50 protein-coding genes, 1 tRNA gene and 4 pseudogenes (2 of these 55 cut by a window edge) are annotated in these 57,671 nt (G+C 41.7%); 31 read left to right on the top strand and 24 right to left on the bottom strand.

The window, feature by feature from the left end:
• Positions 1 to 331 carry the beginning of a 3-phosphoshikimate 1-carboxyvinyltransferase gene (gene aroA, locus CSQ79_RS10450; protein WP_502693924.1) on the bottom strand. Its footprint begins 1,025 nt before the window's first position, so only the first 331 of its 1,356 coding nucleotides appear in the window; the start codon lies at positions 329 to 331; its stop codon lies beyond the left edge, outside the window.
• Between the two features lie 417 nt (positions 332 to 748).
• Between aroA and CSQ79_RS10455 the strand changes: the two genes are divergently transcribed.
• From CSQ79_RS10455 to CSQ79_RS10465, 3 genes are all read left to right on the top strand, one after another.
• Positions 749 to 1,675 carry a glycosyltransferase family 2 protein gene (locus CSQ79_RS10455; protein WP_099701125.1) on the top strand — a complete coding sequence of 309 codons (927 nt, stop codon included), beginning with the start codon at positions 749 to 751 and terminating at the stop codon, positions 1,673 to 1,675.
• Between the two features lie 5 nt (positions 1,676 to 1,680).
• Positions 1,681 to 2,460, top strand: coding sequence for a PIG-L deacetylase family protein (locus CSQ79_RS10460; protein ID WP_099701126.1), 780 nt, complete (start codon positions 1,681 to 1,683; stop codon positions 2,458 to 2,460).
• 148 nt (positions 2,461 to 2,608) lie between these two features.
• Positions 2,609 to 3,064: a hypothetical protein gene (locus tag CSQ79_RS10465; protein ID WP_099701127.1), complete on the top strand. Its 456-nt coding sequence runs from the start codon at positions 2,609 to 2,611 to the stop codon at positions 3,062 to 3,064.
• 9 nt (positions 3,065 to 3,073) lie between these two features.
• On the opposite strand, the gene CSQ79_RS10470 is transcribed toward CSQ79_RS10465, so the two are convergent.
• Positions 3,074 to 4,663 (bottom strand): CPBP family glutamic-type intramembrane protease, encoded by a 1,590-nt coding sequence (locus CSQ79_RS10470; protein WP_099701128.1) that lies wholly within the window; start codon positions 4,661 to 4,663, stop codon positions 3,074 to 3,076.
• Positions 4,664 to 4,981: 318 nt separating this feature from the next.
• Here CSQ79_RS10470 and CSQ79_RS10475 point away from each other — a divergent pair, with 318 nt between their 5' ends.
• From CSQ79_RS10475 to CSQ79_RS10495, 5 genes are all read left to right on the top strand, one after another.
• A complete protein-coding gene (locus CSQ79_RS10475) occupies positions 4,982 to 6,340 on the top strand; it encodes a histidine phosphatase family protein (RefSeq protein WP_099701129.1) in 1,359 nt (452 codons plus the stop codon).
• Between the two features lie 50 nt (positions 6,341 to 6,390).
• A complete protein-coding gene (locus tag CSQ79_RS10480) occupies positions 6,391 to 7,662 on the top strand; it encodes a dihydroorotase (RefSeq protein ID WP_099701130.1) in 1,272 nt (423 codons plus the stop codon).
• A gap of 217 nt (positions 7,663 to 7,879) precedes the next feature.
• Positions 7,880 to 8,107, top strand: coding sequence for a type II toxin-antitoxin system HicB family antitoxin (locus tag CSQ79_RS10485; RefSeq protein ID WP_099701131.1), 228 nt, complete (start codon positions 7,880 to 7,882; stop codon positions 8,105 to 8,107).
• Positions 8,108 to 8,323, top strand: coding sequence for a type II toxin-antitoxin system HicA family toxin (locus CSQ79_RS10490; protein WP_099701132.1), 216 nt, complete (start codon positions 8,108 to 8,110; stop codon positions 8,321 to 8,323). It abuts the gene before it with no gap.
• Positions 8,316 to 8,606 (top strand): hypothetical protein, encoded by a 291-nt coding sequence (locus CSQ79_RS10495; RefSeq protein ID WP_099701133.1) that lies wholly within the window; start codon positions 8,316 to 8,318, stop codon positions 8,604 to 8,606. The genes CSQ79_RS10490 and CSQ79_RS10495 overlap by 8 nt, the downstream gene beginning before the upstream one ends.
• Before the next feature lie 64 nt (positions 8,607 to 8,670).
• Here CSQ79_RS10495 and lepB read toward each other — a convergent pair whose 3' ends face one another.
• Positions 8,671 to 9,249, bottom strand: coding sequence for a signal peptidase I (gene lepB / locus CSQ79_RS10500; protein WP_099701134.1), 579 nt, complete (start codon positions 9,247 to 9,249; stop codon positions 8,671 to 8,673).
• A 432-nt stretch (positions 9,250 to 9,681) separates the two neighbouring features.
• Between lepB and CSQ79_RS10505 the strand changes: the two genes are divergently transcribed.
• On the top strand, positions 9,682 to 11,016 hold the full coding sequence (locus CSQ79_RS10505) for a dihydroorotase (RefSeq protein WP_099701135.1): 1,335 nt from the start codon (positions 9,682 to 9,684) through the stop codon (positions 11,014 to 11,016).
• A gap of 230 nt (positions 11,017 to 11,246) precedes the next feature.
• On the opposite strand, the gene CSQ79_RS10510 is transcribed toward CSQ79_RS10505, so the two are convergent.
• The 3 genes from CSQ79_RS10510 to CSQ79_RS10520 all read right to left on the bottom strand — a co-directional run bounded on the left by CSQ79_RS10510 (position 11,247) and on the right by CSQ79_RS10520 (position 16,120).
• On the bottom strand, positions 11,247 to 13,154 hold the full coding sequence (locus CSQ79_RS10510) for a CRTAC1 family protein (RefSeq protein ID WP_289501012.1): 1,908 nt from the start codon (positions 13,152 to 13,154) through the stop codon (positions 11,247 to 11,249).
• 965 nt (positions 13,155 to 14,119) lie between these two features.
• Positions 14,120 to 14,590: a tRNA (adenosine(37)-N6)-threonylcarbamoyltransferase complex ATPase subunit type 1 TsaE gene (tsaE, locus tag CSQ79_RS10515; protein WP_099701137.1), complete on the bottom strand. Its 471-nt coding sequence runs from the start codon at positions 14,588 to 14,590 to the stop codon at positions 14,120 to 14,122.
• A gap of 147 nt (positions 14,591 to 14,737) precedes the next feature.
• Positions 14,738 to 16,120, bottom strand: a complete 1,383-nt coding sequence (locus tag CSQ79_RS10520; protein ID WP_099701138.1) for a gluconeogenesis factor YvcK family protein — start codon at positions 16,118 to 16,120, stop codon at positions 14,738 to 14,740.
• A gap of 355 nt (positions 16,121 to 16,475) precedes the next feature.
• On the opposite strand from CSQ79_RS10520, the gene ruvC reads away from it, so the two are divergent.
• Complete coding sequence (gene ruvC / locus CSQ79_RS10525) at positions 16,476 to 17,039, top strand: crossover junction endodeoxyribonuclease RuvC (protein ID WP_099701139.1); 564 nt, start codon at positions 16,476 to 16,478, stop codon at positions 17,037 to 17,039.
• A gap of 110 nt (positions 17,040 to 17,149) precedes the next feature.
• Here ruvC and CSQ79_RS10530 read toward each other — a convergent pair.
• Positions 17,150 to 18,417 (bottom strand): annotated as a pseudogene (locus CSQ79_RS10530) (MFS transporter).
• A 126-nt stretch (positions 18,418 to 18,543) separates the two neighbouring features.
• Between CSQ79_RS10530 and CSQ79_RS10535 the strand changes: the two are divergent.
• Positions 18,544 to 19,230 carry a Uma2 family endonuclease gene (locus tag CSQ79_RS10535; RefSeq protein WP_289501060.1) on the top strand — a complete coding sequence of 229 codons (687 nt, stop codon included), beginning with the start codon at positions 18,544 to 18,546 and terminating at the stop codon, positions 19,228 to 19,230.
• Here CSQ79_RS10535 and CSQ79_RS10540 read toward each other — a convergent pair.
• The 4 genes from CSQ79_RS10540 to CSQ79_RS10555 form a co-directional block, all read right to left on the bottom strand.
• Positions 19,227 to 20,243, bottom strand: a complete 1,017-nt coding sequence (locus CSQ79_RS10540; RefSeq protein WP_099701141.1) for an ABC transporter substrate-binding protein — start codon at positions 20,241 to 20,243, stop codon at positions 19,227 to 19,229. The two genes, CSQ79_RS10535 and CSQ79_RS10540, sit on opposite strands and share 4 nt — an antisense overlap.
• Before the next feature lie 80 nt (positions 20,244 to 20,323).
• Positions 20,324 to 22,768 carry a TonB-dependent siderophore receptor gene (locus CSQ79_RS10545; RefSeq protein ID WP_099701349.1) on the bottom strand — a complete coding sequence of 815 codons (2,445 nt, stop codon included), beginning with the start codon at positions 22,766 to 22,768 and terminating at the stop codon, positions 20,324 to 20,326.
• Between the two features lie 409 nt (positions 22,769 to 23,177).
• A complete protein-coding gene (locus CSQ79_RS10550) occupies positions 23,178 to 24,134 on the bottom strand; it encodes an AraC family transcriptional regulator (protein ID WP_099701142.1) in 957 nt (318 codons plus the stop codon).
• An 87-nt stretch (positions 24,135 to 24,221) separates the two neighbouring features.
• On the bottom strand, positions 24,222 to 25,499 hold the full coding sequence (locus CSQ79_RS10555; protein ID WP_099701143.1) for an aspartate aminotransferase family protein: 1,278 nt from the start codon (positions 25,497 to 25,499) through the stop codon (positions 24,222 to 24,224).
• Positions 25,500 to 25,827: 328 nt separating this feature from the next.
• Between CSQ79_RS10555 and CSQ79_RS10560 the strand changes: the two genes are divergently transcribed.
• Entirely contained in the window at positions 25,828 to 27,393 is a 1,566-nt protein-coding gene (locus CSQ79_RS10560; RefSeq protein ID WP_099701350.1) for a cation:proton antiporter, read from the top strand.
• A gap of 77 nt (positions 27,394 to 27,470) precedes the next feature.
• Here the strand turns inward: CSQ79_RS10560 and CSQ79_RS10565 are convergent, their stop codons facing one another.
• A complete protein-coding gene (locus tag CSQ79_RS10565) occupies positions 27,471 to 28,061 on the bottom strand; it encodes a DUF3124 domain-containing protein (protein WP_099701144.1) in 591 nt (196 codons plus the stop codon).
• Positions 28,062 to 28,063: 2 nt separating this feature from the next.
• On the bottom strand, positions 28,064 to 28,738 hold the full coding sequence (locus CSQ79_RS10570; RefSeq protein ID WP_099701145.1) for a potassium channel family protein: 675 nt from the start codon (positions 28,736 to 28,738) through the stop codon (positions 28,064 to 28,066).
• A gap of 270 nt (positions 28,739 to 29,008) precedes the next feature.
• Between CSQ79_RS10570 and CSQ79_RS10575 the strand changes: the two are divergent.
• From CSQ79_RS10575 to CSQ79_RS10585, 3 genes and pseudogenes are all read left to right on the top strand, one after another.
• Positions 29,009 to 30,210: pseudogene (locus CSQ79_RS10575) on the top strand (RNA-guided endonuclease InsQ/TnpB family protein).
• A 241-nt stretch (positions 30,211 to 30,451) separates the two neighbouring features.
• On the top strand, positions 30,452 to 31,504 hold the full coding sequence (locus CSQ79_RS10580) for a potassium channel family protein (protein WP_099701351.1): 1,053 nt from the start codon (positions 30,452 to 30,454) through the stop codon (positions 31,502 to 31,504).
• Between the two features lie 201 nt (positions 31,505 to 31,705).
• The gene (locus CSQ79_RS10585) at positions 31,706 to 31,921 is read left to right on the top strand and encodes a DUF1816 domain-containing protein (protein WP_099701146.1); all 216 of its coding nucleotides are present in this window, start codon (positions 31,706 to 31,708) and stop codon (positions 31,919 to 31,921) included.
• A gap of 5 nt (positions 31,922 to 31,926) precedes the next feature.
• Here the strand turns inward: CSQ79_RS10585 and CSQ79_RS10590 are convergent, their stop codons facing one another.
• The 3 genes from CSQ79_RS10590 to CSQ79_RS10605 form a co-directional block, all read right to left on the bottom strand.
• Positions 31,927 to 34,143, bottom strand: coding sequence for a Piwi domain-containing protein (locus CSQ79_RS10590; RefSeq protein ID WP_099701147.1), 2,217 nt, complete (start codon positions 34,141 to 34,143; stop codon positions 31,927 to 31,929).
• Positions 34,140 to 34,952 carry a PD-(D/E)XK nuclease family protein gene (locus CSQ79_RS10595; protein WP_099701148.1) on the bottom strand — a complete coding sequence of 271 codons (813 nt, stop codon included), beginning with the start codon at positions 34,950 to 34,952 and terminating at the stop codon, positions 34,140 to 34,142. Before CSQ79_RS10595 ends, CSQ79_RS10590 begins: the two co-directional genes overlap by 4 nt.
• A 476-nt stretch (positions 34,953 to 35,428) precedes the next feature.
• Positions 35,429 to 35,501: transfer RNA gene (locus tag CSQ79_RS10605), tRNA-Ala, on the bottom strand.
• Between the two features lie 102 nt (positions 35,502 to 35,603).
• Here CSQ79_RS10605 and trhO point away from each other — a divergent pair.
• A complete protein-coding gene (gene trhO / locus CSQ79_RS10610) occupies positions 35,604 to 36,509 on the top strand; it encodes an oxygen-dependent tRNA uridine(34) hydroxylase TrhO (protein ID WP_099701149.1) in 906 nt (301 codons plus the stop codon).
• A gap of 40 nt (positions 36,510 to 36,549) precedes the next feature.
• On the opposite strand, the gene CSQ79_RS10615 is transcribed toward trhO, so the two are convergent.
• From CSQ79_RS10615 to CSQ79_RS10630, 4 genes are all read right to left on the bottom strand, one after another.
• The gene (locus CSQ79_RS10615; protein ID WP_099701150.1) at positions 36,550 to 37,251 is read right to left on the bottom strand and encodes a class I SAM-dependent methyltransferase; all 702 of its coding nucleotides are present in this window, start codon (positions 37,249 to 37,251) and stop codon (positions 36,550 to 36,552) included.
• A gap of 114 nt (positions 37,252 to 37,365) precedes the next feature.
• Positions 37,366 to 37,572, bottom strand: coding sequence for a glycogen debranching protein (locus tag CSQ79_RS10620; protein WP_099701151.1), 207 nt, complete (start codon positions 37,570 to 37,572; stop codon positions 37,366 to 37,368).
• A gap of 91 nt (positions 37,573 to 37,663) precedes the next feature.
• A complete protein-coding gene (locus tag CSQ79_RS10625) occupies positions 37,664 to 38,155 on the bottom strand; it encodes a GNAT family N-acetyltransferase (protein ID WP_099701352.1) in 492 nt (163 codons plus the stop codon).
• Positions 38,156 to 38,321: 166 nt separating this feature from the next.
• Positions 38,322 to 39,467: an RpoD/SigA family RNA polymerase sigma factor gene (locus CSQ79_RS10630; protein ID WP_099701152.1), complete on the bottom strand. Its 1,146-nt coding sequence runs from the start codon at positions 39,465 to 39,467 to the stop codon at positions 38,322 to 38,324.
• Between the two features lie 736 nt (positions 39,468 to 40,203).
• Between CSQ79_RS10630 and priA the strand changes: the two genes are divergently transcribed.
• From priA to CSQ79_RS10680, 10 genes and pseudogenes are all read left to right on the top strand, one after another.
• Positions 40,204 to 42,714 carry a primosomal protein N' gene (gene priA, locus CSQ79_RS10635; RefSeq protein WP_099701153.1) on the top strand — a complete coding sequence of 837 codons (2,511 nt, stop codon included), beginning with the start codon at positions 40,204 to 40,206 and terminating at the stop codon, positions 42,712 to 42,714.
• On the top strand, positions 42,715 to 42,990 hold the full coding sequence (locus tag CSQ79_RS10640) for a hypothetical protein (protein WP_099701154.1): 276 nt from the start codon (positions 42,715 to 42,717) through the stop codon (positions 42,988 to 42,990). It abuts the gene before it with no gap.
• On the top strand, positions 42,974 to 43,198 hold the full coding sequence (locus tag CSQ79_RS10645; RefSeq protein WP_099701155.1) for a DUF2283 domain-containing protein: 225 nt from the start codon (positions 42,974 to 42,976) through the stop codon (positions 43,196 to 43,198). Before CSQ79_RS10640 ends, CSQ79_RS10645 begins: the two co-directional genes overlap by 17 nt.
• A complete protein-coding gene (locus CSQ79_RS10650) occupies positions 43,195 to 43,689 on the top strand; it encodes a GNAT family N-acetyltransferase (RefSeq protein ID WP_099701156.1) in 495 nt (164 codons plus the stop codon). Before CSQ79_RS10645 ends, CSQ79_RS10650 begins: the two co-directional genes overlap by 4 nt.
• A gap of 406 nt (positions 43,690 to 44,095) precedes the next feature.
• Positions 44,096 to 44,388 (top strand): annotated as a pseudogene (locus CSQ79_RS10655) (tryptophan--tRNA ligase); the annotation flags it as partial.
• A gap of 42 nt (positions 44,389 to 44,430) precedes the next feature.
• Complete coding sequence (locus CSQ79_RS10660; protein ID WP_099701157.1) at positions 44,431 to 45,105, top strand: SAM-dependent methyltransferase; 675 nt, start codon at positions 44,431 to 44,433, stop codon at positions 45,103 to 45,105.
• Positions 45,106 to 45,294: 189 nt separating this feature from the next.
• Positions 45,295 to 45,615: a hypothetical protein gene (locus CSQ79_RS10665; protein ID WP_228055200.1), complete on the top strand. Its 321-nt coding sequence runs from the start codon at positions 45,295 to 45,297 to the stop codon at positions 45,613 to 45,615.
• A gap of 117 nt (positions 45,616 to 45,732) precedes the next feature.
• A pseudogene (locus CSQ79_RS28875) lies at positions 45,733 to 46,311 on the top strand (YdeI/OmpD-associated family protein).
• Positions 46,312 to 46,500: 189 nt separating this feature from the next.
• Positions 46,501 to 47,115 (top strand): trimeric intracellular cation channel family protein, encoded by a 615-nt coding sequence (locus CSQ79_RS10675; RefSeq protein WP_099701159.1) that lies wholly within the window; start codon positions 46,501 to 46,503, stop codon positions 47,113 to 47,115.
• Positions 47,115 to 47,579, top strand: coding sequence for a GNAT family N-acetyltransferase (locus tag CSQ79_RS10680; RefSeq protein ID WP_099701160.1), 465 nt, complete (start codon positions 47,115 to 47,117; stop codon positions 47,577 to 47,579). The genes CSQ79_RS10675 and CSQ79_RS10680 overlap by 1 nt, the downstream gene beginning before the upstream one ends.
• 113 nt (positions 47,580 to 47,692) lie before the next feature.
• Here the strand turns inward: CSQ79_RS10680 and guaD are convergent, their stop codons facing one another.
• The 4 genes from guaD to CSQ79_RS10700 all read right to left on the bottom strand — a co-directional run bounded on the left by guaD (position 47,693) and on the right by CSQ79_RS10700 (position 53,887).
• Positions 47,693 to 49,027, bottom strand: a complete 1,335-nt coding sequence (gene guaD, locus CSQ79_RS10685) for a guanine deaminase (RefSeq protein WP_099701161.1) — start codon at positions 49,025 to 49,027, stop codon at positions 47,693 to 47,695.
• A gap of 132 nt (positions 49,028 to 49,159) precedes the next feature.
• A complete protein-coding gene (locus CSQ79_RS10690; protein WP_099701162.1) occupies positions 49,160 to 50,296 on the bottom strand; it encodes a CO2 hydration protein in 1,137 nt (378 codons plus the stop codon).
• A 106-nt stretch (positions 50,297 to 50,402) separates the two neighbouring features.
• Entirely contained in the window at positions 50,403 to 51,929 is a 1,527-nt protein-coding gene (locus tag CSQ79_RS10695; protein WP_099701163.1) for an NADH-quinone oxidoreductase subunit M, read from the bottom strand.
• 80 nt (positions 51,930 to 52,009) lie between these two features.
• Positions 52,010 to 53,887: an NAD(P)H-quinone oxidoreductase subunit F gene (locus CSQ79_RS10700; protein ID WP_099701164.1), complete on the bottom strand. Its 1,878-nt coding sequence runs from the start codon at positions 53,885 to 53,887 to the stop codon at positions 52,010 to 52,012.
• Between the two features lie 578 nt (positions 53,888 to 54,465).
• Here CSQ79_RS10700 and CSQ79_RS10705 point away from each other — a divergent pair.
• The 5 genes from CSQ79_RS10705 to ccmN form a co-directional block, all read left to right on the top strand.
• Positions 54,466 to 54,774, top strand: coding sequence for a carbon dioxide-concentrating mechanism protein CcmK (locus tag CSQ79_RS10705; RefSeq protein ID WP_099701165.1), 309 nt, complete (start codon positions 54,466 to 54,468; stop codon positions 54,772 to 54,774).
• A 64-nt stretch (positions 54,775 to 54,838) separates the two neighbouring features.
• Positions 54,839 to 55,183: a carbon dioxide-concentrating mechanism protein CcmK gene (locus tag CSQ79_RS10710; protein ID WP_099701166.1), complete on the top strand. Its 345-nt coding sequence runs from the start codon at positions 54,839 to 54,841 to the stop codon at positions 55,181 to 55,183.
• Positions 55,184 to 55,194: 11 nt separating this feature from the next.
• Complete coding sequence (ccmL, locus tag CSQ79_RS10715; RefSeq protein WP_099701167.1) at positions 55,195 to 55,497, top strand: beta-carboxysome shell vertex protein CcmL; 303 nt, start codon at positions 55,195 to 55,197, stop codon at positions 55,495 to 55,497.
• Positions 55,498 to 55,601: 104 nt separating this feature from the next.
• Positions 55,602 to 57,245 carry a beta-carboxysome scaffolding protein CcmM gene (gene ccmM, locus CSQ79_RS10720; RefSeq protein ID WP_099701168.1) on the top strand — a complete coding sequence of 548 codons (1,644 nt, stop codon included), beginning with the start codon at positions 55,602 to 55,604 and terminating at the stop codon, positions 57,243 to 57,245.
• A 63-nt stretch (positions 57,246 to 57,308) separates the two neighbouring features.
• On the top strand, positions 57,309 to 57,671 hold the 5' portion of the coding sequence (gene ccmN / locus CSQ79_RS10725) for a beta-carboxysome scaffolding protein CcmN (protein WP_289501018.1). 315 nt of this gene lie beyond the right edge of the window; 363 of the gene's 678 nt are visible here — the first part of the coding sequence; the start codon lies at positions 57,309 to 57,311; the stop codon falls past the right edge of the window.

Here is a 57,671-nt window from a genome sequence, read left to right on the forward strand (position 1 = left end):
CAGAGTTTCCAGCATCTAGAACATCAACTGGTTCTTGTAATTGCCCTAATCCAATACCCTTAACAGTGACTAATTCCGTATTTAACTCAGAAATTTCCGCACCCAAAGCTTGAAAGCAACTTGCCGTACTGCGCGGATCTTCACCTAGTAATAAACCTTGAATGCGCGTTTCACCAGAAGCGATCGCACCTAACATCAAAGCCCGATGGGAAATAGATTTATCCCCTGGAACTCGGATACGACCTTGTAAAGATAATCCAGCCGCAGTCTTGATAATGAGATTTTGTTGACGATTCGTCGTTTCTTGCGTGGTGACAACCGACATGGGGATAAACTCACGTAATATGCGTGCGTTTTATCCTACCGCAGTATTAGCACTTAGGTACTTTAGTCTTGCCTAATTTTGTCTGAGTTACCTGCAACATTAGTCCAACCGCATTTAGTAAAGTATCAGCCTTCGTGTCTTCTCACTAAAAATTCATAAAAAGACCAACAATATAAAGGCATTGTTTAAGTAGTAGTGCCATAGTTTACTTTCTTTTGCCCACCTGTCAGTATATTTGCATACATAATCTTAAGGTAAGAGTTTGTCAATACTATTTGAACTTAACAAAAACATAAGCTGAAGATATTTATTGATAATTTCAAACTTTGAAAAAGATTTTGCTTGGGTTAAATTTTAGTATCAAAACATCATAAAAAATATATTTGCTAAGTAAAAAAAGTAAATCGTATTAATTAAAAGAAAATGAAGATAAGTGTTATTATTCCTTGTTATAATGCAGCAGAAACAATTGCTGTGCAACTAGAAGCACTGGCAACTCAAACATGGAAAGATGCGTGGGAAATTATTGTTGTTGATAATGGCTCCACGGATAATTCAGTTGCAATTGTTGAAAAATATCAAAAACAAATCCCAAACCTCCGGTTAATTCGTGCAAGCGATCGCCCTGGTGCTGCTTATGCACGCAATGCTGGTGTGAGAAACGCAACTGGAGAAGCACTATTATTTTGTGATGCTGACGATCAAGTTGAGTCAGGCTGGCTAAGTGCAATGGGAGAAGCACTTCTTAAGTATGATTTTGTGGCTGGACGATTTGATTACACTCAACTCAACGAGTCATGGCTAATTAACAGCGAGATCTTTCAGGTTCAAAAAGCTGGACTTTCGCAGTATGAGTTTTCACCTTATTTACCTTTTGCTGGAAGTGGAAATCTTGGTATTAAAAAAGTATTACATCAAGCTGTGGACGGATTTAACGAAAACTTAATATATGCCGAAGATACTGACTATTGTTTCAGGGTTCAGCTAACAGGTACTCAACTGCATTTCATTGAAGATGCTGTAGCTCAAATTCGCCTGCGCCATACATTAAAAGATATTCATAAACAAGGAAAAAATTGGGCTGAAAGCCATATCTACCTCCGCTTACTATATGGCATTTCACTTAGTAATTTTGTAGTATTTGGTTATCTAATAAAGGTTTTATTATATCCCATAAAAATTATCTTTTACCTTAAAAATAAAAGTAGATTTGCAGAATGGGTGTGGATACTTGGTTGGAATATTGGAATTTTAAAAGGAAGTATTAAGTATTCTCAGAATATGACATTTAAAAATAATGTACTGGCGAAGAACAATAATCAAAAAGTAAAAATTATTACAGCTAATTAGAAAATATGTTGATTAACAAATACTATCAAAAAATCAAACAGCGGTTACTCTTAAAATCTCGATTTATTTATTTATGGTGGTTGTACAAGAAAAGCAAAGCGATCGCCTCGAATCAAAAATCAGCAATCGTCTTTGCACCCCACCAAGATGATGAAACATTAGGTTGTGGTGGCGCAATTGCTTTAAAGTGCGAGCAGGGAGTTCCCTTAGATGTTGTATTTTTAACAGATGGTAGGGCATCCTATGCAGATTATCCGCAAATTTGCCCCGATCAGTTAGTACAAACTCGTCAACAAGAAGCGATCGCCGCCCTTAAAACTCTTGGTGTTTTGCCATCTGCAATTCACTTTCTTGGCAAACCTGATGGTGGTTTATTGCAATTATCTGCCAGAGAACGTCAGCAAACTATTGATCAACTAGTACAGTTGTTACGCGATCGCCAACCGCAAGAGGTGTACATACCCTATAAACAAGATATTCACCCTGACCATAAAGAGACTTATGCTTTAGTACAAGCTGCAGTGCAAAAAACAAACTTATCTATTGAAGTGTTGCAGTATCCTGTATGGACGCGTTGGGTACCACATCAACTTGATTTCAAATCAGTAGAGCTTGCCAACGTATATAGATTACCAATTAATAATGTCATCAACAAAAAAATTAAGGCTTTAGAAGCTTATCAATCGCAGTACTCTAGTGTAGTTCCTGGGATTGAACCAATTCTGCCATCAGGTTTTATGCAATGTTTCTTTTCTCCATACGAAATCTTTTTCAAAGCATCGTAATTAACAATCGTTTCAACACATTTTACATACACCTGATGTTCATCCTGCGTGCTTAGGTGTAATGGTATTAAGCTTTGCTTTAAGAACAGTTGTATAAGTCTTGTTCAAGATAAACTAGCGCTGTACTAGCCATGCGGTCTTTTTGCTCATGCTGACTCGTTACCGTCAACCAGTATCACTCTCACTCATTTCTACAGATTTACCCTTACGGTACGTTGTGCAAACTGCAGCTACGTTAGAACAAAAAGATCGTGAAAGTTTTCATCTTTTGATCTCAGAACCTTCAAAGAAAACTCTGCATCCATCCGCTAGCTCTAGTCTTCTTTGGTTTGAAATTTCACCTGATAGAGTGATTATGACTAGACAAGCAGAAAACCAAGTTTGCTATCGTCACTTTTGGGAACATGGAGTTTACGGAACTAGCCGCTATTGGTTAGGAAACGGATTTTTTCAAGGTAGCGAAAATATGCTGCAACTGCGTAATTTTACTAAGCAGTTAACTTTAGTGAGTCACCCCTTACCGCAGCAACTGCAAATTGAGTATGAATTGTGGTCACAAGTGCAACTGGGTCGTTATATTTTAAAGCTAAAGATGCACCACTGATCAAGCGAATTAAGTAGAACTGCTACCTAAGATAAAAAGACTAAGAAGAGTACCACTATTCCAAAGACTATGGAGTAACATCGGTGCGAGGAGGTTGCGCGATCGCGTATAAACAACACCTAAGACCATTCCTAACACTGTCAGCGGCAAAATTTCGGCGACGCTAAGGTGTGCAACCGCAAACAGCAACGAACTAAGAAGAATTGCGCCCCAAACAGATACATAGCGTGTCAGCGAGGGTAAAAGAAAACCACGAAATAGTAATTCCTCAAAAATCGGGGCGGCGATCGCAGCGGTGAAAAAGAAAATTGCCAGTGCTACTTGATCTTGTGCCTGCAATGCTAAAGATAATAGCGGGTTACTACCTCCTTGCCCTTGCCAGATTTGTTGATTAATCAGTGACACAATCACAACTAGTGGTAGTGCAGCACAATAACCTCCTAATCCCCATAAAAACCAATTTCCTTGTAAGTCAAAGCGAAACCAATTTTTGGGCAAGGGAAAAAAGGGTTTAATCGATAAAACTAGCACTATTAACCCACCCAAAGCTACTGTCAGATAAGTTGTCAAAATATAAAAAGCCTGAACGCGCACGCCTGAACCTGAAGGTGGTCTAATTTGCAGTAGCGCAAATCCCAAGGGGACAGCAATTTGACCCATAAAGAAAAAACCGAGGATAAACACCTGCCAAACAGTTTCACCAGTCCAAGGAGTTGACCAACGTGCATCTTCATTTTGTGCTAATAGCGCATCTTTGCCTTTCAATAAGCGCTGGGCACATAAAAATAGCAGTAACCCAATACCTACTATGCCACCGAAAGCTGGTAAACTCCCGATAAATGCGAGTTTAATTAAAGCTTGCTGCGCTGTTGCTTGTTCCGTTGCTTGTAATTGTGTCAGGGTATCTTGGCGTTGCTGGATTTGATAAAGTTGAGATAGAGCACGATAGCGAAACCAACCATCTAAGTTATTTTGGAGTAGTTGTTCTCCATCAGGTATTATCCGAGGAGGATCGCTCCAAAGTCCAATCAAAACAGTAGCAGTTTCGGCTAGCACTGCTTGCTGTTGATTATTAACTTGCTGTTGAAAGTTTGTCCAAGTTTGAATTGCGGTATCTGTTTGTCCTTGCTGTACCTGTAGAAGTCCTAGCCGTAGATCTAATTCAGCAATTAGTCTTTGTAATTGAGCGCGGGATTGTTGTAATTGTTCCTGCTGTCGCGGACGCGAAGTATTTGTAACTGGTGCAATTTCAGACTGTGGCTTAGGAGTTGCAGGGGTAGTTACAGATTCCGACTGCAACTGTTTAAGTTGATTGTTAGCTTTGTCTAAGTTAACCTGTGCTGACGTTCTTGCTTCTTGATATTGCTCTAATGCGGAATTAAGCGGTTGTTCTCCGAGTAAAGCACTGCGGGCATTGCTGAGACTCGTGCTGTCATCGCCTTGAGGTTGCCACTCTTGCGCATGTAAAAGTAAATTTGCTTGGTACAGTTCTAAACGACTTTGAATTTGTGGTTGTTGCCAGCTTTCCCACAAAGACGCACCAGCAAACAAAATTGCAACTACTGTTAGCAAACTTAAGATGATCCGCTTAATTGTCATCAATCCCCCCGTTACAGCCTGATTGAGAGCGCGATTCGCACCCTTGTGGAATGATAGCAAGGATTGAGAGCAGGGGAGCAGAGGGGCGAGACGGGAAGTCGTCAAGTGTTGAGTGTTGAATTATGAGTGTTGAGTTAAGAAAATTCTTTTAATTCAAAAGGTGCTAAGGCACTGCTACGCTAACAAAATTCAAAACTAACCACTAGTCACTAATTCTCTTGTTAACAAGTGTTCATCGCACGTTAAAATAACGCTGGCTTGCCTGTGCTGCAAATGCAGTGAGCTAGGTAATAGAAGTGCTGTTGGAGGATAACTAGATTGACCACTCGTGTAATCATTGTGCGTCACGGTCAAAGCAGCTACAACACTGAAAAGCGCATTCAGGGTCGTAGTGATGTGTCAACTTTAACTGAAAAAGGGCAAAACGATGCTCGTAAAGTTGGTGCTGCGCTGAGTCACTTAAATTTTGCTGCCGTTTATACGAGTCCCCTACAGCGAGCAAAACACACAGCAGAAATGATCTGCAGTTGCTTGGCTACATCACTAAAGCCCCAACCCTCCAGTAACTTGATGGAAGTTGATTTGCCTTTATGGGAAGGAATGGTTTCATCTGAGGTACGTGAGAAATTTCCTGATGCTTACCGTCTGTGGCATGAACATCCAGAGCAACTTGTCATGGTAGTGCGATCGCGTGAAAACAACGAATATTTCCCAATCCTCAGTTTGTACGAACAGGCAAAGCAATTCTGGGAAGAAACTTTGCCGCGTCATGCAGGAGAAACGATTCTCATCGTTGGGCACAATGGCATTAACCGCGCTTTAATTAGTACTGCTTTAGGAATTTCACCTCAACGTTACCACTCGATACAGCAATCGAACTGTAATGTCACAGTATTAAACTTTGATCCGGCGACTCCCTCACATCAGAAAGACAGCAAGTGGGGAGCGGTACAGCTAGAATCACTCAATCAAACTGCTCATTTAGGCGAAGTTTTACCTTCATTACGACCACATCATCAAGGGCAGCGCCTTCTACTTGTTCGCCACGGTGAAACTGAATGGAATCGCCAAACACGGTTTCAGGGGCAAATCGATGTTCCGCTTAATGATAATGGTCGGCAACAGGCACAAAAAGCTGCAGAATTTCTAAAAAATGTCCAACTAGATTTTGCAGTCAGTAGCCCGATGCTGCGTCCTAAAGAAACAGCGGAAATTATTTTGCAGCATCATTCTAAAATTCAACTGCAGTTACATGCCGATCTCCAAGAGATTAATCACGGACTTTGGGAAGGTAAATTAGAAGCAGAAATTGAGCAAGCGTTTCCAGGTGAATTACATCAATGGCGGACAGCACCAGCAGAGGTACAGATGCCCCAAGGCGAGAATTTACAGCAAGTCTGGCAACGTAGTGTCACTGCGTGGCGGAGTATTCTTGATTCAGCAGCAAGTCAAACTAATGCACTAGTTGTAGCGCATGACGCGACAAATAAAGTGCTACTTTGTCACGTTTTAGGGTTATCACCTGCTCATTTCTGGAACTTCCGTCAAGGAAATGGGGCTGTTAGTGTAATTGACTATCCGCAAGGTGCGGCAGGTTTACCTGTACTGCAAGCAATGAATATCACAACTCATCTCGGTGGAGGTGTTCTTGATAAAACTGCCGCAGGGGCGTTGTAAAGTACTGAGTAATTGGTGTCAGGTGAGCAATCTGTATCCAAGTAAAATTCATGAAGAGTGAACTACTACAACAAGTTCGAGTAATTGATCCTGTATCGAATACCGATAAGGTGGTTGATGTTTTAGTTGTTGATGGTGTGATTCGAGCATTACAGGAAAATATTTCTGATTATCCAACAGATACGCAGGTGCGTAGTTGTCGCGGGCTTGTGTTAGGACCTGGATTGGTAGATTTGTATAGCCACTCCGGTGAACCAGGTTTTGAAGAACGAGAGACTTGGCGATCGCTAATTGCATCTGCTTTATCTGGCGGTTTTACTCGATTGCATATTTTACCGGATACTATGCCTGCAATTGATAACCTGTCAGTGTTAACTCGGCTACAACAGAACCTAGAAGCAGCCACAGTTAAGGTTAATTTTTGGGCAGCACTGACGCTTGGTGTTAAAGGTCAACAAATGACCGAATTAGCAGAGTTAGCCAGCGAATCTCATGTAGTCGGTTTTGCCGATGGTCGCGCAATTGAAAATTTAGCATTACTACGGCGCTTGCTGGAATACATTAAACCAATCAACAAGTCTGTTGCGCTTTGGGCGTGTGATTCGCAGTTGGCAGGAAATGGGGTGATGCGCGAAGGTACTCAATCAGTTCGCTTTGGATTGCCAGGAAATCCGGCGATCGCTGAAACTGCTGCGTTGGTTGCTATTCTGGAAGTTGTTGCTGCGGTTGGTACTCCGGTACATATTATGCGGGTTTCGACTGCACGCAGTGTCGAATTAATTCAGGCGGCAAAAGCACAAGGTTTACCAATTACTGCAAGTACGACTTGGATGCACTTGCTTTGCGATACTCAAGCGGTAAAAAGTTACAATCCACATCTGCGATTAGAACCACCTTTGGGGAATACTATCGATGTTCAGGCACTACGTCAGGGGGTACGTTCGGGGACTATAGATGCGATCGCTATCGATCACACTCCTTATACCTACGAAGAAAAAACTGTTGCTTTTGCTGAAGCTCCTCCTGGTGCAATTGGTCTAGAGTTAGCCTTACCTTTGCTGTGGCAAAATCTTGTAGAAACGAGTGAATGGTCAGCAGTTGAATTGTGGCGCAGTCTCAGCACTTATCCCACTCAGTGTTTACAACAAAAACCTAGTACTATTTCTCCTAACACCGCTGCAGAAATGATTCTTTTCGATCCTCAGCAGACGTGGACGGTAGAGTCACAAACACTAAAATCGCTTTCTACTAATACCCCTTGGTTGGGACATAAATTAACTGGTCGTGTTGTCCAAACTTGGTTGTCAAAATCAGGAAACTGATTCAATTCGGGGAATGTGCCAGAGTTAAATAAAATCTTTGATGAACATGGTAACAGCAAGAAAAAATAAGTTGCCCCACATTTGTTGGGTAATGGGTAATAGATACTGCTTGACCAATTACCAGTTACCAGCCCTTAAGTTATGTTTATTTTTCCCCACTTACTTAGTCAGGGGTAGCTGTTTGTTTGATGGTTAAATATCCCAAGGAGAGAGCAGCATGAAACGAGTTCAGCAATTTACTGCAATTATTGAGCGTGAAGGAGATGGTTACGTAGCGTTGTGTCCAGAATTGGATATTGCTAGTCAAGGGAATTGTGTAGAGGAAGCAAAAAATAATTTGATTGAAGCTGTGCAACTATTTTTTGAAGTAGCAGATCCTTCAGAAATACAAAATCGCTTACGTACAGAAGTCTTCGTGACTCGATTGGAGGTTGCCGTTGGGTAAGTGCGAGTTTTATCCGGTCGAGAAGTCTGTCAAATTCTGGCAACACATGGCTTTGTGGAAGTACGACAACGCGGTAGCCATATCATTATGCAACTTAAAACTGAAGAAACAACGATTACGGTGCCTGTACCTAATTATGCAGAACTAAAGATAGGAACTTTGCAATCAATTATTCGCCAATCAAGATTGCCACGTCATCTTTTTGAGGTTGTTTAATGCCATTCCATTTGAGGGGGAACGACGGTCAAATTTACAGGCAGTTCAAGTTAATGCAGTGCCAACATGGCGATACCCAATCGATAATAAGCTAGTCTACTTTTTTCTAGCGCTGAATGTATCGCTGATGGTGATTCCTATTCCAGGTGGTGGATGCAGATTTTTTGCCTTTACCACCGATCCCGATCCATCCCAAAAAGAGCCGCCGACGCTGGAAGAAATGCGATCGCTGTTGCCCGAACTTAGCTATCGTAGCCAATCTACTCACATTAGTCAGATATAACTAAAGAGCGAGTTTTAAGCTCAGCAGTTGTATTGCCAAGGATCTCAAAGACATTGATAGTTTCTCAGTTTAATTCTCCTACTCGATTAGGAGGCCAAAAGCGGACTACTGCACGTCCTATAATGTTGTCGCGCGGGACAAAGCCCCAAAAATGGCTATCATAACTATTGTTTCGGTTATCACCCAGGACTAAGTAAGAGTCTTCTGGTACGAACACAGGTCCATACAAGTACTGAGGAGGAGCTTCGATGTAGTTCTCTCGTAACGGCTGGTCGTCAATGTAAACTCGTCCACCTCTCACTTCTACCTTATCTCCTGGAAGCCCTACAATTCTTTTGATAAAAGCATCTTTGAGATTTGGGTTTTCTTGAATAATCCCTTCAGTGGGAGAAAATACGACAATATCTCCTCGTTGTGGGTTCGTGAAGCGATAACTCAATTTATCGACAATCAACTTGTCATACTTTTGTAGCGTTGGTAGCATTGACTCAGAAGGTATCCAACGCGCTTCAGCTACAAAGGTACGAATTCCTAACGCAAGAATAATACTCAAAAAGATTGTTCTTCCTAGTTCGCCAATCCAAGAACCTTCGTTTTCTTGTCGCGAATTTTTATTCGATGCTTGATCTGGCACACGAGACATAGAGCTTTAATTAAAACAACGGAAAGATGTTAATAACTAATCTAACGAGCGAAAATACTTTGATTTATTAATTCTAACTAGAAAAAGCTTACATTAATGTAACACTGGTATCCTGAAAAGTTTTGTTGAATTTTTAGGATTTGAACGAAAGACATGGTAACTGTGTGGTTTTACTGTAGAAGAAGATAGTCACGAAGGAGCGCCCAAACAACTTGTGTAGCGATGAATGTGGTTAGGACATTACTTAAGCTTATAATTATTGTCTTGTAAAGTTTGCGGGCAATCTAACCTTTGCTGATCTAACTATCTTTTGACTCTGACCCCTGACCCTAACCTCTGCTATATGTGCTGTTTTGTCAGTTTTTATGTAAATCCTGCTATTTTCAAAGTATAGTCACCTGTCACACTAAACTCCATTCCTTCTGCATTGTCATGTCATCTACAAATCTTTTAATCCGCCACGCCCAAATTCTTTTACCCAATGGTGACTTTTTGAGTGGGGATGTGCTGATACGCGATCGCCAAATTGCGCAAGTCGCGCCAGAAATTACACCACCAGTGGATGCAACAGATCTTACTGAGATAGACGCAACAGGTTTAACTTTGTTGCCAGGTGCGATCGATCCTCAAGTCCATTTTCGCGAACCAGGCTTAGAACACAAAGAAGATTTATTTACTGCCAGCTGCGCGTGCGCCAGAGGCGGTGTGACTTCCTTTCTAGAAATGCCCAACACTCGCCCATTAACTACCAATCAGCAGGCTTTGGATGATAAACTCCAACGGGCGAAGCAAAAGTGCTTGGTAAATTATGGCTTTTTTATCGGAGCTACTGGAGAGAATACACCTGATTTACTGACAGTGAATCCTACCCCAGGAATTAAAATTTTTATGGGTTCGATGCACGGTCAATTATTAGTCGATAAAGAAGTTGCCTTAGAGGAAATTTTTTCGCAAGGCGATCGCTTAATTGCAGTTCATGCAGAAGATCAAGCCCGCATTAATCAAAGAAGACAAGAGTTTGCTGGAATTAAAGATCCAGCAATTCATTCGCAAATTCAAGATGTTACAGCAGCTTTAAATGCGACACAACTTGCGTTAAAACTTTCTAAAAAATATCAGCGACGATTACATATTTTGCATATGTCAACCGGTGACGAAGCTGAATTGTTGCGTCAGGACAAACCTAGTTGGGTAACAGCAGAAGTTACGCCGCAGCATTTATTGTTGAATACTAATGCTTATGCCAAGATTGGGACTTTGGCGCAGATGAATCCACCACTACGATCGCCCCATGATAATGAAGTATTGTGGCAAGCTTTACTTGATGGTGTGATTGATTTTATTGCGACCGATCACGCACCGCATACGTTAGAGGAAAAAGCTCAAGAATACCCAAATACACCTTCAGGAATGCCAGGAGTAGAAACATCGTTAGCGTTGATGCTGACGCAAGCTATGCAAGGGCGTTGTACAGTAGCGCAAGTTTCACACTGGATGTCTACTGCAGTTGCTAAGGCTTACCGGATCCCGAATAAAGGTGCGATCGCTGCTGGTTATGATGCGGATCTTGTCTTAGTCGATCTCAACACCTATCACCCCGTTTTGCGCGAAGAGTTACAAACCAAGTGTCGCTGGAGTCCTTTTGAAGGGTGGGAACTTACAGGATGGGCTATAACGACAATTGTCGGCGGTCAGATTGTATACAACAAAGGCAAGCTTGATACAAACGTTAAAGGCGAAGCATTACGGTTTGATGCTCGCCAATAGAGAGTTTTGAGTTTTGAGTTAAGAAATTCTTTTCATTAGACTTCTTGCCTAAGTACTTAAACTGTCATGTTGAACTTTGCGAAACATCTCGCGAGATTCTGCGCTACATGACATTCCGCTGGGAATGACATCCATCATTTTTCGACTTTTGTAAGAGTTTTATTCAAAACTCAAAATTCAAAACGTGCTAACGCACCGCTACGCTAACAAAACTCAAAACTCTCTAAAAATTATCCACTACGTCGCAACATGCCATTACCTTCAACAATCTTCATAACGCGATCAACGGGGAGATTGTACATTCTTTGAACAACTCCTGAAGACCAATAAACTTCAATTCGGTCAATGAGGGTATTGTTTTTTAGCCCAAAATGAACACGTTGATGATCTTGACCATATAAGTGCATTCCTCCTCCCTGTTCTCGCACTTGAGTGACACCGCCTGCTGTTAGTAACACTCTAGTACCAATGCCATCGCGGTTAGATGCTATCCCTTGTAAATCAATTTCCACCCAATGGTTTTGATTGCCAAGGTTACGGAAGAGTTGATGTGGAGTTCCTGTATAAGTTTTCTGTGTAGCTCTTAATACAGTACTACCCATAAACAAATCCAAAAAACCATCAACGTTATAATCTGCTACTGCAACACATGGACCAAAGATAGTTTTTGTCATTTGGGTAACAACATGAAATCCTGGATGACGTCCCGCAGCACCACCTGCATTAGGAACAACTCTAAAAGTTCCATTACCTAGATTTTCATACAGAACACTTGGTAAGCTGTAAGACTCATAACCCCGTAAGACGTACAAATCAACATCCATATCGTTATCAAAATCTCCAGCAACAACAGAGTGTGCTAGCAGTGGATTACCAATACCAGATCCTTGCGTGCGATTAACATATTGTTTAGTGGCAGGATTATAAAGAAGTAACACATCTGGTAAATCGAATTGGGATAGATTAAGTTGACTAAAACCAATTCGATTTAAGTTAGACATTGGTTGAGCCGTTTCTATGACTAAATGAACTAACTTATACCGAGGAGAAGAAAGCCGCACTGTCCAAGTCTGAGTAGCTGGTGTATAGCCAATGTATAAGCCAGCATCAACACCAGCAGTATGTGGTTTCATTCCTCTAACTGTTGAATCTTGTGGCGATAGCGAAAATCCCAACTTCCCTGGTTGTCTTCCTTGAGAACCAATGAAGATCTCTGGACGACTTATATCTACTGGTCCTTCTCCTACAGGTGAAGTGCGGAAATCAAATGTGACGTTTCCACTCGTCTTAAAACTGACTCCTACTTCCCGTTGGAAAGCTACTAGCTTCGCCAATGCTAGATTTGCATTTGTCTGATGTACGCTAGGAACGCGAATTAAACGATTTCTAGGTAGAAAAACGTCTGGGTACGAGTCGTTGTTGAAGTCAGCAATGACTGAGTCTGAAGTAAACTGATGAGCGGGTAATCTACCAGTAATATCGCGAAAAGGTAGTGTTGTGGTATCGTATATTTTCTGTGGGTACTTAGCTGCACTATGGATCACTATATCCTGTTTGCCATCACCAGACACATCAGCAAGTTGGGCAAAGTCTGAAGCATGGCTTGTTTGTAAACCAACCGCTGCATTGGCATTGTGAAAAGCACTTTGAAGTCGTCTGAATAAGGTACTGGGTGCTCTTCCATCTGGTCGGATATCATTTAACTGCAAAACATCCAACAGTCCATCTTTATTCCAGTCCAACCACAGCGGTGCGCGACCTCTTCCTAGAGGAAAATCTAAACCCCAAGCCGCCGCTTGCTCTTGTAACTTTCCTTGATTATTAACAAGGAAAAAGTTTTTTTCTTGACCATAGCCAGCCCGTGCCCCTGTCACTACAAATAAATCAGGGTCGCCATCATTATCAAAATCACCCCAAGCTGAACCATGCGAATCACCAGTCACGCCACGTTGGGGCCAAACTTGCGAAATGATGTTTTTGAATTTACCACCGCCCATATTGAGATAAAGACTGGGAAATTTTGCTCCTTTAGGCTCATTTGGGCTTCTGTAGCCATGAGGCGTAATCCATAAATCAGGCTTGCCGTCACTGTTGAAATCTAACCAAGAAACACCGTGAGTTTCATCCTTTGTTGACATAATTCCAGCATTGGCAGTGGAATCCTGAAACTTGATTGTAGAATTTACCTGGTTAGTAAAACTATGGCTAACCTTGGTTGTAAGGCTGAAAACTAGTGTTGCTATGCCAAAGCATAACAGCATTTTTAGCAGTTTATGAAGTCGCACATGCACCCCCTTCCGCTGGACTTGACAGCAGATTGATGTCGTGTTAGAAATAGAATCGGAATTTGATAAATAGCAACGTGTTCCTAGGTAGCAAAGTTTTACCTAAGAGTTGCCTGTAGAGATAGCAGTAAGCCGATCTCAAAAAGGCAGAGAAGTTAAATAGGTAGCAGATATCTACCTTCCCTAAAAACTTAGGGATAATACAGTTTCTAGTTTCTAGGCAAGATAGAGCTAGAAATGCAAAATTTAGATTAAGATAACCAAACTTTTAGTAGGATTTATAGGTTTAAGCTCGAAAGCCCAAACCTTAGCTAATAGAATATAGAAAATCAAACTTATTAGATGCAAATATAGTGTTAATGTAGCATTAACAACTCCTTTACGTTAAGTCAACTTAAATAGTAGACTAGTACCTTAAAGTTAAGATTATGTCAGCATTTATCTCTTAACTTCTCTTAATTGAGTTCAACAGGATTACTCCGGATAGTATAATTGTTATTCATGAGCATAAATAGACCACAGAACATAGCATTTATACTTCCTGGATTAATGCCAAACTTACTAAAAGTCTTATGCAAGTTAATAAACCGTACATATAAAAGATAGAAATATAATTTCTACCTATATATCTCTTGTAAGCCATTTTAAAAGGTAAAATCAACGAACTAAATAGAACTTTACAAAAACAGTATTTAGATACTATTGAGCAAATAGTCACTAAATTTAAACTAAAATATTTGCATCTATCAAAAGTGATAAATAGTATTAGTATGAGATTAAAAAGGCGATCGCTATACTACAGCAATAAAAATGTATCTTCATTTAGTTAAATCTAAGAAGTTGAGTTGAACGCCAACAGCAGACAATTCTACTTGACGACCATGAAGATTATGATGACTGAGACGGATGCTGATATAACTTTGTGGTAAGTAAGGCAAGCGTTCTGCCCATTCAATCGCCGTGATACCCAAATCCACATCAATACCTTCCCAGTAAACTTCTGGGTGCAATGCAGTAACTTCTTCAGGTTCTAGACGATACAAATCTAGGTGATAAAGTGGTAAGCGTCCTTCTGTGTACTCATTAATTAAAGTAAAAGTAGGGCTAACAATTGATTCGGTAATTCCTAATCCTTTACCAATACCTTGAACTAAAGTTGTTTTGCCAGTACCTAAATTGCCTTCTAGTAAAATAACAATTCCAGCCTTTAAATGTTGTCCTAATAAACTACCTAAATGTGCTGTAGCTTCTGTATCTGTTAGGATAAAATCAAAACGATCAACTATCATAAGTTAGCGCGTAACCTCCGTAGATATTATAAAAATAACCACTACTAAATTTGATAATTATTATAAAAGAGCTGGTAGATATAAAACTCCATAGTGTAAGGTTAGCAAGGTCATATTTAATAATACTTGTGCAAGCCAATTAGAAGCTTATCTATGAGCGCGACCATACCATCGTAGTAATACTCGTGCTAATGCTTGGGGATTATGTCGCACCAGTCCTGTTTCCTCATCCTCATCCATCACATTTGCTAACACAATTCGCCTTCCTAAGCGGGCGACAACATCGCGATCTAGAAATACAGGATGAGAGTTTTCTTGTGCGTAGCGTAAAAGGCTTTTTTCTGAGGGAGTTCTTCTATGAACTAAGACTGCGCTAAATAGTTTTTGTCCACACGCAGCATCGATCGCACGAATATGATCGGAGACAGTATAGCCTTGTGTTTCTCCTGGTTGAGTCATCACGTTGCATACATAAATACAAGGAACAGGTGTTTTGCCCCCTTTACAGCGTGCCGCGATCGCCTGCGCAATTTCTGGTACTAATAAATTAGGAATAACGCTTGTATAAAGACTTCCAGGACCAATAATAATATAGTCAGCTTCATGAATCGCTTGAAGTGCTTTAGGTAATGCTGGCGGTTCGGCGGGAGTACAGCCAATTTTGAGAATACAGCCCCCTGCTTTAGTAATATTAGATTCACCTTCAATGCGACGACCATCTGCTAATTCTGCCCATAAACGCACATCACTCAGCGTTGCCGGAAAAACTTGTCCGCGAATAGCAAGTACTTGAGAACTTGCTGCGATTCCCTGTTCTAAATCTCCCGTAATTTCACTCATTGCGGTGAGGAATAAATTGCCAAAACTATGACCAACTAAACCATCACCAGCCCGAAAGCGGTATTGAAAGAGTTCTGTCAAAAGCTTTTCCTCGGAAGCAAGGGCAGCTAAACAGTTGCGAATATCTCCTGGGGGAAGAACCCCAATTTCACGCCGCAACCGTCCTGAAGAACCACCATCATCAGCTACAGTGACAATTGCAGTAATATTTGCACTGTATGCCTTGAGTCCCCGCAGTAACGTTGATAATCCCGTCCCGCCACCAATTGCGACAATTTTCGGTCCACGATGCAAGCGGCGGTGTGTTAACAAGACATCGATGAGTTCTTCATCGCCACCTTCTGGTCTTAGTACTTCAGTAATTGAACCTACTGTGCGGGTTTGTCCCCAGAAGATCAATAAAGCTCCGATGAGCAACACCAAGGGACCGCTAATATAATTAGGAACAACATTAGCGATCGTGCCTACAATGTCCTGCATTAACTGCAAGGCATAAAAAATAGGTGTCAGTTTGACCCAAATTGCCAAACCCAAGCCAACTAACAACACTCCACCAGCGCTTAAAAGTAACCAGCGTTTGACAAATAGCCCAGGCGCTAACCACTTAAACCACTGACCAACTCGATGAGGGGCGCGATGGAATGAATCCTGCTTAATGCTTCGTAAGGTTTTGAAAGGAGCAAACGGCATATGCGACTCTTCAGCAGGGAGATACCAAAATGTATACCAAACCCTTGTTACTTTAGTAGGCGATCTAACTTTGTCAAGTAACTTAACTAGGTGGGGACACTCTCGTGTGGGGTTTCCCTCATTGAGGAGCCAGTGCCATTGCGGGGGGTACCCCTCGTTGTAGCAACTGGCGTAGAAGTGTCTAGTGAATTTATAGCTCTAATTTAAGATTAGAGAACTCATAATTTTATGTATTTTCATGTAATATCGATGGAATTCACCGTATTTGACTAGTACTTTGTCATTAAAGTTGCATCTACTTTTACACAATTTGGGTACTAGGTGTTAATAACAACCTGGCGATCAGGAAATCAATATGGAAAAGCGAATTTTAGGAATAGATCCTGGTCTAGCTATTTTGGGATTCGGCACAATTAGCGCAACTTTGCAGCGATTTAATGCCTCTGGGGCGATCGCACCCAAAGCTACCAACTCAGAAGTCATCACCAAACGAGAATTAACATTACTTGATTTTGGCGTCATTCAAACTTCAGCCAATGTTGAGATGGGAAAGCGGCTGTGTACGATTTACGAAGACTTAAATACTTTACTGGAACAGTCACAACCTGACTTAGTTGCTATTGAAAAGCTGTTTTTCTACCGAATGGCAAGTACGATTAGTGTAGCTCAAGCTCGTGGTGTGATTATGCTGGTGCTAGCACAGCACGATATCCCTTTTGTTGAGTTTACGCCAGCCCAAATTAAACAAGCACTCACTGGCTGGGGTAATGCCAAGAAATACGAAGTCCAACAAGCGGTCGCCCAAGAGTTAGATTTAGATTATATTCCACGTCCTGATGATGCCGCAGATGCGCTTGCTGTTGCCCTAACAGCGTGGTACAGCAGAGGTCAGGGATCAGAGGTTTGGGATCAGGGTTAAAATAGAGTATTGCTGTATCAGTTATCATCCTATATTGGCTTTACGGTTGTTATGTATGGGTGAGCAGAGTGAGTCTTTCTAATTCATTACCCATGACCCATTACTAATCTTTAGTGAGTATCAAGTTTGCGTAGAATTGGCACAGCATAACCAATGCAACCAGCTAACAACATACACACTGCACACAGCACATACAAAAATGCTATTCCAGATCCGGCACTAGTACCGAAAATTGGTTCTAAGTAACGCGCGATCAAATGTTCAGATTGCATCGCAGGTTCAAATACTTTATCCGCCAAGGGACCTGCAAGTAAAACTGCGATCGCTGAAATAACCTGCAAAGCCAAAGACTGTGCTGCAAATACTTTTCCTTGAATGGCTGGCTCGACTTTTGTCATCCAAATTGCGGTATCGCAACTATCCAAAATCGGAAAATTTAAGGAGGAGCAAAACTGTGCAGGTAGCCAAACTTGCGCTCCTCGCCCTAAGCCAAACACAATTTTACTAATTCCTGCCCCCATCATGCCGCGCAAGACACCATCAATTCGTTGGCGCGGTCCTCCCCATGTACTAATTAACAATGCGCCTGTAACGCCGCCAAGCCCTGCAGCAACGGCTGTACTTCCAAGGATACGAGCATTGTTTTGCGTTCGCGAAAGAATCAGTGGCAAATAAAGCGAATCACCAATATCGTGCGGTAGCCAGAACAACAAGTTAATCATCAACAAGGCAAGTAAGCCGCGATGGTTGAGAATGTAGCGCATCCCAAATTGCAATTCTTGCCATTGTGTAAGAGAGACAGATTTAGAGTTGTGACTCGGTTGGGGAATGGCGACAAACAGAACAGTTGCGATCGCGACACTAAAAGTGATGATATCGATAAGTGCAATTCCAGCGATGCCGATCGCATAATACAAAAATCCGGCTAGAGGTGGAGCGATAATTTGCGAAACTCGACCGGATAATGCTCGCATTCCACTGACGCGGATATATTGCTGTTGTGGCACCATCAAGGTAATTGAAGCGGAATAAGCGAGTTCTTGTACTTGTTGAAATGCTCCGGCGATCGCACCAATCAGATATAACTCTGCCAGATGTGCAAATTCGCACTTGTGTAAAGCAGCAAAAATGCAACTGTTGTCAGTACTGTAACCGTATCGCCAACGATCATTAAATACTTCCGCCGCCAGCGGTCGACGATTACACCTGCGATCGGAAAAATGAGGATACTTGGTAGTAAAGTAAAGAAACTCCACAGCGTGAGTGTTGTTGCTTGTTGTGTTTGCTCCCACACCCAAATTTCAATCGCAAAGCCTGTCATAATGCTGCCAATTGTTGAGACAAGTTGACCTAGCCAAATAATGATAAAGATACGCACGTTACACTCAATTAGCAATTAGCAAGAACTGCCTATTGCCCTTTTTTGGTAAAATAGAAGCGTGTTTTGAGGGTTGCATTCATGTCTCAATCTGCTACCCCAGAGTCTTTGTTGACGGATATTGACATGGCGCTTTCGTCTGCGGAGGACACCTCTGCATTATTAGCTGACGATATCGCAGACATTGAATTTCCTCCTAGTGATTTATTAAGTGATGAACCGCCCTTGGAAACAGATTTTCATCGCGATCAAATTGATTTATTAATTCGTCTACTCAAATGGTGGTGGCGTGAACGAGAAGACTTTTATGTTTCTGGCAACTTGACGATTTACTATAATGAACGACAACTCAAATCGCGTGACTTCCGAGGACCTGACTTTTTTGTCGTCTTGGGTACGCAAAAAAAAGACCGTAAAAGTTGGATAGTGTGGCATGAAGAGGGTCAATATCCTAATGTGATTGTCGAGATTTTGTCGGATAAGACAGCAGTTGTTGATAAAGGTTTGAAAAAACAGCTTTATCAAGATACGTTTCGCACGCCAGAGTATTTTTGGTTTGATCCGGTGAGTTTAGGATTTAAAGGATTTCATCTGCAAAACGGTCAGTATGAAGAAATCGCACCCACACAAGAGGGTAGATTATGGAGTCGGCAACTAGAGCTATACTTGGGTGTGCATGAGCGTAAATTGCGCTTGTTTACAGCGGATAACATCTTGATTCCTTCACCAGAGGAGCGAGTCGAGGAAATGGAGCAGACAATCGAGCGCTTACGAGAACAGTTGCGATCGCAAGGTATTGAACCTGAAAGTTAAGTTTTGCCAACAAGTGGTAACAACAATTCGGGCAACTGTTGCAAAATCAACTCATCAGTAATTGGTCCGCGAATATTACTTCCCCAAAGCTGATAATCAACAAAAAATATGCGGTTTTCTTGAAAAGTTTTCATCGTTTTTAAAAGTGGATGCTGACTCCATGCTTGCTTTAACTCCTTTTCTGGGTTGTATAAACCTTCTGTCCAGCCAATAACAAAAATTAAATCTGTATCAATCGTGGGTAAAACTTCAAGCGAAATCTGCGCCCATGTATCGGGTGTCGTTGGTATAGGATTAACAATTTCAAATCCGATCGCATTCATTAATTCCCCTGCGGTACTATCAGGCGCGACTGAAACTTGACTTGCTAATTGATTCGTACTAATCACAAGAACGCGAGGGTACGCCGCAACCACAGGAGCTAATTTTTCACGCGCAGTTGCTAACTGTTGGGGAAATGCTGCAAGTAATTTTTTTGCAGCAGCTTCACGATCGAGTGCTTGAGCAATTCCTGTGATATCGTTTGTCCAATGCTGATTCTCACCTTTCGTATCGTCAAAAAGAAGCGTTGGGGCAATTTTTGAGAAAAGTTGGTATCGATCTTGATGCAACCAACTTTCGCCGATAATGACATCAGGTTTGAGTTGCACCAAAGTCTCTAAAGATGGGTTTTGGCGATCGCCTAAATTAACTGGTTGTGTTGTCATACGATTTCCTAAATGAGGAATTTGTGTTGCTGGGTTGTCAAAACGCGGTAAATTTAATCGCACCGTCTCAGCATACGCCGCAGGTTGCACGCCCAAAGCCAAAATACTATCTAAAATATGCGGACTCAGCGCCGCAACTTTTTCAGGTTGACCACAAACTTGCGTTTCACCCATTTCGTGTTTTACTAAGCGACATCCTGATGATGCAACTGAAACTGCACTTGGTGGCGATTGACTACTACAAGCTGTAATGAACAGGAATGCTAGCAATCCTAAAAACCAAGATTTGATGCGGTATTTACTCATTGGTAATTGGTAACTGGTGATTGGTAATTGGTAATTGAAAAGAAGCCCTATTCCCTATTACCCATTACCGATTCCTCACATCAAAACTCAAAGAAAATACTACCAACAATATTCAATGGCGCACCTGGATATACAATGTCATAGCCTTGCGCGGTTTGGTAATACTCGGTATCAAATAAGTTTTGAACGTTAATTTGCGCCCGCCAGTTGTCGCGTCGGTAAAATAAAGCGATATCTGTACGCAAGTAGCTTGGTAGTCTAAAGTTAGGAGGATCGAAAGCTACTGAACCTGGGCGATCGCCTACATAAAGCAACCCTAATCCAAATCCTAACCCTTGAAGATTACCATTTTGGATTTCGTAAGTTGTCCATAAACTTGCGGTATTTTCGGCGACATTGGCAAGCCGACTACCAACGGGTAACTCGTTATCTTCTGTCACTTCGGCATCGGTGTAAGCATACGCAGCAATGACATTCCAACCTGGTAAAATTTCACCTGCAACATTGAGTTCAATTCCCTGGCTGCGCTGTTCGCCCACCTGAATCGAAAAGTCTGGATCGTTGAGATCGGTAGTTAGCACATTAGTTTTTGTTAAATGATACGCAGCAAGTGTTGCAGAGAGATTAGTCGCTAAATCAGCTTTAATTCCTACCTCGTATTGTGTTCCGCGTTCAGGCTCAAAGGTAGAATTATCCGCAGCCCGACCAATTACAGGCAAAAATGAGCGACTAAAACTTGCATAAAGCGAAATCGGTTCGATGGGTTGATAGACAATACCAACACGCGGACTAAATGCAGTGTCTGACTGCGAGTTACTCGCGTCATCGAGAATGATCGTTTGATTTTGTTCGGTAAAGTCGAAACGTCCACCAACGAGTAGTTTTAAGTTATCGAGTAACGCGATTTGATCTTGAAGATAAAACCCTAAAGCATTGGTGCGCGTCACGGCGCTGTATCTTGGTTCAAGTTCAGTTGGAACGTCGATATCGTATACGGGGTTGAAAATATCGAGTAGTGGTAAACTGACAGCTTGTGATTTATAGCTGTCTGTAACGCGGTTTAAATCGAAACCTACGAGTAGTTGATGCTCAATTGTACCTGTGGCGAAGTTACCGATGATGTCGGTTTGGAAACCGTAGTTTTCTGTAATAGCATCATCATCTCTCAGTTCTCTAGAAATAAACTGATCGTCAATCAATCCGCCATCGAGATCGGAACGCGCCCCTCCCTGTTCAACGGAACTGATCGATAATGCATTACGTATTCGCCAATTGTCACTAAACTGATGCTCAAACGTTAATCCACCGCGATAAACTTCTGTCGCAAAGTCATCTAACTGCGGATAACCTAAAAATCGGTTAATTGGTAGTACAAATGAGCCATCGCTGAGTGTCACTATCCCGCGATCAAATACTGGATCGTCATATAAATACTCAAAATCAAATGTTAGGGAAGTGCGATCGCTAATATTCCATTGCAAAACTGGCGCGATAAACCATCTTTCGGTATTAACTTGATCGCGGAAACTTCCAGAGTTTTCATACGCCACGTTCAAGCGATACAATACGCTATTGTCATCGGTTAGTGGACCCGAAAGATCGATTGTCGGTCGATAAAAGCTAAATTGTCCAGCTTGGAGATTTACCGAAGAATACGGTGACTCTAGAGGTTGCTTGGTAACGATATTAACAATTCCTCCTGGCTGCACTTGACCGTATAACACCGAGGCGGGACCGCGTAAAATCTCAGTTTGGGCAACGTTTGCCGTTTCCGGAATTGAGTAAAAATTGCTAACTCGAAACCCGTTTCTAAATGTAATATCTTGCGAGAAACCACGGATAATTAAAGATCCGGCTCCGGTGTTGCCATAGTTACCATCTAATGTCGCACCAGCAAAATTTTGTACCGCCTCGAGCAGTCCAACTGTACCGCGATCTTCTAGCGTTTGTTCGGGAATAACCTGAATTGAAGCAGGAATATCACGCAATGGCGTCTCGATTCTCGTTGCAGTAGCAGCTTGTGAGGGGTTATAGCCTTCTTGTTCGCCAGTGACGACAATTTCAATCTCTTCATCGGCTAATGTGTCACTGCCTGGAGTCACACTGAGAGTAAACTGTGGTGTAGTGGTAACTTCAACTACTGGTGGTGCGTCTAAACCAACAATTTCTACTCGCACCAAATTCCCAACACGAGTTACACTCACAAGCGCAATGTCTTCAGTTGGGTTAACTTGCCGAAATTCTCCGCCATCAGGTAACGCTAATACCGCATTGGGAATATCGACAATCAGTGTATTATCTGCAACTGATGTTGTAGGCGAAGGTAGTTGCCCTATTGAGTCAAAAATAACTTCGATTCCAGCCGCAGTAGGATTTATGCGTATTCCTGTCACTTGCGCCGCAGCGAGATTCTGCGTTACGTATTTGGCTGCATCTGATGCGATCGCCACATCAATCCCCGCCGGAATGCTCAACGCGATCGCCATACTTGTAACTAGAATTGACAAAACTTCTTTTTTATGCATTCCTTCGCACCACATCGTAACCACAGCAAAAATCTGCCGCCTCTAGTTGCACTACTGAGGGGCTTTGCTGCGATCGCTGTCAAATTTTCAGATTAGATTGAGAAAACTTGTTAATAAGATTACAGCTAATCGAGTGCAATGTTACAACTGACACCCAACCACAAACGGATTTTTTTGAGTACCTAAACGGATCTTTTGCCTCGAATTGCATTCCTGTACAGCAGGGCGAATAAATTCGCCGCTATATAAACGAAGTCCACGGAGGTGGACTTATTTATCAAATTCTTACTTTAGTGTGCGGAGGCACACTTTGTTTGAGTAGCCCCAACTTCAGTCGTAGGGCATCTCGGTTTAGAGGTAATTTTTTTGATATGGCAGGCTACACATAAAATTTTATCAGGAGTTTCAGCTATCGTTTCCCTGTGCGATATGCTTGCGGGCTAACACCAAATCTTTGCTTGAAGGCGATCGCAAAGCGTCTAGAGTTGGTATAACCCACTTTTTGTCCTATCTCCTTAACACTCAGTTGATTGCATTCGAGAAGCGATCGCGCTTGTTCCATGCGGTAACTATGCAAATATCCAAATGCAGTTGTGCCAAATAGTTGGCGAAAACCGAGTTTCAGTTTGTAGTCATTTAAACCAACTTGTCGCGCTAAATTGACAAGTGAAGGTGGATTATCTGCATGATTGAGAAGAATATCTTTCGCGTGATAAATTCGTTCGATATCGTCTGGGTTCAAACGCTTGCAATCTGATTTAGTATTATCTGCGATCGCTTGCTCTAGTCTTAAGGCAACAAGTTCTAGAACTTTGCTTTCGAGATAGATTGCTCGTGTCAAACCTTGATAAGGACAATTGAAAATTTGATGCAACACGACTTGCATTGTGGGCGTGGTTGTATTGACTTGAAAGTAACTTTGTTGCTGCGCGATCGCCCGACTGATCGAAACTGAACGTTCCGCTAAATCGACAACGATTGAATCATAAAGCGGTTGATTGATGTGAACATCAAGCTTTAAGATCTGTTGTCCTGCTTGCCATTCTACAAAGCCTCCTGCACTCCAACCAACCTCCAAAAAGTTTTGCCCACTATAAACTTGCTCGTTTGTATTATTACCACAAATCATAAAACTAAACTCTGAGCAGTGCGACTCATTTGGTAAATTAGGGACTCGCGTGTCTACAATCAGATTTTCCTGTAGCGTATAGTTATCGATTAGAAGATTTAATCCAGGACGCAAGTCTTGCGATCGCCGATACCCTTGGCTTTGTCCTGCGGGGTCGTGTACTAGAATTTCGTAGTTTTGTGACGAGTTATCTTGCTGCTGGTTGAGGAATTCGGGAACGGAAAGGATCAGGGTCATTGCGCTGTTTTTAATGAAAAATAATATCATTAAACGCAAACAAATAATGGGTAATCAGTACCCCAATTACCCATTACCAATTACCCATTACCAATTACCCATCACTTTTTCCAACACTTGCAATGCAGTATCAATCTCTTGTGCTGAGACAATTAATGGTGGGACAAAGCGGATCACTTTTGGTCCTGCGGGAACGAGTAGCAAACCTTTGGCGATCGCCGCTTTGACAACATCCGCAGAAGTGAGAGAACTATCAGCTTTCAATTCCATACCATTGATTAGACCCCAGCCGCGCACCTCGGCGATGTGTTCGGGATATTTAGCTGCGATCGCACTCAAACCTGCGCGGAGTTGTTCGCCGCGTTGCTGGACATTTTCTAAGATATTTTCGCGTTCTAACGTTTCGCAGACACTAAGCGCAGTAGCACACGCAAACGGATTACCACCAAATGTACTTGCATGATCTCCAGGTTGAAACAAATTGCAGAACGCTTTACACATCACTGCACCAATCGGGATACCACCACCTAAGCCTTTCGCACTCGTAAAGATATCTGGCTCAATACCAAGGTTTTCATAGCCCCAGTATTTACCACTGCGTCCCATCCCGACTTGTACTTCATCAAGGATTAACAAAATCCCTGTTTCGTCGCACATCCGGCGAATTTCCTGGAAATAAGCTTTGTCACCAGGACGCACACCGCCTTCACCTTGGAGAGGTTCGAGCAAAATTGCAGCGACAGCGCGATCGCCCTCATCAAGTTCAGAAATCGCAGCTGCGATTGCCTTAATATCGTTATACGGTACATAATGAAAACCAGGTACAAGTGGGCTAAAGTCTTTTTGATACTTTGGTTGTCCTGTCGCGGTAATTGTTGCGAGTGTCCGCCCGTGAAAACTCGCGTGTGCGGTTAAAATAATCGGCTGATCGATTTTTAATACTTGATGCGCGTATTTCCGTGCTAGTTTAATTGCACCTTCGTTCGCTTCTGCACCAGAATTGCAGAAAAAGACGCGATCGGCACACGAATGCTCAATTAGCCATTTAGCAAGTTGTGCTTGTTCAGGGATGTAGTACAAGTTAGAAACATGATGCAGCTTTTGAATTTGCTGTGTCACAGTTTCCACCATCGCAGGGTGTGCGTGTCCTAAAGTGCAAGTTGCGATTCCTGCAACAAAATCAAGATACTCTTTACCTTGAGTATCCCAAACACGACAGCCCGATCCGCGTTCTAAAGCTAGAGGAAACCGTCCATAAGTTGTCATCACACTTTGATCGAAGCCAGCAGCATCGTATGGATCGGATAATACTGCTCCTGCTTCGGCTGGTATTGCTGGATCTTGAATAAGTGTTTCTATACTCACTCGTTACTCCTCAAAAATTTTTAATTATTTGCTAGCTTAATCAAATTCTGCAAAATCTTTTGTCGCATCTGAATCAGATTGTAAAGGGTAGTAGGGTAGTAGGGTAGGCGGGTAGATGGGTAGATGGGTAGTAGTAGTGAACAATAGCAATTAAATCTCTCACTCTCTAGAAACTCGCCCACACTCCCACACTCCTACTTCTTCACTAATCACTCTTCTACTAGCCACTACAGAGGCAAGGTCAAGAATTTTAAGATACTATTTATCGATAATAATAGCTTTGTGGGAATGCTTGACTAACAATTATCTACCGATTCAGGAAACTACTTTGCAGCCTCCAGGCAATTTTGCTGAGTTAGTTATTGGGCTAATTATTCTGTTGTTAGTTGCCACAGGCGTTGCTTTATTGTCGCGTCGATTTCGAGTTCCTTATGTTACTGGCTTAGTTTTAGCCGGACTCGTATTTACTGAAATTTTACCGCGCCAGTTTGGTTTAGATCCGGCTTTAGTTTTAAATCTTTTCTTGCCGATTCTCATTTTTGAAGCGGGAATCAACACTGACATTAGTCGCTTACGCAGCACATTCAAGGCGATCGCACTTTTGGCAGGTCCAGGGGCGATGATGGCTACAGGGATAATTGCCATTTTATTGAAATTTGGGCTGGGATTAGCTTGGATACCAGCTTTACTTGCGGGAGTATTTTTAGCAAACACTGATACAGTGTCTGTTTTAGCTGTATTTAAAGAAATTCCTGTACCTTCCCGTTTGTCAACGATTGTGGAAGGAGAAACGCTATTCAACGATGCGGTAGCGTTGGTTTTGTTCAACTTAATTTTGAATGTCTATTCTACTGGTTCATTTACTTTTTTGGGAGGACTTCAAGAATTAGTCGTTGTTTCCGTAGGCGGTACTGTTGTCGGATTAATCTTGGGATACCTCAGTGTCGGTTTATTTAAGCGTTTAGACGATCCTCTCAGTAGTATCTTACTCACCGTTGCTATTGCTTTAGGAACGTTTCAAGCTGGGCAATTTTTAAATGTATCGGGGGCTGTAGCTGTAGTTGTTGCGGGATTGATTTTTGGCAATATTGGGCTTTCGCGTAATATTTCAGCTTCTAGCCGCATCACTTTGTTGAGTTTTTGGGAATATGCAGGTTTTGGAGTTAACACGTTTATTTTTCTATTGATTGGTGTAGAAATTAACCTGACAATTTTTTGGCAAACGCTACCTGGTGTGCTTCTAGCAGTTTTAGCTTTTCAAGCTGGACGACTGCTAACGGTTTATCCGTTATTGGCAATTGTTAAATGGTTTGATCGTCCAGTACCGATACGTTGGCAACACGTATTATTTTTCGGCAATATTAAGGGTTCGCTTTCGATGGCGCTTCCTCTTAGTTTACCGCTCGCATTGGCAGGACGCGAGCAATTAATTGCTTTGGTATTTGGTGCTGTTTTTTTATCATTGGTAGTTCAAGCAACAAGTTTACCCTGGATCGTCAAACGGTTAAAAATTGCTCAGGTTTCCTCTTCTCAACAGCAAGTCGAGGAGTTACAAGCCCAACTTATGACTGCTAAAGCTGCGCAAGATGAGTTAGAAACTTTACTCAAGGGAGGAGTTTTACCCAAGGCTATCTATGAAGAACTACGCGCGGCGTATCAGGTGCGAGTCGCTGGCGCAGAAAAAGCTTTGCGAAACTTGTATAACCGCCGTCCCGATCAGTTCGCAATTACTGGTAACGACCATACTAAACTCGATGCGATTCGACGCCGCTTGCTTTTAGCAGAAAAGGGAACGTTGAACGAAGCATTGCGCAAACGCATTCTCTCAGAGGAAGTTGTGCGAGAACGGCTGAAAGTGATTGACGAACAGTTGCTGCGACTTGAAGATGATTAAGATGGTAGTTGGGTTATTGAGTATTAAAGAGCAATAATCATCAAATCTCTCCCACACTCCCACACTCCCACTAGCCACTAAGAAGGAGCTGACGAGCAAGTATAGTTAGTTTGATTTTGAATTACTTTAGCGGGACTAATATAAGAAATTCCCTGCTGGAAGCCAGTCCCGATCATTACTGCTTCAATTATTGGTTCAGAAACATCTGTTTGAGCTACCCAATCGACAATAAAGTTTGCGCCTAAACCTCCAGTATTGTCAGATGTACTAATGAAAAAATCGGTAGAAGCTAAGGCGGCAAGTTGAATAGGATTCTCTAAATACTGCTGCACTAATTGACCCTCCGAATCATAGTAGCGTACGCAGGTAATAATAATTGGGTTAGCTAAATCAGTATTGCGAATACTCAGAGTCGTTGCTAAATTGAAAAGTCGTTTTTGATCGTCATGATAGATGTACGAATATACTGGGACATAAAGCGTTTGACCAGTCACTATTTTAGAATTTTCATCTAAAATTACCTGTTGTGCTTGATTGGCGGGGGTTTGATCGCCTTGTCCCTGTGGTGTTGTAGGTGGGGTACACGCACTCAGCACAATTATGGCGGTGATTGCGCATAGCGCAGCGCTGGGAGCGATCGCCAAAAAACGAGATATTGTCTCAGACATCACTAGCAGCCTTCGATAAAATCAATCATTTGGTGCAACGATCCTGGTTTGGTCACAATCAGTACGGTGGAACCAGGTTCGAGTACGGTACTGCCATTGGGAATCTTCAAGTCTTCATGAGGATGCGCTTGATAGCCAATAATTAACGATCCACGCGGAAAACGCAAATCTTGCGCGACTTCTGCAACGCTTTTCCCTGAAACATTACAGCGTTCTGGTATGGAAAGCTTTAAGACTTCGATTTGTCCTTGCTCAAAATGCATCATTGATTCGACTTGCGGATACTCAATTGCGTTTACCATTGTGGAAACCGCAAGTTCAACAGTACTGACAATGTGATTTGCTCCGACAAGGCGTAGTGGTTCGGCAAAATCACGATGGCGCATCCGCGTCAAAATGTGGGGAACTCCGTAGTGTTTGGCAAGCGTTACTAGTGCTAAATTCAACGCATCGTGTCTTAAAACGGCTGCTACTGAGTCGGCTTTGCGAATTCCGGCTTCTAATAAAACTTCGGTACTCACTGCGCTACCTTCAAACGCCATGACTCCTACTTGTTCGCGGGCATAACGACAAGCTGTAGGATCGATATCAATCACTGCAACAGTGTGTCCTAGTTCGATCAGTCTTTGTGCCAAACTCAAGCCCACGAGTCCTGCGCCACCAATGAGTACATACATTGCTTTTGTTTATAAGCTTCAGTTTTACTTTAGTGTATTCGCTTTGAGTTATGTATCTCGGTCAAAATCGCTATCTTAAATGGAGCAAGAGGACTCCCGCCACAACGAATTTTGGCGGTGGGATGGGCAGTTGTCTCAAGTCGGGAAACACAGCGTAGACACTGCCTTCATGAATTGCGACCCAATAAACAACATCGCGGAGCGATACATCTACACGATTGATCTAATTGTGTAGAAAAGCATAATATAAAGGAAAGTATTGAGGTCGAAATGCTTACCCTGACTTACGAGTACAAATTAATCCCAACGCAGCAGCAGGTTCTGGAAATTGAGAACATCCTAACCGTTTGCCGTAAAGTTTGGAATTTTGCCTTACGCGAAAGGAAGGACTGGGTTAACAGTCGTAAGTGTAGGATAGAGGCTTGTTCTTTGGAGCAAGAATACATAACACAACCGGATGTACCGTTCCCTAACTACCACATTCAAGCCAAAAATTTGACTGAAGCCAAGAAGGTTATCTCCGAATTGCAATTGGTTAATGCCCAAGTTTTACAACAAGTTCTCAGAACTTTGGATAGAGCTTGGGATGATATTTGGAAGAGAGGATTTGGCTTCCCTCGTTTCAAAAAACATTTTAGAATGAGGTATGAATGTTTTCCCACAACTTAAAGGGAAAATTGTTAAAGCAAATCGCCTAAAGCTTCCTCAATTAGGTTGGGTAAAATTTCATATTTCTAGACCGATTCCAGATGGGTTTAAGGTTAAACAAGCTAGGGTAGTTAGAAGGGCTTCTGGTTACTTTGTCATGCTGTCTTTGCAGCTAGATGTCAATGTACCTGAAGTACCTTACAGTGGTCATCCACTAGGTATCGATATCGGACTGGAAAGCTTCTTAGCTACCTCTGATTCTGAGCTAGTAGCTAGACCCAAATTCTTTAATCCACTTCATAGCAAGCTGGAATCGCTGCAAAGAAGATTGAAGCATTAAGAAACTAGGTTCTAATAACCGCCGCAAACTCAATCAGAAAATAGCAAGACTTCACCAACAGATATCAGATACTAGGAAGGATTTTCACTGGAAATTGGCTCATCATCTCTGTGACTCTTCGGGGGCAGTTTTTGTTGAAGACATTGATTTTAAAACTTGGGCTAAAGGTATGTTTGGTAAACATAACTTAGATGCAAGCTTTGGGCAGTTCTTCAATATTCTTAGCTTTGTTTGTTGGAAAAGAGGAGTGTTCTTTGCCAAAGTAAGTAAAGATTACACGTCACAAATTTGTCCTGAGTGTGGCACACTAACAGGGAAGAAAAAACTTTCCTCTCGTGAACATAATTGTCCTGAATGTGGGTACAAAACCCATCGAGATGTAGCAGCAGCTCAAGTAATTAGAAATCGCGGTATCCTTGCGGTCGGGCAGCCCGTAGGGTTAAAAATTGCTTCTGGAGACGTACTGACGGGGGCTTCGGTCTAGTTAAGTGTCTGTGAAAGAAGAATCTCCCGCAAAAGCGTGCAGACTTAGCGGTGAGAGTGTCAAACTAATACCGTTTGGAAGAAAGATGTGGGCTTGATGCGATCGCTAGTGAACTATTCACGAAGTCATCGGACAGCGCCCCGTCGTTGTACGGCGGGGTCTCTCTGACAATTTTTCAATCCAAAATGGTATACGGCTCGACTTAGTGAGTACAGTTAATGTGTTTAGTTCGCAAGCAGAAATTGAGCAGAAATATCGACGTATTCGCCGAGAACTCACCTTATCTGTCATTGGTCTTGGGGTTGTTCTCCTCGTTGGGACTCTCTGGTACTGGTTGATTGAAGGCTGGTCGTGGATCGATGCAGCATACATGACGGTGATTACGCTAGCAACCGTTGGTTATAGTGAAACTCGTCCGTTGGGCGATCGCGGTCGCTTGTTTACTGTAACTCTGATTATCATGGGAGTAATCAGTATCGGTTACATCGTTAATCGATTTACTGATGCTTTAGTTCAGGGCTATTTTCAAATTGGTTTTCAACTTCGGCAACAGCGACAATTGATAGATTCTTTATCGGATCACTATATTATCTGTGGCTTTGGACGTACTGGTCGGCAAATTGCTTTAGAGTTTGCGACTGAGGCGATTCCTTTTGTGACGGTTGACTCTGATCCTGAATCGGTGCAAGCCGCGCAGCAACTCGGTTATACCGTCGTTGAAGGTGATGCTACGCTTGATGAGGTTTTATTGAAGGTGGGTGTCGAACGTGCCACTTGTTTAGTTGCTGCTCTTCCTTCTGATGCTGAAAATCTTTATACCGTACTATCCGCAAAAGCACTGAACCCACAAATTCGGGCAATCGCTAGAGCTAGCACACAAGAAGCTCTACAAAAATTGCAACGTGCGGGTGCAGATGCAGTTGTTTCTCCCTATATTACAGGTGGTAGGCGCATGGCAGCCGCTGCTTTAAGACCACAAGTGATGGATTTTGTCGATGGAATTCTCACGGGTGCAGGTCGCGAATTATACATGGAAGAAGTCCGACTCGATCCTGATACTTGTCCGTGTATTGGTCAAAGTCTAGGTGCAGCCCGATTGCGATCGCAAACTGGAGCATTAGTTCTCGCCATTCGTCGCGATGATGGAACTTTAATTGGTGGTCCTACTGCTGATACGCAGTTGATGTCTGGAGATTTACTCATTTGTATGGGTACAGCAGAACAACTACGACGCCTCAATCAAATTCTTGGTCCAATTAATTCTAAGCCTCCCCGCCCACCAAAACACCTGTAAATGTATGGTGTTGTTAACAGTATCATCTGGGCGCTATTTCTACTTATTGGTCAATTAAGGTCTATTTCTTGATTAAACGCCCATTTTTTGTCGTGATTCCTTCTTTTGGCAGAAGTAGAGGAACGTAACCATAGTACATTAAATAATGTTACAACTTTGTCACTAACTCATCTCACTTCTACAAAAAGCTAATTATCAAGAATGCAACAAGCTGCTACCGACTGGTGGGTGGAAATAACGACACTTTCACCACGCTGTGTTTATTATTTTGGACCATTTGCAACAAAGGACGAAGCTAAAGCAGCTTACCCAGGATATGTGAAAGATCTCGATGGTGAAGGCGCAAAAGGAATTATTGTTGTGATTCAACGCTGTCAGCCTAAAGAACTGACGATATGTGAAGAAGATGAGAGGTAAAAACTTTATAACCACGGTTGGCGATCGCCCGTCAACACTCCGCTAAAATTTATGCCGTTTAATCGTAAATAAGCAATGCGATCCGAACCGTGAAGAACCATCGGTAAACGAGGCTCTTTTAACGCTCCGTAGTGCAATAATGTGAGTTTTAGAGTAGTTTCTACAACATTCTCAATTGATGTTTGATGTCCTTGTGGATGTATTCTCAAACGCAGCGGACGAGCTAAGCCCACACTAGAATGCACTTTGGTGGTGACGATAATTGCTTCATGTGATGAGAGTCGTAGGGCTAATCCTGGTATTGGTGCTGAGATTGTTTTATTTGTTTTATTAAAGTTATACAAACGAGGATTTCCAGACTTAAGACACTCTACCAAGATAAAGTTTGCACTGATCGCCTTAGCCCACTCAACTAAATTATGAACTTCTTGACCGCGAAATGGTCCATCGCGGTAAATTAAAATAGTTTTATTCCTGAGTTCAGCTACCGGAAGTAAACTTTCTAAAATTCGTCGTGGAATTTCTTCACCTTCAATCAAAGCGTCTTCTAATTGGTAGCGAATAAATTCACCTTGTCTGCCATAAAGACGAATACTAGCACAAGCATTCAATGTTCCTGGTAATTTTGCTTTAGAAACCCTCGATACATCCAACCCAATAATATAGTCTGCAATTTCTAATGGTTGGGCTAAAACAAAAGGTAAATTGCCTAATTTGCCGAGAATTCCTGGAATAACGGAGTTTAGTATATTTCTCGAATCAACACTTTCTAAAGTATCAGCGTAAACAAATTGGCTAGCAATTCCACGTCGCAATAATTGTGAGTATATTTGATAGTAAAGACTACCACTTTCATCACTATCAGCAGTGCGATCACTCTCTGGTAGAAATACTAAAACAATATCCGGTGGAACTATGATGAGTTCGTTGACAGCTTGTTCAACTTCTGATCTTAAACTAGCACCCGCCAATTTTTGAAGTTCTAAAGCTTTTTTATTAACAATATCACTAGCAAATTTATATTGTTTGAGACGTTGTTTAGTTTCCTCTAAAAAAGGATTTAATTTAAAATCACACAGCTTCAGTGCTGCAGTTCTAATACTTCTTGATTCATCGCTAAAATCATCGTGTCGGCGATAAACACCACCCTTAGATAATCCTTGAAGAATTTTGCCTCTTACTCCCGTAAATCCGTTACCAAAAAGCAATGGAGTTTCTTCGATCGGCGTTGCTGGTTGCCAAAATAAATTGGGATACTCTCTACTGTTAATACTACGCTCTAGTTGAAAACCATAAGCATTTAAAGTATCTTGAGCAATTTGCTTATAGGAGCTTAATAAGTTTTGTCGCTCTTGATTAGAGACTTTTGTTTTTTTAAGTAACTCTCCATAATCGACTTGAAATTGACCTGCGGTTTCAGCCGTGACGCAGGGACGTAGTGCAGCTAACGGATAGCGAAATTGCTTTTTGTTTTTACCAAATTGCACTGCAACTACAGGTTGATCTGCTGATACTTCTTCTAGCTTTCGTTTACTAATTGAACCTTGAACTAATGCTAATAGTTCTTCTCGTTGTTCTCCCACAGTTCCAGTAATACCAAGAATATTACAAGTATTACCATGCTCGATTTCTTTAACTTTAAGTCCAACTAAAGTTTGTTCGGGTTCGTGTCTATATGGATGATTGTTAAAGAAATCTGCTAAATCACATTTAGGCACAATACTACTACGAATCGTTAAGGTCATTGCTGGTAGTGTTGCTGATAACCATTCAACTGTTTCAGCCCAAAACTTTACTTCTCGAATAACTTCTACTAAATTTTGTGAAAATACAGTAATAGAGGATAAAGAACGATTTATTTTTAATATCTGTACAGCAAGTTGCGCCAGAATGAGAGGCGTTGGTGATGGCTGACGTACCCACTGAATTGAATAGCAGCGATCGCCAATATCGTTATGCAACTCATCTTGAATTTCTGCTAGTGCGTTTCGCCATTCATTTTGGTTAGGTAGTTGTTTGATTGCTCCAACTATCCAAAAATGTCCTTCTTGCCATATAGCGACAACTTTGGGGAACTTTAAACTAAAACGAAAAGCAAATCTATTGCCTAATTCCCGCTCTATTTCTGGTATTAATCGAAAACACATCAAGTTCTGATTTGATACACTTAGCGGTAAAATTTCACTTAAAAATGTTTCAGTTTGGGAAACAGTAGCTGTCATGCAGTAACCTCAATCTTAGAAAAACTGCAAACTGATTTAAATTGACAATATTGACACTGAATACCAGGATTTGGTGGAAAAATTTGGTTAAAAGCTTCGATATTTCTCCTATATCGCTGGAGGTCATGCTGATGTTTCTTAGCAATTTGCGCGATCTCGGTTTGAACTGCTTTTAATTGAGACACTGTTGCTGAAATTGGCTTTGACCATTTGCCAGTTTCTAAGTTATAAAACGAGGCAATAGCCGGTAGTTTTGGATATAGATAACTAACTGCTAATAGATAAACAAATCCTTGTCGGAGATCAAAGTCTGTTTTACCCGTTTTAAAATCTAAAATGTATAAAATATCATCTTCTGTAAAAATACAATCAATTGCTGCATATAAATTGAATAAATAATTACCTTGTTGAATTTGAATTGGTTGGGGAAATCCTTCATCACCGCGTGTGAGATGAATGATATGTTTATCCTTGAGAATAGGATTCTCTTGATATTTTCTCAAAATCAAGCGCACGCGTTCTTGGACTTCCTCTTTTTCTTGATTCAATTGCAAAGTTTCGGCGATTGTTTGCACTGCATTGCTGCAATTCAACATCGAATGGTCTTGATGAAACTCGTATACTCCTCTTTGTGCTAAATGACCAATTCGCTGAGGAATGTTATCTTGCTTTAATATTTGTGCGATCGCTGTTTCTTTTCCACGTGCTTTAGTGAAACCTCGTTTCATGTCGCAATGCCAGTTTTCTTGTCCAACAGCTGGTGCAAATAGTGACCACAAGTTATAACTGGCGAAAGGAAGCCACGTCATGTGTATTGTTAACAGTTACATTGATTTTTTTAACGCAAAAAATAATAACTCAATATTGATTTTTTCGTCAAGAACGAATATGATATGTAAATTACGTAAAAGTAAAAAACGTGTTTCAAAGCTTTGGTCAGATGCTTTGCCGAGTGCATAAAAATAAGAAATACACTCACTGTGAGATAGGATTGGTATTAGATTTCACATACTTGCCTAAATTAGAGAGCGATCGCTGGCACAGAAATGAGATTTAAACGCAGAAGAATTAATTTTTTTAGCAAGGCGGATTCCATAGCATGATGAAGATCTTCTCAAGCAATGCCTGCTTTTCGGCGAAGGCAAGAGAACCCATTTGCTCAGAAAGTCTTCCGCGCTGCGCCATTAGATAGCGAGGAGTATTGATGTCTACACCAATTGAACGCTGACAAGCTTTTAGAATGAAGAATGTAAATAGATACTAATCTTAACTTGCGTTTCTTTTATGGAGGTAAGCGGACTCGAACCGCTGACATCCTGCTTGCAAAGCAGGCGCTCTACCAACTGAGCTATACCCCCGATTTGAGAAGTGGCTTGATTGATTTGCCTTTGCTATTCTAACCTATAGATTCAAATTAAATCAAGTACTTTGTTGAGCAAATTTCGACAATTGTCAGAACGATGACCCAAATTGTTGCAACGTTTTATAAGTTTGTCAGTTTACCAGACGCGGCGGAAATACAAGAACCTTTGCTGTCTTATTGCTTAGCACATCATGTCAAGGGAACAATTCTGCTTGCACCGGAAGGAATTAACGGTACAATTGCCGCTACACGCGATCGCATTGATGCAGTTTTAGCGTTTCTTTGCGCCGATCCTCGTTTTACCGATTTAGAGTATAAAGAATCTACGGCAGATTCTCCACCCTTCGAGCGCATGAAGGTACGCCTCAAAAAAGAAATTGTGACGCTAGGCGTGCCAGAAGTCGACCCCAACGAGCAAGCAGGAACTTATATATCTCCTCAAGAATGGAATGCTTTAATTAGCGATCCTGAGGTGACTGTGATTGATACCCGCAACGATTACGAAGTAGATATTGGTAGTTTTAAAGGTGCGCAAAATCCGCAGACGCGATCGTTTCGCGAATTTCCTGAATACGTTAATCAAAACCTCGATCCGAGCAAGCACAAAAAAGTTGCCATGTTTTGTACAGGTGGTATTCGCTGCGAAAAAGCTTCTTCTTTTTTATTAACCCAAGGTTTCGCTGAAGTTTATCACCTCAAAGGCGGTATTCTGAAATATTTAGAGGAAGTTCCAGCCGCAGAGAGTTTGTGGGAAGGCGAGTGTTTTGTCTTTGACGAACGAGTTGCAGTAGTTCACGATTTAGAACTGGGAACGCATGACATGTGTCGTAGCTGTGGACATCCGATTTCTGAAGCTGATAAAGCATCGACACAGTATGAAGAAGGGATTTCTTGTCCTTACTGTTTTGCGGATCTCACTGAAGAAAAACGCAAGCGTCAGCAAGAAAAACAAAAACAGATTGAGTTAGCTAAGAGTAAAACTAATGTTATTTCCTCAGATTGAAGTGATTAGTAATTAGTGGCTAGTTACTAGTTGCAATGACTTAATATATAGTCTGGCTATTTTTATCGAATATGATATGAGAGCGTTTCCAAGCTAAAGTCAATCCATCACCAATTGGAATTAAGCTGATAGCAACTCGCGAATCTTGATGCAGTTTTTGATTGAAAGCGCGAATTTTATTCGTTCGATTATCCTGAACTTGAGGATCGGCAACTCTTCCTGACCACAATACATTATCAACCGCAATTAACCCACCAGGGCGAATTAATTGCAATGCTAGCTCATAATAAGTGTCGTAGTTGCTTTTATCGGCATCAATCAAGGCAAAATCAAAGCTATTGGCTGCACCTGTTGCAAGTAATTGTGTCAGGGTATCCTGGGCAGGCGCAATATGCAACTCAATCTTATCAGCAACACCAGCTTGGTTCCACCAATGACGCGCGATACTGGTATATTCCTCGCTAATATCACACGCCACAACTTTACCTGTAGGCGGTAAGGCTAATGCTACAGCAAGTGCACTATAGCCAGTAAACACGCCGATATCAAGGGTTTTTTGAGCTTGCATTAGTTGCACAAGTAACGCGATAAATTGTCCTTGTTCTGGTGCAATTTGCATATTACCCATAGGATGCTTGGCAGTTTCTTGTCGCAGTTGAGTTAATACTTCTGCTTCGTTTAAAGAAACCGATCGCATATAGTTGTAAAGCTGTTCGTCAAGTTGCAGCGTTTGAACACCCATTTTGCTTGTACTTAAAGACAATAATAAAAAGGGGCTAGTTGATTGGTAGCGATCGTCGGATTTCTACTAGCTCCTGATTTTGTGATTTTGACGATCCTGAATTTTAAAATGAGTTTAATCGAGCTTGAGAGCATTGACTGGTACTTCATCCCAAGAATTAACTGTGCGGATGCGCGCGATCCAACCTGCTGCTTTTTGCGTGTCAGTCAAATTACGCTCGTAGGAAACATGACAATCGTTTGCTTGCTCTTCGTTAGCACAAGCAATACAAGCATGAATCATACCTGATGGATCGATTTGCTCATTTACCCAGATTTTCATCAGATAGCTCCTCCACTTGGAAAATCAATGATTAAAACCTGCTCATTGTATAGCTTACTGCCTTGCAAAGTTATGAATTATAAATTTTAAATTATGAATCGGTATTTGCAATTGAGGCGATCGCCTCTCCAGTGACGCGACAAATGCGCCAATCTGGTAAAATTGATGCTCCCATCCGGCGATAAAATGCGATCGCTGGTTCATTCCAATCCAAAACACTCCACTCTAGTCGTCCACAACCTCGCTTTACAGCTATTTGTGCTAAATACTTAATCAAAGCTTTGCCTATACCTTGACGTCGATATTCCGGCATTATAAATAAGTCTTCTAGATAGATTCCAGGCTGAGTTAGAAAAGTTGAGTAATTGTGAAAGAACAACGCAAAGCCCACTGCTTGCTCTCGTATTTCGGCGATAATAGCTTCTACATACGGTTGGTCACTAAACAGGTGTTCTTGCAACGCTTCAGCGCTACCTGTCACAGCATGAGATAGTTTTTCATATTCAGCGAGTGCTTGAATTAAATAAAACAGCTCTGGTACATCGTCTGGAGTTGCAGGACGTAACGTTAGTTCAGAATTTATCACGCTTTAGCTTCTCAGGGTAAAAAACCGAATTATTTAACAATGTGTCAAGACAAGTGGTTAGCTTTGAGCCAAACACATATAAAAAAATAGAGCAGTTAATTAACTACTCTCAAACACTCACTATACTACTTTCTCTAGCACAGCATGAACTAGCTAAGTACTTCTAAAACAACCACCCTTTCAAGCGTTTGGCAATTTGAGGGCGACGCAGTTTCCGCATTGCTTTACTTTGGATTTGGCGTACTCTTTCGCGTGAAAGATTAAATATACTGCCTACTTCTTCTAAAGTACATGGTTCACTTGTAATCAAACCGTAGCGTAGCGAAATGACATCTTTTTCTCTAGGAGTTAAAACATCTCCTAAAACATCCCAAATCTCCTGACGCATCATAGTTTCGCTCATCTGTTGCTCTGGAGATTGACTGTCTTCGTCTTCCAACAAATCTACTAGTTCAGTGTCTTCCTCTTTACCAACTCGATGATTTAAAGAAAGTGATTTACGTCGTAATTGTAGTAGCTGGCGTAAATGCTCTGCTGAAATTTCTAGAACTTGAGCTAATTCTACTTCCGAAGGGTTGCGTTGGAGTTGTTGTTTAAGTTCTCTTTGTGCTTTTTTAAGCTTATTTAATTTTTCTACAATGTGAATTGGCAATCGAATTGTCCGTGCATCATTAGCGATCGCTCTTGTAATTGCTTGTCTAATCCACCAATATGCATAAGTTGAAAACTTGTATCCTTTATCAGGATCAAATTTTTCAGCTGCTCGGTTTAATCCCATTGCGCCTTCTTGAATTAAATCTAGGAAAGGCAAACCTCGATTTAAATATCGCTTAGCAATCGATACTACTAATCTTAGATTAGAGCGAATCATCTTTCGCTTTGCCACACGTCCTTGATAAAGACGATATTCTAACTGTCGCTCCGAAATTCCTAGCAAATTTGCAATTTCTACTTTACTTGGCTTGCGATTTATTTCTGCTTGCAGACGTTGCTGCATTTCTTCAAACTCTACGATAAACTTTACTCGCCTTGCTAGTTCTACTTCTTCATCTGGTTTTAGCAGAGGGTAACGTGCCATTTCTTTAAAAAAGGCACCTACAGCATCATCAGATTTTGTTTTCTGATATCCTGAAGGTTTTGCTACAGCTAGCTCATCTTTGTCTTCTATTTCTATTTGATCTATTGGTGCTATGTCTGGTACTACTGCTAAATTTTCTGGAGTTGGTTCTTCTAAATCAGCACCGTTAATATCACTATCTTTTGCTGTTGTTAATAAGGAATCGATTGCGTCTAATTCAGCAATATTCATACTTTATATTAGTTTCAGGACTGACAGATGATTGGCTTGCTAAGTTTTGCTGTTTTGCTTTTTTAGTTAAAGAGGAAATATGCCTAAAATTTTGTTTGTTTTACGTTGAGTATTTCATGTCTATTCAATATTTTTTCCTCTTTAATTACTTCATACTGATTTTTTCATAGCTGGTGTTGCTTTTTATTTTTGGTAGTAATAAATCCTTTTATTTATGTTAACAAATTAAATTTATGTTGGCAGAATTAAGTAAGTTAAAATAATAAAACTAATATTTGCTTACTCTCTAGCTTATTTGTTTAAGCTCTGAATATGTACTCGAATTCAAATTTTGCTACTCTAGGCTGACAAAGGTAACTTTTTTGCAGCCTTCGCGTGAGATACTTAAGTTATAAATCTTTGTTAACTTATTGAGAATTTATTGAGGTATTCTCCACCATGAAGCAAGGATCTCATATTCTGTGATTGTTTGTTGTCTATCAATAGGGAGAAAATGCTGTGTAGAACACCTATGTTGCAAGAGTGAGACTAGGTATACTAAATAACAAAAAAACTTAGCATAATATTATGAGTGTACTAGGCTACACAAAGATGCTGATTCAATGAATCAGTACCAATACAGTCAAAGCACTAGTCAATAAAAATCAGGTAGTACTAGTATAAGCGACAACATAGTAATCACCGTTTTGTATCCTCGGTGTTTAAATAATTTTATTTGAACTTTAGAATGTGTTCTATGTATTCTCCTGGCTTGGAAACATCGATTGTAGTAGCAGAACCAAGAGTTCCTTTTCAATTCTCTTCAGGTTGGATTGAAGCGTTAGTAGATTGTCCAGGAGTGCAAGGTATTTATACTTATAAATTACCTGCCGAGTTAAATGTACAACCAGGAGATATTTTGAGTGTACCATTTGGTACGTCTCAAGTAGGGGCGATCGCGATTCGTTTATCACAACCACCAGCAGATTTAGCCCAAGACAAAATCAAAGAAGTGACAGATGTTGTCAGTGCAGGCTTTTTTCCTAGTGGATATTGGCAATTACTCAATCGCATTGCTGATTACTACTACACGCCATTAATGCAGGTGATTCGAGTCGCTTTACCGCCAGGGTTACTCGGGCGATCGCAGCGACGCATTCGGCTGATTAAAAAAACAGAGTCCTCAAATCAATTTTTAACTCCCGCAGCGCGACAAATTCTCGAACTGTTGCAATCTCAAAGTCAAGGAGACTATAGCTTTACCTATATCCAACGCCAAGTTAAAGGCGCGTATCGCGGAGTACGCGAACTATTGCGATCGCATTTAGTAGAAAGTTACTTAGAACCGCCACGATTGTCTAAACCGAAGCAACAAAAAGCTGTAACTCTGGTAGATACTGGGCTTGAAGGCGATGTATCTTCTCGCCAACGTGAAATTTTAGAAGTCTTACGCCGCCGTGGTGGTGATATGTGGTTAAGTGAGTTGTTGCAGATTTGTAGTACGAGTTCAGCAACGCTCAAAGCACTAGAGCAAAAAGGTTATGTCGTTATTCAAGAGCGTGAAGTCTTACGCATAGAACGCGATTCTATTGCACAAGAGCAACCAAAAACTCTAACACCAGCGCAGTCACAAGCTTTAGAAAGAATTATTAAGTTGGAGGGCTACGCCCAAGTCTTGCTGCATGGAGTCACTGGTTCAGGAAAAACCGAAGTTTATTTACAGGCGATCGCGCCACTACTCAATCAAGGTAAATCTGCTTTAGTTCTCGTTCCCGAAATTGGGTTAACACCACAATTAACAGATCGTTTTCGCGCGCGTTTTGGTAATAAAGTTTGCGTCTATCATAGTGCCTTATCAGATGGCGAACGTTATGACACCTGGCGACAAATGCTTGCAGGCGAGCCGCAAGTCGTGATTGGGACTCGTTCGGCGGTATTTGCTCCTTTACCACATTTAGGCTTAATTATCCTCGATGAAGAACACGATAGCAGCTTTAAACAAGACCAACCAATTCCTACCTATCATGCGCGTACTGTAGCAACTTGGAGAGCAGAATTAGAAAACTGTCCCATAGTCTTAGGTTCGGCGACTCCTTCTTTGGAAACTTGGGTAGAGGTGAGGAGTGAGGAGACAAAAAGACGAGAGGAATCGCCTCCAATTACCGATTACCAATTACCCATCACCCATTACCTATCGCTTCCCGAACGCATTCAATCGCGCCCTCTCCCACCAGTAGAAATAGTCGATATGCGCCAAGAGTTGCAACAGGGAAATCGTTCAATTTTTAGCCGATCGCTACAAAGTGCTTTAGAACAATTGCAAGAACGCGAACAGCAGGGAATTCTATTTATCCACCGTCGGGGACACAGTACGTTTGTTTCTTGTCGTAGTTGCGGATATGTGATTGAGTGTCCGCACTGTGATGTTTCGTTGGCGTATCACCAAACCGAGGAAAAAGCGCCAGAAATCTTGCGGTGTCACTACTGTAATTATGCGCAGTCACATCCACGCAATTGTCCGGAATGTGGTTCGCCTTACTTAAAGTTTTTTGGGAGTGGAACGCAGCGAGTTACACAAGAGTTAACGCGACAGTTTCCTCAACTACGAATAATTCGGTTTGATAGTGACACAACTCGTACCAAAGGATCGCATCGCACGCTATTGACACGATTTGCTAACCGAGAAGCTGATTTATTGGTAGGAACGCAAATGCTAACGAAAGGACTCGATTTACCACAAGTTACTTTAGTTGGTGTTGTTGCTGCGGATGGATTGTTACATCTTGCCGATTATCGCGCTGCTGAACGTGCATTTCAAACCTTGACACAAGTCGCAGGTCGTGCTGGTCGCGGGGAAGATCCAGGAAGAGTGATTGTTCAAACATATTCACCAGAACATCCTGTGATTCAAGCAGTGCAACAACACGGCTACGAAGCCTTTACCGAAGCAGAATTAGAACAACGCGCAGCACTGAATTATCCGCCTTATGGAAGATTGATTTTATTACGTTTGAGTAGCACTGATCCAGCTATGGTAGAAAGTACAGCCCAGCAGATTGCAACGCAGTTAAACACTATCTCGAATTGCGAGATTTTAGGACCCGCGCCAGCAAGTGTCTTTCGAGTCTCTAACCGCTACCGCTGGCAAATCTTACTTAAGTTCTTACCCACTGCACAAATTGAATTACCCGATTGGGAAGATGTGCGATCGCAGATTCCACCGTCAGTCAGTCTCACCATTGATGTCGAGCCACTGAATTTTATGTAAGTGAATTTTGAACTTTCTATCCATGTTTATGAGCGGTTAGAGGAACGAGACATTCCTATCCAAATTTTACAGATTCTCTTGGAAACACCAGAGCAAATTCTTGTACAAGAAGACGGAACAAAAGTTTATCAGTCAAGGTTTTTAGCAGCGAATGGTAAAACCTACTTACTAAGAGCATTCATTAACGATAGCGTTGATCCACCACGAGTTAAATCGCTATACAAAACAAGTAAGCTCAAAAAGTATTGGAGGGAAGGGGATGAAAGCAACTTATAACCAAGAAGATGATGTACTGTGGATTCGTTGGAGTAATGAGATTGATGAGAGCGATGAAACTGAACCTGGTATTATTGTGGATTATGACAAGCAAGGCAATGTCGTAGGGCTGGAAATTTTAGATGCCTCAAAACGAATTAAAAACTTTCCTCAATCTGTTGCTGACTCTACTTCAGTAATCAATGCTAAGTCTTTTGCAAAAGAATGATTTTAGCTTTACGCCCTACTGCTACAGAAGATCTTGATTTTGTGCTGACGACAGAACAGAATCGAGAAAACAGTTCATTTATACAGCAGTGGACACCACAACAACACGCTGATGCTTTATGCGATCGCGATCTATCTCATTTGATAATTGAGCGTACAACTCCAAAGCTTTCTGTAGGATATATCATTCTTGCAGGGCTAGAAAATCCACATTGCAGCATTGAACTACGACGCCTCGTTGTCAAAGATAAGGGTAAAGGATATGGCACGGCTGCTTTACGCTTAATTAAAAAGTTGGCTTTTGAACAACTCCACGCCCATCGACTGTGGTTGGATGTCAAAGATTTTAACTATATAGCACGGCGATTGTATGAAAAAGAGGGTTTTGTTGTTGAGGGAATCTTACGCGAGTGTCTTAAAGTGGGCGATCGCTTCGAGTCTTTAGTTTTAATGTCGATGCTACAAAGTGAATACAAAGCAAATTCAGAATGAAAGCAACGTATTCAGAAATACCCTAATTCTTCACGGCGAACCTCTTATGAAAGAAGGCACTAAGTTAAGCTGTAAGTGTTGGATTCAAACTCTTAAAAATTCTGCTCTTAAACCGTATCTAGGTAACAACGCAGTTCTTTTCTAAGGTTCTTCATTGAGCTAAATGTTTGACGAACTTGATGAACGGTGAGGAATTTGTCTCAAGTTAATTATTGCAATGTGCTTTTTTTAGTGCTACCATAACGCTCTAGAGTTTGCATAAATTCTAAGCATGAGTGAAAAGTTGAATCGAAATTTGATTGAGTGCAACATGGCTGGAAATTTGCAGCCGTGGCGATGGCGTATCTAAACTATCGTTCACGCTTCTGCCTAATTGACTCAATAAAATTTAGACAACTTATCAGCCATGACGCATAAGAGAATTTTGACCGGCGATCGCCCCACTGGGAGATTGTATTTGGGGCATTATCTTGGCAGTCTGCAAAATCGTCTCAAGCTTCAGCATGACTACGAAACATACATCTTGATTGCTGATGTACAGGCATTGACTGACAATTTTGCTACCCCAGAACGGCTCCAAGCCAACATCCGTGGATTATGCTCGACTACCTAGCTGTCGGGCTTGATCCCAATCGGTGCTGTTTCGTGGTGCAGTCAATGGTGTCAGAAATAGCCGAACTTACGATTTTTTACATGAACTTTTGGTATCGCGACACTTGACCATAATTGTCATATACACTTATGAAACTAAATGAAGTTGTGCCTTGGGGCAGAACGCTGGAAGAATACAAATTAATGTTTAATCTGTCAGAAGCAGATTTGAACCCCAAAATTATTGGATGTGGCGATGGTCCGGCTAGCTTCAACGCTGAGATGACGCAACTTGGATATTCTGTTGTGTCCGTTGATCCCATCTACCAATTCTCTGCTGAGCAAATCAAACAGAGAATCCAAGAAACCTATGAGCCAGTTATCTCACAGGTTAAGCAAAATGCAAACCGTTATCTGTGGAAGAACTTCGGCGATGCAGATGAACTCGGTCATGCCCGAATTGCTGCAATGGAAAATTTTTTATTGGACTATGAAGCTGGTAAAGCAGCAGGACGCTATTTGCCCCAATCTTTACCGAGTTTAGAACTGTTTGACAACCAATTTGAGCTATGCGTGTGTTCCCATTTGCTCTTTCTGTACTCCGAACAGTTATCACTCGATTTTCACATCGCATCCATCCATGAACTCCTGCGAATCTCTCCAGATGTTCGGATTTTCCCCTTGTTAAATCTTGATGGTAAACCATCACCCTATGTTGAGTCAGTTATCCAAGAGCTTTCCAGCAGAGGTTTTAATGTACAGGTTCAACCAGTTGGTTACGAGTTTCAAAAAGGTGGCAACCAGATGTTGAAGATTAATAAATAAGCAGTCAGGGGCGCACTTAATTGTTAGGGTGTGCCCTAAATCAACTAATAAGTTTTAATCTACTCAATTTAAATTGAGTTAAAACAATCAGTACCTCATTCGCCTGTTCAAAGAGCGAAATTGATCAAATTGCGTTGCACTTTCCCAACCTCTGGGCGTGCCATGAACACTTTACAAGAGACTGCACTCATGATTACATTCGACGAGTTCAATAAATTAGACATTAGGATAGGAACAGTTTTATCCGCGACCAAAGTCGCAGGAACAGATAAACTTTTGCACCTTGAGATCGATATAGGGAGCAAGACACTCAGCATTGTTACGGGAATGGCTGAGTATATTGAACCTAAATATTTTATTGGTAAACAAGTTCCCATCGTTGTCAATCTTGCACCTCGAAAACTCAGGGGTATTGAAAGTCAGGGAATGCTTCTAGCGATAGACGTTGACGGTCATCCCGTTCTTTTGCATCCTGAGCATAATGTCCTCCCTGGTAGCATTGTTCGATGAGGTTCAGACGGGTTCTTGGTAGTATTGTTCCACAAGCCAAATGGTACTAACCTAATCAAGCGCGCTACCTTCTCGCGGTAGAACAAAACTCATGCTTCCTGTAGATCAAATCTTGTTATGGCAATTGACGATTTAGAAACCTTTCAAGCTCAAGATCGCCAACAGTGGCGGGAATGGCTAGAGAAAAATCATGACACTTCTAGCGGTATTTGGCTGATTTACTACAAAGTAAAAAGTGGTAAGCCAAGCATTCAATATAGTGAAGCAGTAAAAGAAGCTTTATGCTTTGGTTGGATTGACAGTAAAGTGAGATCTTTAAATGAAGAATCTTATATGCAGATCTTCACACCTCGAAAACCAAAAAGTGTGTGGTCAAAATTAAATAAGCAGTATATCGAAGAATTGATAGAACAAAATTTGATGACTGAAGCTGGTCTTAAAAAGATTGAAACTGCAAAACAAGACGGTTCATGAACAACATTAGATGCAAGTGAATCTTTGATAATTCCGGCAGATTTGCAACAAGCACTATCAGCCAATGAAACTGCTGATAAATGTTTTACAGCCTTTAGTAATACAACTAAAAAGAATATACTCTTTTGGATTACCAGTGCTAAACGTTTAGAAACAAGATTGAAACGAATCGAGCAAACTATCAACTCAGCAGCACAAAACAAAAATCCTCTAGCACGATGACTGTAGCGATCGCATCTAGCTGTATATTTGCTTGTCGCTTTAATATCCAAAAATTTCTAAAATTTTGATTTGTTCTGTTTCAAACTAGATCAGTTCAACGCAATTCAGTTACTATCGAATACATCTCAATCCAAAATCCAAAATAGTATAAGCTATAAAGCTGAGTAAAATTTTGTGCTGATGTAGTTTGTGATTCTCTATCTGCTGGATCTTTTAGGTGTCGCTGTTTTTGCCGTTAGTGGAGCGCTAGCAGCAGGGCGTAAAAGCTTGGATTTATTGGGTGTCGCTGCGATCGCCATCGTCACAGCTATCGGTGGAGGTACACTGCGAGATGTTCTGCTAGACAATCCAGTATTTTGGATTCAAGATTCTATTTATTTAGTAGTCATTCTATTCTCTGCCGCGTTGACGCTGATTTATACTCGGTTTCGTCAACCACCTGCTAAAGCACTCTTAATTGCTGATGCGTTAGGGCTAAGCTTTTTTGCGATTAGTGGCGCTCAAGGTGTGGAACAAGCAGATTTATCGCGCATTATTGTTGTCTTAATGGGGACGATTACAGGTGTTGTTGGAGGCGTTTTGCGCGACGTCTTATTAGCCGAAATTCCTTTAATTCTGCGGCGAGGAAATCTCTATGCAACAGCGGCGATCGCTGGCATTATTGTCTATCTAATTCTGCAACAGTTCGGCATGATGCGATCGCTTGCGGCTTTATTAGGAATGGCAACAATTACAGCCGTAAGACTTGCTTCGATCATTTGGGGATTATCCCTTCCAGTTTATAGTCTGCAAGAGCGTAAGTAATGTTCGCGTTTCACCGAGTTGATGAGAGTCATGCACGTGCTATTCTCAGTTGGCGATATGAGCCACCATTAGATTTCTACAACTTACAGAAGAACACTGAAATAGATTATTTTCTGCACCCACAGCACAACTTCTATAGTATTTTGGATCAAAATAGCGAGCTAGTAGCTTACTGTTCGTTTGGGCAGGATGGACAGGTCACTGGTGGTGATTACCGTGATGAAGCATTAGATATTGGTTTTGGGATTCGTCCTGATTTGACGGGAAAAGGAAAAGGTGTTGAGTATGCTAATGCCGTTTTAGAGTTTGCAGACACTTTATTTAAACCGAAGGCGTTTCGAGTTACCATCGCCGCATTTAACAAGCGTGCAATACGGGTATGGCAGAAATTGGAATTTGAGCATCAGCAGTCGTTTGAGCGAGACAGTGATGCAATGCAGTTTATTGTTTTAATGCTATCATAGGTGCCCTCCGACTGTAAGTCGGGGCTACGCAAGCAAAATGTACAAAGATACACTAAAACAAGCCTTTTCGCAGTAAGTCCACGGAGGTGGACTTTGTATGTGTAGCAGCGAATTCATTCGCACGCTTCTCCCATAATATACGTGGCATGAATGGCACGATCGCCACCTAGCACGATCAGTGCAAAAACTTGTTCTGCAAGTTCTTTTAATGAAGTTGGAGTTGTCGCAGAATTCCGTAGTGCCATTAATGGAGTTGCTTGCAGATCTAGAACCACAAAGTCAGCTTCTTTCCCGACATCGAAGTTACCAATTTTATCTTCTAAAGACAAGGCTTTTGCACCACCAAGCGTTGCTAAAAAGAGTGCTTGAAATGGAGATAGCTTCTGATGCTGAAGTTGTGCGACTTTATATGCTTCACTAGTAGTGTCCAAAAGTGAAAAGCTTGTTCCTGCACCGACATCGGTTCCTAAACCAAGTTTTACCGGATGTTCTACGCACTTAGCCTTTTGCAGCTTGAAAAGTCCACTTCCTAAAAATAAATTAGACGTTGGACAAAATGCGATCGCTGAGTTGGCTTGTGATAACCGCTGGAATTCTGCATCTGTAAGTTGCACTCCGTGCGCAAACACTGAGCGATCGCCAACTAATCCGGCGCGATCGTAAACATCTAAATACCCCTGACTTTCAGGAAATAGCTGTTTTACCCACGCGACTTCATTGACATTCTCTGATAAATGTGTATGCAAATAAACATCTGGAAACTCGGCTAAAAGCTTTCCTGCCAAATTTAATTGTTCAGGAGTTGATGTAATCGCAAATCGAGGCGTGACAGCATACAGCAAACGCTCTTTTTTATGCCACTTTTGAATCAGTCGCTTACTTTCTTGATAGGATGTTTCAGCAGTATCTGAAAGGTTGTTTGGTGCATTACGATCCATCATCACTTTACCAGCAATCATGCGGAGATTACGACGACTCGCTTCTTCAAAAAAAGCATCAACTGATTGCGGATGAACTGTGGCGAAAACAAGTGCTGTTGTTGTACCATTCTTTAGTAATTCATCAAGAAAAAATGCGGCAATCTTTTGCGCGTAAGCTTTATCGTTAAATTTTGCTTCAGTTGGAAATACATACTGATTCAACCATTCTAAAAGCTGCTCGCCATACGCAGCAATCATTTCTGTTTGAGGAAAATGGATATGTGTATCAATAAAACCTGGCATGATTAACATTCCAGGATAAGCAATTATTGGAACTTCTGCGTATTTATCTTGTAAGTTTTGGTATTGTCCTAATTCTTTAATTTTGCCATTTTCGACAACGAGTAAACCATCTGCAATGTAGCGAATACTTTCTGCTTCAGCAACATAAAACGGATCGTCAATAAAGTCGAGAAAAGCACAACGGAAAACTTTGAGCGATGTAGATAATTGCTTCTGTGCCAACATTCAGCAAAAATATTATGTTTTCATGAATAAACTCATTGTAGGCGATTGACTAATAATAACTTTTATCAAATCGACATTTGAGTTTTATCTAAATTACAAGAAACCACAATTTAATTATGTTGCCTGTAAACATTAAGCAACTTGCACATCTTGTAATCGCGAAGTCATAAATCGATCCATCCAACTTACTAAAAATGCCCGATTCGCTGCTTGCTCTTCAGAGACAGTTGTATCAAGTGGATGCGGCATCAAGCCTATAATGGCTGCGTTGGTAACACAAAACATCGACTTTTGGAAACTAACACAAATCTGTACTCGTAAATCGTCTTCTCCCCGACGACTGCGCTTTTGATAGAGTTCGTGTAAGTAATCTGGAACGAAATGACGCATATCTTGCATTAACAATGTAGGTGGAATCCCCGCACCACCAACAGGTAGAGGATCGGCATAGAGTGCGCCATAAGCAAATCGCGCTTGATCGGGAGGAATTTGATGTGCTTGGGCATTGTAGGAAACTGTGCCTTGAAATGGCGTACCGCGAAAGAATACTGCTTCAACGTAAGGTATTGCTGTATCAGCAAGAAATGTTAAGCCAACAGATTTGGGAACAATATCGTAGACTTTACCGCGAATTTTGACCGCATAAGTAATTGGTATTGCCGCAGCAGCGACTAAGCCTGCTTTAATATGCTCTACAACTTGAGGGATAGTTTTGATTTCTCCTTGATCGTAGAGATCTGACAAAGCAAGGAACATATCGCTCATGACGCGCCAAAATTGACCTAGCGCACTGTAATAAGATAAGACGCGGACTTGTTCGGTCAGAAATTCAGGAAATAGTTGATTCAGTCCCAACATTAATGGGTTATTTTTGAATTTAGCTTGAATTGCTGCTGCTGCTCGCGTTCTAAATTCATCTGAATCTAAATAACTATCTAAGCCACCACCACCATGCCAAAGCATAGCTTTCATGCAGTATTCAGCATATTCAAAGTTGATGCGATCGTGCCACCAGTGTCGTAGGAGTTTTTGTAAGGAAATATCCCCGTTAAAGTATTTGAAGAAGGGAAACAAAACAAGAAATTGATTTTCAGAAATGTAGATTAGATTTTTAGAGTAAGCGTCCAGGACAATGCCATAGCTTTTGAGGATACCGACAACATCAAGAACATTCTCTGAAGAATCAGGAAGCAGTGTTTTTCCGGTTTCGATGCGAGTGATATATGCAGCTAAGGGATGGTTGATGGGCTTATTGGTGATGCTGACCATCTCTAGTTCTCCTAATACCTTTTTACTTTCATAGTTGATACAAAGTAGAGGGTAGGCGGGTAGTTGGGTAGTAAAGAACAATAATAATCAAATCTCTCCCACACTCCTACTCTCCCACACTCCCACTAGTCACTAGCCACTCTTGATTGCTTACTAACTGTGTTCGCTGGGCAATGACTGGAATTGCACTCATAGCTGTCGTTGCGGGTTCACTCCAACGGATTAACCAAGTTGGCTGCAATCCGAAAACGACAATTAAAACTGCTAAGACAACAGCAGGGGCGCGATCGCGAAAATATACGCGGGGTAAATCGATAACTTGTGGTGAAAGGCGACCAAAAAACACGCGGTTAATGAGTAGTAAAAAGTAAACCGCAGTTAAGCCAGTTCCAACCATTGATAACAAAGTTTCTGTAGGAAATACGGAAAAACTACCCCGAAATACGAGAAATTCAGATATGAATCCTACCATGCCAGGAATACCTGCGCTCGCCATCACACCTAACACCATTAAACTTCCAATCAGAGGTAAACCGCGTTCAGGGTTGAGTAAACCACACAAAGTTTCAATATCGCGACTGCCAGTTTTTTTGTAGACAACGCCCACTAAAAGAAACAGTAATGCAGAAATTAAGCCGTGGCTGACCATTTGCAAAACACTTGCCAAGATACTCAGTGGAGTTGCAGCGGCGGCGGCTAAGAGAATGTAGCCCATATGTCCAATTGAACTGTAGGCAACCATTTTCTTCATGTCAGTTTGAGCGATCGCACACGAAGCACCATACAATACACTCACAACTGCCCAAATCGCTAAAGCTGGTGCTAATACTTCCCATGCTTGCGGCAATAAGCCTAAACCAAAGCGCAGTAAGCCATATGTCCCTAACTTTAGAAGCACACCTGCCAGTAAAACAGATATTGGTGTAGAAGCTTCAACGTGAGCATCTGGTAGCCAGGTATGCAAGGGCACTAACGGAATCTTAATTCCGAAAGCGAGTAAAATTCCCCCTAGGAGAATAACCTGCGTTGCTAATGGTAATGCATTAGTGTCTAAAGTAGCTAACGCAAAACTGGAAGCACCACTTAACCAAACCAAGCCCAAGAAACTAGCTAAAAGTAATATTCCAGAAGTTGCGGTATAAATTAAAAACTTCGTTGCAGCATAACCGCGCCGTTGTCCTCCCCAAATGGCAATCAACAAGTACAGCGGAATAAGTTCTATTTCATAAAAGAGGAAAAACAAAAGCAAATCTTGTGCCAAAAATGCTCCGCTAACTGCTGCACTTAAAATTAGGACGAGTGAGTAGTAAAAGCGCGAACGGTGGACATCTTCATCGCTGCTGTAGATTGCAATACAGGTAAGTAGACCATTTAATACCAGTAGTGGTAACGATAAACCATCAACTCCCAAGTGATAGTTTAAGCCAATGACAGTAATCCAAGGTATAAATTCGGAAAATTGTTGGCTGATGTTGGTAGGATTAAACTGAGATGCCAGGACAACTGTCAGTAAGAATGGAATACTAGCGAAGATTAAAGCGATGTTACGAGAACTATTAGGTGCGATCGCTTTAGGGAAAAATCCGACAATTGCTGCACCAATCAGCGGCACTAAAATCAAAGCACTTAGCATTGATAAACGAGATCCTTAAACATAAATGGTTGTTAGTGGCTGGTGTTCATAGTGTCTAACAACTAGTCACTAGTGTTTGTTTAGCCCCTAATTGTCTCCCAAAATAGTTGCCAGTGATCGAGTAGACCAAAAGACCAGCTAATCAAAAAACCCAAAAGACTCACTCCAAAGACAATTGTGAGCAGATTAAGCTGTGATTGCCCAAAACTACTGTATTTCAAACCTTGTCCGCTAATAATTGTCGCGATACCAACCAAATTGACGAAACCATCAACTAAGTAGCGATCAACCCACGAACTCAGTCGCGACATAAAGTCAACAGCACCCACAACAGTTAAGCGATATAAACGATCAACATAAAAGTCGTAGCCTAATAAGTCTTGGATGAATCTCCACGGTAGCTGAATCGATCTCGACCATGCTTTGTGAAGGTAAATTGTTGAGCCAACGATTAATCCTAAGACACTCGATAGAACAAGAACTAACACTGCATACCAATTCACGTTTTCCCAACTAGGCAGTAGTTGCCACTGTTGCAACAAAAGCGGTACTAATAGTGTTGACACCGTTAAACTCACCATTGGTACTGCCATTTGCCACCCAACTTCTGGTGCACGACGCGTTTTTGGTTGTGGTTCGCCCCAAAACACTAATCGGAACACGCGGGTAAGGTTCAAGGTTGTTAACCCATTTGTTAAAAATAGAATTCCGACTACCCAAGGATTGCTGTTCCAAAAACCATCAGCCCACTGCAGTTTTGCCCAAAAACTCCCTAAAGGTAGTAGCGTAACCATTCCTGCGGCTCCTACAATGTAAGCTGTTGTTGTAGCGGGCATCCGCGACCACAAACCGCCCATTTCGGTTAAATCTTGAGTTTGTGTTGTCAAAATGACTGAGCCTGCACTCATAAACAATAATGCTTTAGCGATCGCATGGGTAAATAATAGTACCAGTGCTACTCCGCCTTGCTCCATACCTACTGCGATGAAAACTAACCCCATGTACGCGCTAGTGGAATGCGATAATGCTCTTTTGATATCGATTTGTGCTAGCGAAACTAGCGATGCACCAACCGCAGTAACTGTGCCTAGAATCACTAAAGTATCGAGTGCAACTGGTGACAATACCAAAATGGGTTGTAATTTAAACAATACGTAAGCGCCACCTGCTACAACCATTGAGTTCCGCAATACCGAAGCAGGGTTAGGACCTTCCATTGCTTCGTCCAACCACAGATGCAGTGGAAACTGCGCGCATTTACCTGCAGGTCCTGCAATTAATGCTAAACCTAACAATGTCGCAGTTAATGGAGATAGTTCGGCAGTTTGTGCCCACTGGTTTAATTCAGAAAAGTTCAAGCTACCTGCCATGACGGAGAGCGTCACCACTCCCATCAATAAGAGAATATCTCCAACACGTTTAGTTAAGAACGCATCGCGCGCTGCGGTAACAACAAGAGGCTGTGCATACCAAAATCCTACTAACAAATAAGTTGAAAGTGTGAGCAATTCCAACAATACATAACTGAGAAATAAGGAATCACTCAATGCCAAACCACTCAATGCCGCTTCAAAAAAACCAATCAGCGCGAAAAATCGGGCTAAAGCCCAATCTTTTTCCATGTATCCCAAAGCATACACTTGAGCTAAAAGGCTCAAACCCGCGATTAAAACGGCTGCTCCCATAGTTACGGGAGACAGTTCTACTGCGATCGATAAATCTAAATCTGCAGCTTTAAGCCAGGTAAATAGCAAAATCTGTGGTTCTTGATTCCAGATGTCTTTCCAAACAAATAAACTATGTAGAAAAGCAACCCCTGTCATCAACAAATTTAAGTAAGCCGCAGGTCGAGGACCTGTTCGCCGCACTATTCCAGTTGCCCAAGGTAGTGTCAAAATAGCGCCAATTAATCCATAAAATGGCACCCACCAACTTGTTAAAAATAATGTCTGATTCATTCTGGCTTTCCAAACAAATTTGTAATTTAAATGTTAATTTAAAGTGAATTAACATAATTAAACAACTAAAATAATTGCGGAATATCAATTACAATTAATTTGCTATATCATTGCTTTTAATCTACATAAACCTCTTCGGTAGTTTTTTAGCTAAAGTGAGACTATTCAGTTTTATTAAAACTTTTGTTATCTCGATCAAAGTATACTTTGTTCAAAGAACGATTCAGACGAAGCCTTTTAGACAGCGAATATTTTTCTCCTGTCATACCGCTACAGACTGAAGGTTTGGTTTTATCATTTTGTCTGATCCCAAAGTAATAAAGAAATTATAAAACAGAAGTTACACCTCTAGAAACAGAGAAACTTCAATGAAGTAAAAGCAACTAATCATGAGGTGTTAAGTTTTTTTAAAGTATCCTATTTTAAATTATAATAGAAATTAATATTGTCAAGAGAGCCAAGCTTTCCTATGCTTAATTTGGAGATGCTTTTGTAGGTTACAAATGGCATCCCCGTCAAATTTTCTGTAACAGCCTGATTGGTACTAGTTATTGCTTTAATTACATAGGAGGTCTGCGATGCCAATTGCAGTGGGAATGATTGAGACGAAGGGCTTTCCAGCAGTGGTGGAAGCAGCCGACGCAATGGTGAAAGCTGCTCGTGTTACACTTGTCGGTTACGAAAAGATTGGTAGTGCTCGTGTCACAGTGATTGTGCGAGGAGATGTTTCTGAAGTACAAGCCTCTGTTGCGGCTGGAGTTGATGCTGCAAGACGAGTAAATGGAGGTGAAGTTCTCTCAACTCACATTATTGCGCGTCCTCACGAAAACTTGGAGTACGTACTGCCGATTCGTTATACCGAAGCGGTAGAACAGTTCCGAATGTAACTTACGGAATTGTGTTTGAGGTGTGTCAGTTTTTTTTGCTAAATACATTTAAGGAGTAAAACCGATGTCAATCGCCGTCGGAATGATAGAAACATTAGGTTTCCCAGCAGTAGTAGAAGCAGCCGATAGCATGGTGAAAGCTGCTCGTGTTACACTTGTGGGCTACGAAAAAATCGGTAGTGGGCGCGTCACAGTGATTGTGCGGGGAGATGTTTCTGAAGTACAAGCTTCAGTTGCTGCTGGGGTTGACAATGTCAAGCGCGTTAATGGCGGTCAGGTGCTATCAACCCATATTATTGCCCGCCCTCACGAAAACTTAGAGTATGTTCTACCAATCCGTTACACCGAAGCAGTAGAACAATTCCGCGAAAGTACAAATGCGATTCGCCCTTACGGAAATAGAATGTGATGTAAGGCGTAATGCAAATTGCAAAAGTTCGTGGTAACGTAGTCAGCACTCAAAAAGAACCCAGTCTTCGAGGGGCAAAACTGCTTTTGTTACAACTTGTAGACGAAGAAGGAAATCCTTTACCGAAATACGAAGTTGCAGCGGACAACGTAGGTGCAGGAGTAGACGAATGGGTATTGGTGAGTTGCGGTAGTGCTGCTCGCATTGTTCAGGGAAACGAGCAACGACCGCTTGATGCTGTGGTAGTAGCGATTATTGATAGTGTCCGCGTTGAAGATCGTTTAATTTACAGCAAAAAGGATCAATACCGTTAAGTAAAGCGCTTTGGATGAACGACGAATACAGAATGACAGATACTTCGCTTGTAGGTTCTGCATTCTGAATTCTAAGTTCTGCAGTAATTAGGAGGAAATTACCGATGGTAGTCCGCAGCCCGGCTGCCCCCCCGAAACCTTGGTCAAATTCAGTGGAGCCGAAGATTGAACCAAGTGCATACGTGCATTCACTGTCTAACTTGAGTGGAGATGTAACTATTGGAGCAAATGTAGTCATTGCTCCTGGAACTTCTATCATTGCTGATGAAGGCGCTCCTTTCCATATCGGTGAAGGAACTAATATACAAGATGGTGTTGTCGTTCATGGTCTAGAACAAGGTCGCGTTATCGGGGACGACGAAAAACAGTACTCTGTGTGGATTGGGAAAAATACCTCGATTACTCACATGTCACTGATTCATGGTCCTGCTTATATCGGAGATAACTGTTTTATTGGCTTTCGTTCGACAGTGTTTAACGCCCGAGTCGGTCATGGCTGCATTATTATGATGCACGCCTTGATTCAAGATGTAGAAATTCCTGCAGGTAAGTACGTCCCTTCAGGCGCAGTTATCACGAACCAACAGCAAGCCGATTACCTGCCCGATGTTGAATCAGAAGATATGGAGTTCACCAGTCTTGTGGTGGGTATGAATGATGCCTTAAAAGCAGGATATGAACGTGCTAGCGAAAGCACTACACCAATTCGTAACGAGCTTGTCAGCACCTCAAGCTCAACTAATTCAAATGGTTCCAGCCGCAGTTTTTCTACTTCTTCTATGATGACAAGTCCTTACCTTAGCCAAGACACAGTAGCACAAGTCCGACAATTATTACAGCAAGGCTATAAAATCGGTACCGAACACGTTAATGAACGAAAATTCCGCACAGGTTCTTGGCAAAGCTGTAGTCCAATTAATACCAATCGCGAAGCTGAAGTGATCGCCGAACTCGAAGCTTGCATGGAAAATCATGCCGGCGAGTACGTGCGGATGTTTGGCATTGATCCAAAAGGCAAGCGCCGTGTAATGGAAAGCATTATCCAGCGCCCCGATGGTTCGCAAGTCGCAAAACCAGCGGCAATGGCAAAAGGAAGCAGTTACCAATCATCAGTTGGCTCGATAGCATCGAGTAGACATATAAATCAATATACAGCTTCACAAGTCCGACATTTAATTCAGCAAGGCTATAAAATCGGTACCGAACACGTTGATGAACGGAGATTCCGCACAGGTTCTTGGCAAAGCTGTACTCCAATTACTGCCAGCAGTGAATCACAAGCGATCGCCGAACTCGAAACATGTATGGCAAATCATACAGGCGAGTATGTGCGGATGTTTGGTATTGATCCAAAAGGCAAGCGCCGCGTGATGGAAAGCATTATTCAACGCCCCAACAGTAAAGAAGTACAGCCAGCTAGCTCAAGTCATAGCAGCGATCGCCAGCGGCAACCAGCACCAGCTTATAACAAACAATCATCAGCCAGTACGCGTTTACAGCCAGAAGTTGTTGAACAAATTCGTCAACTGATTGCTCAAGGCAATCGAGTCAGTGCTGAACACGTTGATCAACGGCGCTTCCGTACAGGTTCCTGGGCAAGTTGTGGACAGGTTGACAGCACCAATGCATCTGCAGCGATCGCGGCAATTGAATCATTTTTATCTGAGTATGAAGGAGAATACGTCCGCTTAATTGGTATTGATGCAAATAAGCGACGGATCTTAGAAACGATTATTCAGCGTCCTTAAACTAAGTGTCGGCTACAACAAGTGACAATTCCGTTAGACTTGTGGGTAGCTTGAACCAGCTTAGTGACATTTTATCCGGCGATCGAGGTTCCAATTCCAATGTATGTGCCGCCACTGCGTCCGCCTAATTATGATGATACCTACATCAGTGGCGAAGTAACCATTGATCCGAGTGCGGCGATCGCACCAGGAGTGCTCTTGCAAGCAAGTCCCAATTGCCAGATTATTATTGGTGCTGGGGTTTGTATTGGTATGGGTTCAATTCTTCACGCTTATGAAGGCATATTAGAAATAGAGACAGGAGCAAATTTAGGCTCTGGTGTTTTAATACTAGGCAAAGGAAAAATTGGGGCAAATGCATGTATTGGTTCCACAGCTACTATCCTTAATTCTTCTATCGAACCACAACAAGTCGTCTTACCAGGT

The sequence above is a fragment of the Gloeocapsopsis sp. IPPAS B-1203 genome, from assembly GCF_002749975.1.
Classification (GTDB): Bacteria; Cyanobacteriota; Cyanobacteriia; order Cyanobacteriales; family Chroococcidiopsidaceae; genus Gloeocapsopsis.

Excerpts from the sequence above, each read along its gene's own strand:
- CSQ79_RS10455 (WP_099701125.1), top strand. The coding sequence starts at position 749 with ATGAAGATAAGTGTTATTATTCCTTGTTATAATGCAGCAGAAACAATT.
- CSQ79_RS10460 (WP_099701126.1), top strand. The coding sequence starts at position 1,681 with ATGTTGATTAACAAATACTATCAAAAAATCAAACAGCGGTTACTCTTA.
- CSQ79_RS10465 (WP_099701127.1), top strand. The coding sequence starts at position 2,609 with ATGCTGACTCGTTACCGTCAACCAGTATCACTCTCACTCATTTCTACA.
- CSQ79_RS10470 (WP_099701128.1), bottom strand. The coding sequence starts at position 4,663 with ATGACAATTAAGCGGATCATCTTAAGTTTGCTAACAGTAGTTGCAATT.
- CSQ79_RS10480 (WP_099701130.1), top strand. The coding sequence starts at position 6,391 with ATGAAGAGTGAACTACTACAACAAGTTCGAGTAATTGATCCTGTATCG.
- CSQ79_RS10485 (WP_099701131.1), top strand. The coding sequence starts at position 7,880 with ATGAAACGAGTTCAGCAATTTACTGCAATTATTGAGCGTGAAGGAGAT.
- lepB (WP_099701134.1), bottom strand. The coding sequence starts at position 9,249 with ATGTCTCGTGTGCCAGATCAAGCATCGAATAAAAATTCGCGACAAGAA.
- CSQ79_RS10505 (WP_099701135.1), top strand. The coding sequence starts at position 9,682 with ATGTCATCTACAAATCTTTTAATCCGCCACGCCCAAATTCTTTTACCC.
- CSQ79_RS10510 (WP_289501012.1), bottom strand. The coding sequence starts at position 13,154 with ATGTCAACAAAGGATGAAACTCACGGTGTTTCTTGGTTAGATTTCAAC.
- tsaE (WP_099701137.1), bottom strand. The coding sequence starts at position 14,590 with ATGATAGTTGATCGTTTTGATTTTATCCTAACAGATACAGAAGCTACA.
- CSQ79_RS10520 (WP_099701138.1), bottom strand. The coding sequence starts at position 16,120 with ATGCCGTTTGCTCCTTTCAAAACCTTACGAAGCATTAAGCAGGATTCA.
- ruvC (WP_099701139.1), top strand. The coding sequence starts at position 16,476 with ATGGAAAAGCGAATTTTAGGAATAGATCCTGGTCTAGCTATTTTGGGA.
- CSQ79_RS10535 (WP_289501060.1), top strand. The coding sequence starts at position 18,544 with ATGGCGCTTTCGTCTGCGGAGGACACCTCTGCATTATTAGCTGACGAT.
- CSQ79_RS10540 (WP_099701141.1), bottom strand. The coding sequence starts at position 20,243 with ATGAGTAAATACCGCATCAAATCTTGGTTTTTAGGATTGCTAGCATTC.
- CSQ79_RS10545 (WP_099701349.1), bottom strand. The coding sequence starts at position 22,768 with ATGCATAAAAAAGAAGTTTTGTCAATTCTAGTTACAAGTATGGCGATC.
- CSQ79_RS10550 (WP_099701142.1), bottom strand. The coding sequence starts at position 24,134 with ATGACCCTGATCCTTTCCGTTCCCGAATTCCTCAACCAGCAGCAAGAT.
- CSQ79_RS10565 (WP_099701144.1), bottom strand. The coding sequence starts at position 28,061 with ATGTCTGAGACAATATCTCGTTTTTTGGCGATCGCTCCCAGCGCTGCG.
- CSQ79_RS10570 (WP_099701145.1), bottom strand. The coding sequence starts at position 28,738 with ATGTATGTACTCATTGGTGGCGCAGGACTCGTGGGCTTGAGTTTGGCA.
- CSQ79_RS10585 (WP_099701146.1), top strand. The coding sequence starts at position 31,706 with ATGCAACAAGCTGCTACCGACTGGTGGGTGGAAATAACGACACTTTCA.
- CSQ79_RS10590 (WP_099701147.1), bottom strand. The coding sequence starts at position 34,143 with ATGACAGCTACTGTTTCCCAAACTGAAACATTTTTAAGTGAAATTTTA.
- CSQ79_RS10595 (WP_099701148.1), bottom strand. The coding sequence starts at position 34,952 with ATGACGTGGCTTCCTTTCGCCAGTTATAACTTGTGGTCACTATTTGCA.
- trhO (WP_099701149.1), top strand. The coding sequence starts at position 35,604 with ATGACCCAAATTGTTGCAACGTTTTATAAGTTTGTCAGTTTACCAGAC.
- CSQ79_RS10615 (WP_099701150.1), bottom strand. The coding sequence starts at position 37,251 with ATGGGTGTTCAAACGCTGCAACTTGACGAACAGCTTTACAACTATATG.
- CSQ79_RS10620 (WP_099701151.1), bottom strand. The coding sequence starts at position 37,572 with ATGAAAATCTGGGTAAATGAGCAAATCGATCCATCAGGTATGATTCAT.
- CSQ79_RS10630 (WP_099701152.1), bottom strand. The coding sequence starts at position 39,467 with ATGAATATTGCTGAATTAGACGCAATCGATTCCTTATTAACAACAGCA.
- priA (WP_099701153.1), top strand. The coding sequence starts at position 40,204 with ATGTATTCTCCTGGCTTGGAAACATCGATTGTAGTAGCAGAACCAAGA.
- CSQ79_RS10645 (WP_099701155.1), top strand. The coding sequence starts at position 42,974 with ATGAAAGCAACTTATAACCAAGAAGATGATGTACTGTGGATTCGTTGG.
- CSQ79_RS10650 (WP_099701156.1), top strand. The coding sequence starts at position 43,195 with ATGATTTTAGCTTTACGCCCTACTGCTACAGAAGATCTTGATTTTGTG.
- CSQ79_RS10660 (WP_099701157.1), top strand. The coding sequence starts at position 44,431 with ATGAAACTAAATGAAGTTGTGCCTTGGGGCAGAACGCTGGAAGAATAC.
- CSQ79_RS10665 (WP_228055200.1), top strand. The coding sequence starts at position 45,295 with ATGATTACATTCGACGAGTTCAATAAATTAGACATTAGGATAGGAACA.
- CSQ79_RS10680 (WP_099701160.1), top strand. The coding sequence starts at position 47,115 with ATGTTCGCGTTTCACCGAGTTGATGAGAGTCATGCACGTGCTATTCTC.
- guaD (WP_099701161.1), bottom strand. The coding sequence starts at position 49,027 with ATGTTGGCACAGAAGCAATTATCTACATCGCTCAAAGTTTTCCGTTGT.
- CSQ79_RS10690 (WP_099701162.1), bottom strand. The coding sequence starts at position 50,296 with ATGGTCAGCATCACCAATAAGCCCATCAACCATCCCTTAGCTGCATAT.
- CSQ79_RS10695 (WP_099701163.1), bottom strand. The coding sequence starts at position 51,929 with ATGCTAAGTGCTTTGATTTTAGTGCCGCTGATTGGTGCAGCAATTGTC.
- CSQ79_RS10700 (WP_099701164.1), bottom strand. The coding sequence starts at position 53,887 with ATGAATCAGACATTATTTTTAACAAGTTGGTGGGTGCCATTTTATGGA.
- CSQ79_RS10705 (WP_099701165.1), top strand. The coding sequence starts at position 54,466 with ATGCCAATTGCAGTGGGAATGATTGAGACGAAGGGCTTTCCAGCAGTG.
- CSQ79_RS10710 (WP_099701166.1), top strand. The coding sequence starts at position 54,839 with ATGTCAATCGCCGTCGGAATGATAGAAACATTAGGTTTCCCAGCAGTA.
- ccmL (WP_099701167.1), top strand. The coding sequence starts at position 55,195 with ATGCAAATTGCAAAAGTTCGTGGTAACGTAGTCAGCACTCAAAAAGAA.
- ccmM (WP_099701168.1), top strand. The coding sequence starts at position 55,602 with ATGGTAGTCCGCAGCCCGGCTGCCCCCCCGAAACCTTGGTCAAATTCA.